Here is a 49,071-nt window from a genome sequence, read left to right on the forward strand (position 1 = left end):
AGAAGGCCTTTTTATTTTGTCCAGATGAGGTGGTTTAAGCACCAAAACAGCTATTTTTCCCTAAAAACAGTAAAAAAGACAAACACCAAAACGATGTTTGTCTGCAATCTGAAATCTCGGCTTATAAGGCCGAGATTTTTTGCTGCGTAATCGAAAATTCTAGAGAGTGTATTCCACGGTAATGTACTCATGGTGCTGTTTGAGCGTATCAAGGATATGGGGTTTCTTGGCTACAAGTTGCCTCATGATGTCATGTTCCAGTTCATGAAGGTGAATTTTTATTTTTACTTGCATACCTTGCTTATAGATATGAATATCCATGTCCTCTGTTTCCTCTAGGTACTGTTCAAGAATATCATATAAACATTCTTGAATTTCCGGAAGATGTACGGTTCCATGTGCTAGTTCTGTAAAGGAAGATATCAGTTGAAAGAGCGGTTCTTTGAAAGAAATGATTGCAAGGGCAACGGTCACAAAAAAATCACCTGTATAATGCAGAAAATCCAGAGGGCTCTTGTTAGGGATAAAAGCTACAAATAGAAAGGCTACCCCAATGGTCGCTGAAATCAGACCATCAATCAGGTTGCCCTTGGCCTCGGCGGCGATGATGGTCGAAATATTGCCGATTTTTTGATTCATATAGCGATTGTAGGCATAAAGACCAAAACAGACAAAGAGCATTATACTGGTGTAGGGGATAACAGGTCCAGTGGTCATCTTGTGTGCAACGCCATGGACAAAGTAAGCAAAGGCGGTTGCGGCTGTTTCAAGAACAGCAAAAACAAGCAGGAGTAAGGTAGCCAAGGATTTCATAATGGCATAGAGTGGTTCAAGAAAGTGAAGTCCTTGAGGAAAGGTTGCTGTTTTTCGGTGGCTATTTTTGGAAATATAGACAGCAACAATTGATGATACAAAAGCAATTAGGGAGAAGACACTGTCCAAGAGAAGGGCGTTTAAATCGGTCATAATGTAGACTGCGAGACCTGCCAAACCACTGAGCCCATTGACTAGGGCAGAGATGGTTAAAGAGCGCGCTTCAATTTTCTTTGGATCCATTTCATCTCCTCCTTAACTGGTTCTATATATTCAGTATACTATATTTTGTAATCGGTTTCAAAAATCTTGCCTTAAAGAAAAAGAGGGTCTTCCCTCTTTTATGGTAAATCAATTTCCATGACAATCGGTGTGTGGTCTTGGCGGGCACCAGAATCAATCATGTCTGACTTGGTTACCTTATCAGCGATACGGTCGCTGACCAACCAGTAGTCAATTCTCCAGCCTGTGTTGTTGATTTTGCTGGTACGGCTACGTTGAGCCCACCAAGTATAGGCGTTGAGGACATCCCCATGTAAGTGGCGGAAGGTATCAGTAAATCCTTTAGCAAGTAGATTTGTAAATCCTTCCCGCTCTTCGTCTGTAAATCCTGGTGACTGGCGGTTGCTAGCCGGGTTGGCCAAGTCTATTTCCTTGTGGGCAACGTTGTAGTCACCTGTGGCTAGGACTGGTTTTTGGCTGTCAAGCTGTGATAGGTATTCAGCATACTGAACGTCCCAGATTTGGCGGTCTGAGAGTCTCTTCAAGCCATCTCCAGCATTTGGCGTATAAACCTGGGTAACATAGAAGTCGTCAAACTCTAGCGTGATGATGCGTCCCTCAGAATCCATAGTAGTTGGCGCACCAATCTCTGGGAAAGTAATGGTCGGTGTCAGGTGGTTTTTATAGAGGAAGAGGGTACCAGCATAGCCCTTGCGTGCAGGCTCAACAGATGAACGCCAGGTATTTTCATAGCCAGGGAAGTAGCTTTCAAGGATTTCCAAGTGTTTTTTTGTCGGTCCCTTGTCAGAGAGTTTGGTTTCCTGAATGGCGATAATGTCAGCATCTTCAGCGACCAGCGTGTCAATGACGGCGCGTGATAGGAGGGCGCGTGGGGATTCAGCTGTCAGAGCAGCATTGAGGGAATCAATGTTCCAAGAAATGAGTTTCATATCGGTTCCTTTTCTAGTTTCTTACTGTTTTACATTATACCAAAAATCCCTTTTTCAAGCGAACAAGGGAATTTGAAAAAATTTTTCAATTTTTGTGTTACAGTATTAAAAGTATGGTACAATAGTAACAAAGAAATCTTTGTTTTCGGAGGTTGTTATGAAAAGAAAATTGATTGGCTTTGCCTGGCTAGCTCTCATTCTAGAAATGCTAGTCTATTACTGGTATCAGTTGCCGGCTATCAATGTCTTTAGTCTGGGTTTCTGGGTCTTTGTCTTGCAGTCAACAGCCCTGGCCTGGTTGATTTTGCTTTTTAGCAATCCAGCAGGACTTGTTCAACAAGCGACCAAAGTCACTGGTCGACAACGTCAGGTGACAACCTACAATATCAATCCTAAACTGCCTGCCTTTCTTAGTTGGACTGGTCGCCTCTGGCTCTTGGTGGTTCTTGCCTTGGTTGGACTGGGGATTTTCAACTCACCTATCTTTCGGGCTAAAGATTATGCGGCGGTCATTTCAGTAACGGATGCGGATTTCAAGTCGGATTTCCCAGAAACAGATATTTCCAAGCTGGCCCTTTTAGACCGTGCTTCGGCTGAGAAAATCGGTGATACCTATCTGGGCACCATCGACAAGGTTTCCCAGTTCGGTATTTCAGATGATTACCGTCAGATTACCATCGGTCAGCAGCCTTTCCGTGTGTCGCCCTTGGAGTATAAGTCTTTTTGGAAATGGCTGAGCAACCATCAAGACGGGATTGGCTACTATGTGAAGGTCAATCAGACAACAGGGAAAGCAGAGCTTGCCAAGCTGAGCAAGTCCATGCATTACTCAGATTCCGAGTATTTGTTCAATGACACCCTGCGTCATCTCCGTCTGCAATACCCAACAACCATTTTTGGAAAACCGTCCTTTGAAGTGGATGATGAGGGCAATCCTTACTATATCGCAACCACCTATCAGCCAAAATTTGGTCTGTCTTCCAATGACCCGACAGGTGCCATTGTCTTGGATGCAGTGACTGGCGAGAGCAAGGAGTATAGTCTGGCAGAAATTCCTGAATGGGTGGACCGTGTCTACTCGGCTAGCAATGTTATCAGCCGTGTTGATGACCACTATACCTATCAAAATGGCTTCTGGAATACCATTTTCAGCCAAACAGGTGTCAAACACACAACTGACAGCTATAACTATATTTCCATCGGTTCTGATATTTACCTCTATACAGGCATTACCTCAGCTACAGCTGATTCATCCAACCTTGGTTTTATTCTGGTCAATATGAGGACCCGTGAAATCACCAACTACAAACTAGCTTCTGCGACAGAAACGGCAGCTCAAGAATCCGCCGAAGGAGAGGTACAGGAAAAAGGCTATCAAGCAACTGCTCCAAGTCTGGTCAAATTGGCAGACACGGCCTACTATCTGGTCTCTCTCAAAGATGATGCTGGTCTAGTCAAATCCTATGCATTGGTCGATGCGGAAGATTACCAACAAGTGACTGTCAACAATGACGTTGCCAACCTGATTTCTCAGGTAACTGGAAGAGATGCCACAAGTCTAGCTGGTCTAAGTACCAATGAATCTGGGGAAGTTGAAGAAGCTGAGGTCATTTCTGGTAAGGTAGAAGCCTTGGCCAGCCAGATGATTGCCGGTTCGACAGTCTACTATATCCAATCAGAAGGCCAGATTTACAAGGTTAAGGCAACAGAAGATAGTACAGACAAGTTGCCATTTATCAAGGTAGGAGATAGCTTTACAGGTCAATTGGATAAGAACAATTACCTAAAAAATATCACCCTTAGCCAAGAATAAGAAACAAGAGCAGGACTTGTCCCAGGGGCACCCTGTTCTTTTCTTTGCCATATCTCGTGCCAAATTTTGTTGGATGATGTATAATGATACGGTGTGTTATTGTTTGAATGGATGTTTCAGAGTATTGATACGAACGACATCCGTTTTCAATGACAATCTAACGGAATAGAGGAAGGAATTTATGAATATTTTTAGGAAAAAACAGTCAGTGTCTCGCAGTAGTCAGATGCGACGGCATTTGGGGCTTGTTGATTTGATATTTTTAGGAATTGGTTCTATGGTTGGGACAGGTATTTTTACAGTGACTGGTCTAGCAGCTGCGCAATATGCAGGTCCTGCACTTGTTATCTCCATTGTTATCGCAGCGATTTCAGTTGGTTTAACTGCCTTGTTTTATGCTGAATTTGCATCTCGGATTCCTACCAACGGTGGCGCTTATGGCTATCTATACGCCGTATTTGGTGAATTTCCTGCATGGTTAGCAGGTTGGCTGACCATAATGGAATTTTTAACAGCGGTGTCTAGTGTGGCTTCAGGCTGGGGAGCCTATCTAAAAGGGCTGCTGGCTCATTTTGGAATTACTTTACCAACTGCCTTAAATGGGACTTTCAATCCAGCAGCAGGAACCTATATCGACCTTTTACCAGTCTTGGTCTTGATTTTTGTAATCGGGGTTGTTCTGTTGAACTCAAAAGCAGCCCTGCGTTTTAACTCGGCATTGGTTGTCTTGAAATTCTCTGCCTTGGCTTTGTTTATTGTAGCTGGTATTTTCTTTATCAAACCAGAAAACTGGTCTAACTTTGCTCCGTTTGGTTTTGGAGCTATCTATGGTGGACAGGCAGGGATTATGGCAGGTGCTTCCCTGATGTTCTTTGCCTTTCTTGGTTTTGAGTCTATTTCCTTGGCGATTGACGAAGTGAAAAGCCCTGAGAAAAATGTACCCAAGGGCATCGTTTTGTCCCTTTCTATCGTAACTGTTCTCTACATTGTCGTGACCCTGGTTTTGACAGGAATGGTTCACTATAGCAAACTCAATGTAGCGGATGCAGTTGCCTTCGCCCTACGTGAAGTTGGTTTGGGCTGGGCTGCAAGTTATATTTCCGTCGTGGCTATTTTGACCTTGATTACGGTATGTATTTCGATGACCTATGCCTTGTCTCGAATGGTTTACTCTATCAGTCGTGACGGACTGTTACCCAAATCACTGAGCCAATTGACTACGACTAGCAAGGTTCCTAAAAATGCAACCATTCTAGTTGGTATCTTTGCGGCAATCTGTGCAGGTATTTTTCCCTTGGCTAGCATTGCCAGCTTCCTCAATATTTGTACACTTGCCTATCTGGTACTGCTGGCGTTAGGTATTATTCGTCTACGTCAGGTTGATGGTCTGCCAAAAGAAGGGCAATTCAAAACGCCATTTGTACCAATCTTGCCAATTCTTTCTATTATTATCTGTCTGTCCTTTATGTTCCAATACAGTCTAGATACTTGGCTTGCCTTTGGTATTGCGCTGGTAGTTGGAACGGTGATTTACATTTTCTATGGCTATCGTCATTCTGAAGTGAAATAGGTTTCATCCCTTCGTCATTTGAAGGGATTTTTTCTACAATTTTATATAATTAGTGGTATAAATTGATGAAAAAGTAGTATAATATATGTAATAATTGGAGAAAGGAGTTTTGGCCATGTCTAATAGTGATATTCGTGCAAAGGCCTCTCTTATTCGTGAGAATACTGAGGGGATGTTGGCCTTGTTTATGGCTCCGGTCTTGATTTCGTTTTTGTCAGGATTGGCTGAGCTAAGCTTGAAGCAATTTTGGGGACATGCTAGTTTTGTCTTTTGGGGATCTACCATTGTGAAAGACGGTGTGACTTTTACTCAAAACTATATTTCTGTTGGTCCGTCAGTCATTTTTGATTTATTTGCCCAGTGTTTGATTGTTACAGCTTGCTTTCAGTTGCTTGGACTTGTGAGAAGAAGGCGTGACAAGGTTAGTTTCAAGGAGTGTTTTAGTCTCCTGGATGGAAAGAATTTTTTGCCAGTCCTGCTAACGACCATGTTGAAAATGGTGGTTCTTTATGTAGCCGGCTTTCCAGCTGTTATTGGCTCAGCACTGCTTAGTATTTCATTCTTCAGTACAATTGTCATTATTGGTGCACCCATAGGCTATCAGCCTGATTTTTCTGGTTTTTTTGGCTCTTCCTATTTTCAAATGGGAGTTGTATTGATACTGATTGGCTTGATTTGTAAGCTATTCGTAGATTATGGACTCTGTCAGGTTCATTTTCTGCTCTACGATCATCTGGAAAATCACACCTATTCTTCCCCTTTCAAATTGTTCAAACAAAGCTGGCAATTGATGAAGGGCAACAAGTGGCGTCGTTTCATGCTTGACTTGTCATTTATTGGCTGGTTTATCGGTATTTTACTGACTTTTGGTTTGTTGGCCTTGTATGTTTATCCATATTATTGGACCTGCCAAGCCCTGTTTTATGAAGATTTAATTGTTAAAAATCCATTGAAATGGACAAAAACGAGTTCTGTATATTCTTCATCAGTGATATAAAATGTTTTAGTTCAATTTCAGTCGAGATTGAACTTTTTTTTATAGGAATCATGGAAAGCGTGTTCACAAAGTGGTATAATGTATAATAAGTTAAGTTCTGGGAGGAAAAAAGTCCATGTCTAGAAAGGAATTGATTGAGCAGGCAGCTATTTTTAGGGAGCATACCAAGGGGATGACCCTGGCCTTTTTACCATTACTTTGTACCCTCGTTTTATATACCATTTATCAACTCGTGTATTTCGTGAATTCTATATTGAAAATCAAAGAAGACAGTGGGCTAGTTTTAGAAAGACTGCACCAGCTATTTTCAACTTCAATGGTCATGACAATTTTTACGACATTAATCTATTGTCTTCTGATTGGTATGGTGAGTTTTTATTTACTACAATTGATTAGAGGGGACAGAGTGAGATTATTCTTTAAAGATAGTTTTTCTCTTTTTATGAGTGAATGGAATAAACCGATTTTACAAACCTTGCTTAGCCATTATTGTTTACATTTTGTAACAGGTCTCCCTATTCTCTTCGGTTTTACTCATTTTATGCAAGGTCTCATCATGGCTAGTCTAATGATTCTCTCACCAGGGGCAATGGCAGAGCTGGCTCAATTTGAGCCTAAAAATATGATTGATCTTGGATTATCCGTTTTTCTATTTGGCTTCCTTCTTTATCTGGCTGTCTATTATACTTATTCACAGACTATTTATATCTTGTTTGACCAATTAGATAATGCAAGCTTTACCAGTCCGATTCCTATTTTGAGGGAAAGTCGGTTGCTTATGCTTGGTAACTATATTAAAAGAATTCGATTGGATTTAGCTTTTATAGGTTGGTTTGTTGGATGTTGGTTAACTCTAAATCTCCTTTCAATCTATGTATTACCATACTACCAAACTTGTAAGGCTCTATTTTATGAAGAAATAAAAAACGAAAGACTGTCAGCTAGTGAATAGCTGACAGTCTTTCTTCATTATTGAGCTGTATTTTTATTTTTAAAGTAGAGGTCGTAAATCAACCAAGCAATCATGAAACCTTGAACGATTAGACTGATAATAGAACCTTCTACACCGAACACACCACCTGACAACCAATCTGGGCCAGATGTGTTTACGGCGATAAAGGCCTGGCCTGCCTGACTTCCACTGACAGGAAAGGCAAAGACATTTCCTTGGAAGCAGTTCCATGCGGCGTGGATGCCACTGATGACCCAGAGATTGCCAGTTTTTAACATTACTAGGCAGGCTAGAATGGCAAAGAGTGTCAAGTCAAGAAGAGGGATGAGGGAAATGCCGTCATTACCAAGATGGAGAAAGGTAAAGAAGAGGGAAGAAACCAGAATACCGACAGGAATATTATGTTTGGCAGAAAGGGATGAAAACATCCAACCACGAGTAAGCAATTCTTCGGTCGTACCTTGCACAGACCAGGCTAAAACTAATACAAGAAATTCACCGAATAATTGGGGCGAAAACTGAACAGATGAAATCCGAATTGCCCCAAAGCCCCACATAAGTAGAACGCAGGTTATCAACATAGCTGCACCAATTCCCCATCCAAGTATGAAGTCTTTGAAGGCTCCTTTTTTTGTCATCCCAAGCCCAAGCCAAGGACTTTTTTCTACGAATCTTGCCCAGAGTATGATGGTAAGACTGATGAAGGCAAAGGCCAATAATTCAAGACTGAGTGTCACAAAGGCATTATCTATGAAAATGAAAAATAAGGGCATAAAGGCAAAGTAGCCAACTGTTTCAGCTACTGCCATCAAGACCAGTGCGGTAATAGGCGATAGGATAAAATTGAGATTAAAGCGTGATTTGGCTTTTTCTGAAATGAATGCTGTTTTCATATTTTTCTCCTAGTTTGTATTTAGTACCAGTCTATCATATTTTCCTATGGAAAACTAGACATCATTTTGATAAGCGTGATATAATGATACAAAAGTATAGAAGGAGATACATCATGCATTTACAGGATTGGCTATCAGATTTTCAATTTGGAGAACACCAATTGGTAGGTCCATTTTTTTATGCGACTCCTGTGGCGCTCCGATTTGAGATTGGTCCTGCGGATGAGGCTGAGCAGCTACCTAGAAAAGTGTATCTGGATAGGGCTTATGCGCGTGCGGTTGAGCTTTTGGAGCTGGCTAGTTCAGGATACGACTATGTGGTTCTTTCACTGCTTCGCCAGGAAGATAGGGACATCGACTCTTACCTTTGGCATTTTACATCGAAATTTAACTTTAACAAGTGTCCTGAGCCTGAGCTGATAGAAGTGGAGGACTGGGCAGGTGATGTGCTGGTCTATGAACGCTATCTTTTTCCGGTCGCTGACCAAGATTTGAAAGCTTTGTTGAGGGAGATTGTGAGGGCTGCCCATGGTGGTTTTTACTACCTTTCTGCTTCTCTTATCTTTCTATCTAGCAAGGAAAAGGTTCTGTATCATTGCTATGACGATAGGGGAGTAGATATCGCTTTGGTGGATGATGACAAGCGTCGCCAGCTCTTTAAAGATTGCCATGACCTGCTTTTTGACTACGATATGGAGGAGATGGAGAGGAGGATGGAGAGATAGAAATCCTTGTCTAAAGATGGTATACTACATCTGGAATCAATATTTGAAGGAGATTTTATGGAAATTGATAACCGACTGGTGCTCCTAGGGGATCAGTTAAAAGAACATTTAGGAAAAGGCAGTAAAGTTAAGATGGCTGCAGCAACTTTTTCCATGTTTGCTTATCAGTCTTTAAAAGAAGAGCTCGAGCAAATTGAAGAGCTGCAATTTATTTTTACAAGTCCAACCTTCACGACCAACGAAGTCGCCAAAGAATACCGTGAATATACTATACCCAAGAAACAGCGAGAATCATCTATATTTGGAGCTGAGTACGAGCTCAAATTGATGAACGAGCTAACCCAAAAATCCCTGGCCAGAGAATGTGCCGACTGGGTGCGTCGAAAGGCTCAGTTTAAGTCAATCAATGTCCATGAAGAAATTGACAACGGCATTCGGATTGAAAACGGTCAAATCATCGCGGTTGACAAGCTGAAAAACTTTGACCGTAAGGAATTGGGCTATGAAAATTCACTTTTTAAGTCCAGTCGCAATCTCTACACAGAGCCACAAAGTTTGACCTATCTACGAAACTTTGAAGACTACTGGGAAAATGATGAATATTTCCGTGATGTGACCGAGGAAGTTTTAGAAAATCTGACCCTGGCCCATAAGGAACATTCGCCAGAGTTTCTCTACTATGTCATGCTTTATAATATCTTTAGTGAATTTTTAGAAGATGTCAATCAAGACCAACTGCCAAATGAACATGTTCAGTATAAGGAAACCAAGATTTGGAATCTCTTGTATGATTTTCAAAAGGATGCGGTCAAGTCGCTGATTTCAAAATTGGAACGATACAACGGCTGTATCTTGGCGGATTCGGTCGGTCTAGGAAAAACCTTTACAGCTCTTGCTGTCATGACCTACTATGCCTATCGAGGCAAACGGATCTTGGTTCTTTGTCCCAAAAAGTTGGAGCACAACTGGAATATGTACCGTCACGATTATGTCAACAATCCCATTTACGACCGCTATCTCCAGTATGACGTACTTTACCATACAGACCTCAGCCGTGACAAGGGAACATCAAATGGCATTGATTTGGCACTTAATCGTTGGGATACCTATGATTTGGTGGTTATTGATGAATCACACAATTTTAGAAACGGTGGATCATCTGATGCCGATATTGAAGAAGGTCGTGAAAATCGCTATTCCCGCTTGATGAATCGGATTATCAAAAGCGGTGTACCGACAAAGGTTCTTATGTTGTCTGCTACACCTGTCAATAATCGCTTTAATGATTTGAAAAATCAAATTGCCCTAGCCTATGAGGGCGATGCGGCACAATTTGATGCCAAATTAGATACCAAATCCTCCATCAATGATATCTTCCGTATGGCACAGGCTGCTTATAATCAATGGGCAGAGCTACCAGCAGAATCACGGACGACAGCAGCTTTACTAGATAGACTTGATTTTGATTTCTTCAAAGTCCTTGATAGCGTGACCATTGCACGAAGCCGTAAGCATATCCGACAATTTTATGATAGAAATGCGATTGGTGATTTTCCAGAACGACTGGCCCCTAAAAACTTCTATCCAGACTTGACGGTCAATCGAAGAGATATTACTTATGAACGGATTTATTCTCTATTGGATCAGCTACAACTGACCATTTATCAGCCAAGTCTTTTCATTCATCCCTCAAAACGTTCCCGCTATGAAAAAGCGGAAGGGCAAGGTTTGACCCAGCTTGGACGGGAAACGGGTATTAAGAAACTGATGATGATCAACCTCTTGAAACGTTTGGAAAGTTCTATTGAGGCCTTTCGCTATACCTTGATTGACGTGGTCAAGGCTTATGTAGACAAAACAATTCTGAGCATAGAAGAGTTTGAAGTTGCAGGTGGTGAGGGAAGTGTTCAGTTGCAAGAGTTGGCTGAAGATGATTTTGATGTCGAAGATAGCAACACGGATTTCTTTGTTGGAAAGAAATTCCCTATCAAGCTGGCTGATATGGACTACCTATCTTGGAAGAGGGATTTACAGGCTGACCAAACAGTGTTGAGAGAATTAGAAGACCTGGTCAATTTAATCACCCCACAGGAAGATCAGAAATTACAGACCTTGTTTAACTTGATTGATGACAAATTGGCACAGCCAATCAATCCAGATAACAAGAAAGTGATTATCTTCTCAGCCTTTGCGACGACTACAGACTATCTTTATAAAAATATTAGCCATTATCTCTTGGATAAGTATGGACTTCATACAGCCCAGATTTCAGGGACAAAAGGTTTTTCGACCACTTTACCACTTAAAAATAAAGACTTGAACACCCTTCTGACCTATTTCTCTCCGAGATCCAAGCAGAAGGACTTGCTTTATCCTGATGATCATCGAGAAATTGATGTCTTGATTGCGACAGATGTTATCTCAGAAGGTCAAAACCTGCAGGATGCTGATACCATGATTAACTATGACATTCACTGGAATCCTGTCCGTATTGTCCAGCGCTTTGGACGGGTAGATCGTATCGGTAGTCAGAACAAATACATCCAGCTGGTCAATTTTTGGCCCAACATTGCTTTGGACACCTATATCGATCTCAAGGCGCGTGTGGAATCCAGAATGAAAATCTCAGTTCTGACTTCAACGGCTGATGACAATGTCTTGACCAACGAGGAAATCGAGGACAATAATTATCGGAAGAAACAGCTCGAACGCCTCCAGACAGAGGTCGTTGATTTGGAAGATATGAATGAGGGGATTTCCATTATGGATCTAGGTTTGGAAGACTACCGTATGGACCTGCTCAGCTATTTAGCCAAACACCCAGAGTTAGAAGCTATGCCTAAAGGTCTTCAAGCAGTGGTGCAGGCAGGGCAAGGTCAACCAGCTGGAGCCATCTTCCTCTTGAAGAATATTGCCCACCAGACCCATCTCAGTAAGAAAAATCGTCTTCATCCCTACTATCTGGTCTATATCAGTGACCAGGGAGAAACGGTCTACTCCATTGCAGATACCAAGGCATTGCTGGAGCACCTACGCATGATTACCAAGGGCAAAAATCAGCCTGAGAAAGATTTGGTGGCAACCTACAATCGTGCCACTGATGATGGTGCCAAAATGGAGCATTACTCCGACCTCTTGCAAAGAAGTCTTGAAAATCTCGTGGAGAGTGATGAGGAGACCTTCAATGAGTCCCTCTTCACGTCAGATACCATTGACTTTATGGATAGCGGGGTGGACGGAAGTGATGATTTTGAACTAATGGCCTTCTTTGCCGTTTTGAAAGGAGAAGACTAAGATGCCATTTTTACCATCTACTCTAATTCCAAGACCCAAAGTCCTCTACAAGCCTTATCAAAAAGGCAACAAGGACTTTCTAGATAATTTTGGCTTGTCTACAGCTGATAAGCAGCTCCTACGGCAACAAATCGGCCAGATTACCGCTACCCATCAACTAGATGCCAAGACCCTCCCCATTCCAGCAGGCAAGACCATTCAGCAAATCATCGTCCTTCGGATTGACCTCTTGAGTCAGCAACTAGACCCGCACTTACTAGCAGAGCTGGACACTTATCTGGGATTTTACACTCTCTTTCATCTGGTATTTCCAGATGGGACTAGCCAGTATTTGATTTATTTTAAAGAAAAGCTGGCGCAATCGAGAGAGGGACGGAATTTTAAGATTGTTCGTCACTTTCAAACAGATAAACCTCTGGCATTGACCTACCAAGAAAGGGATTTGGATCAGTTTTATGAAAACTTGGTCAAACAAGCGGGGGAAGAAGAACTGGTCGGGGGCGGAGCTTCTATCAAAGACCAGATTGAGCAGACGGAGCGCCTAGCAGCAATGGAAAAGCAAGCAGCCCAGCTCAAGAAAAAGATGTTTGCCGAAAAAGCCATGCGCAAACAAATGGAACTTCGAAAGGCCTACAAAGCCCTAGAAGAAGAAATTTTACAACTAAAAAATCCACAGTAAATTCTGTGGAGAATATGGTATAATAGAACAGTAGAAAAGTTCCAAAAGCGGGGTGGAAATCTATTTTGGGAGGTGGTGCCTATGCAGTACCGAACTAGAAAGGTTTGCCGCAATGTCTGTCGCAGAGGCCCTCGGGCTGATGTTTCAGTTTGGCACGTTACTAATCGTGCTACTGACATTTATTTTTAACAATCGTAAAAAATAAAAGACAGTCAACCGCTACGAAACTTTGACCGAGTGAACTAGCAGGTTGACTGTAATCTTCATTCGTCCCGTCTTTAAAATGCTCAAACAGTCTAGGAGACTGTTTGAGGTCGTTTCCTAAAAAACGGAAGGAAACAAATACGGCGGATTGAGTTGACGCTCAATCCCTTTTTCAAAACCATTATACCACAAACTAAAATCGTTTGACAATTTTTTATCTACATCATCAAAAAAGGCTTGACAGCCTAAGAAAAGGAGATTACCATGAGCACAGCACAGCACAGCACAGCACAGCACAGCACAGCACAGCACAGCACAGCACAGCACAGCACAGCACAGCACAGCAAAAGCTTGGAGAATACACTCAAGTTGAAAAGCTAGACCTGACTTCAAAAGATATTTTATCAGACAATATTGCAAAGATTGGTCAGCTTTTTCCTGAGGTTCTAACAGAAAGTAGCGATGAAAATGGCAGGTTACGTCCGGCTATTGACTTTGACAAGCTACGCCAATTCCTTTCACGAGAGATTGTTGAAGGGCGAGAGTCCTATGAGTTTACCTGGGTCGGCAAACGCGGAGCGATTGCGGAGGCAGGTAAACCGACCACCCAGACCCTCCGACCAGATCTTGAGGAAAGTGTTGATTTTGACAAGTCTGAAAATGTCTTTATAACAGGGGACAACCTTGAAGTCCTCAAGGTCTTGCAGGAGTCTTATCTGGGTAAGATTGATATGATTTACATTGACCCACCTTACAATACAGGCAAGGATTTTGTCTATTCGGATAAATTCCAGATGAGTGAGGAAGAACTGGCAGATGAAATGGATCTGCGAGATGAGGACGGTTTGCAACGGGTGGGCTTGACCAAGAATGAAAAATCCTCCGCCCGCTATCACTCCGATTGGCTCAATATGATGTACCCCCGCCTAGTCCTTGCCCGCAACCTCCTCAAAGACAGTGGCGTTATCTTTATCTCCATTGACGACAACGAGCAAGCCAACCTCAAAGCCATCTGTGATGAGATATTTGGGGAGGAGAATATTTGTGGACAAATTTTTAATGTTAATAATTTAAAAGGTCGGTCGGATGATAGTTTTTTCGCAACTGCTGGTGAGTATCTGCTCTGTTACTCAAAAGATTCGGAACGAACTCAACTTTTAGGTTTTCAACCTACAGAAGATTACTTAGCGGAATTTAAATTTAACGATTCAATTAGTAGATACAAGGAAGTTGGACTACAAAAAACAGGGAAAAATGGTTCACGTAAAGATAGACCCAATATGTACTACCCAATTTATTATTCGGAATCAGAATTTAAATTTTCTTTGTATATGTTTCCGGGAGCTATAGAGATATTACCAACAAAAATCAATGGAGAAGATGGACGTTGGAGATGGGGTAAGGATACGTTTTTAGAAAAATGTGATACTGAATTGGTTGCAAAATGTGTTAATGGAATCTGGCGAGTATATGTTAAGATGCGAGATATAGTCGATGGTGAGCAACGTACAGTGAAAGCAAAAACATTTTGGCAAGATGTGAAATATGACACCTCTGCAGGTAGCAGGAGAACAAAAGAATTATTTAACGTTACATCGTTGTTTGATAATCCAAAACCAGTAGGTCTTATTCAAGATATTTTGACAATTTCAGTTCAAACAAACGGACTTGTCCTCGACTTCTTCGCTGGTTCTGCAACCACCGCTGATGCGGTTATGCAGCTGAATGCTGAAGACGGTGGTAATCGTAAGTATATTCTCTGTACGCTGGATGAGCAGGTGGCGGACAAGTCAGCTGCCAAGGTGGCTGGCTACGAAACCATTGACCAAATTTCTCGTGAGCGGATCCGTCGGGCAGCCAAAAAGATTCAGGAAGAACATCCTGAAACCGTCGGCAAGCAAGATTTTGGATTTAGGGCTTATAAGCTAGACAGTTCAAACTTCAAGGAAGTCAGCCAAACACCAGACAGCTTTAGCCAAGAAAGCCTATTTGACAGTGTTTCAAATATCAAAGACGGTCGTACAGACCTTGACCTCCTCTTCCAAATTATGCTGACCTGGGGGATGGAGCTATCCCTTCCAATCGCTAAAACTCAAATTGACGGTACAGACATTTACAATGTGGCAGACGGTGCCTTGATAGCCTGCTTCGCCGATGAGATTTCAGAAAGTGTCCTCCGCCAAATCGCCAAAGAAGAACCCCTCCGTGCGGTCTTCAAGGATGAATCCTTCGCCAACTCCGCAGCCAAAATCAACCTGGGGCAAATCTTCAAAGAGGAAGCACCAAATACCAAAGTAAAGGTGGTGTAGGGTGATGGGCTCTATTGAATTGATTCGTTATTCGGATATTTTGAAAGAAGCATTTTTTGATTTGTTTTATTATAAACTTTATTCTGATGGATATGTTCCAATTGATAATACAATAAATATTGATAAGACAAGTCTGATAAATAATAAGTTGGTTGATTCTAAAATTAAATCGATTTTGAAAAAATCCCAAAATGAACTAAACAATCTTGATGATATAGAGTTTACTCAATTATTAAAAAAGATAATAGATGATACAGAAAAATTAAACGGTGAAAGTCAGTTAGCTTTAGTTAAAGTCTTCCAATTGGTTAAGGGTAAAAAATTTGTTGAATTTCTAAAAATCTTATTAGTTGATTTACGTACTGAATTTGGGCGTTTGTTTTCGATTAAGAATAGCATTGATAATGAAAGTCCACTAAATTGGAAATTTGAGGATTTTCAGTTTGATTATAAAAATGGGTACCTCCAAAGAAGTAATGTTCAATTAAACTTTATTAATAATTTCGATGATTTTATTGCTGCATTAAAGAAAATTAAGCCAAGTGAAAATTCATCAAATAATTTTAATAATAGTGAATGGATTGAAAAAGTTTTTTATGGTAAAAAATTATTTTACAGGGGACATTCAAACGTTAATTATTTATTAAAACCAGGTGTAGCGAGAAATATTAATCTACATAAAAATGAACATCATCTATATGAACAAACGATTTTGAGAAATCCTGATTATTTCAAAGATGATAAATACCATATTGATAAATTAAAAACAATGCAACATTATGGAGTTCCAACTAGACTTTTAGATATTACTTCCAATCCTTTAATTGCATTATATTTTTCAGTTTGTGATTCAAATAATGTGGACGGCGAAGTCATTGTATTTGATGTTAATGAAAGTGATATCAAATATACAGAAAGCGATTCAATTTCTATCTTAGCAAGTATGGCACTTTTGGATTATACAACAAAAACTTATTTATATATTGGTAGTTTTAATAATAAACAATTTTCCAAATCTTCAGCAGTTAACAAACTTGTAAGTAAAATTAGATTAGAAAAGCCGAGTTTTCAAAATTCAGTTGTTCCGAGTATTTTTGAAGAAAATTATTTTGTATTAGTTAAAAAAGATAACAGACGGATTCAAAAGCAAGATGGAGCCTTTATATGCTGTTCTTGTAATCCTTATACAGCTAAAAGTTTAAATCAATATAGGTTTAGTATACATAATAAAAGGCAGATACTTATAATTTCACAACATGCAAAGGAAGATATACTGAGTCAACTTGAATTATTTGATATCCATCGTGGTTCCATATATCCAGAGATAGATAAGGTATCTGAATATTTAGTGAAAAAATATAGCTAACAATGTGAATTGAAATAGAAAGGAATGTTCAGATTTAACTGAACACGGGCTAGGGACTTGGACAAAAAGATCATTTTTACTTGGAGTAAACTCCAATTTAATAATGCCTATTTTGTCTGTGTCCCTTAGACGCCCTTAGTATCTTAATTATGAAACTTCAATTTAAGCAGCAGCAATTTCAGTTAGATGCGGTGTCCTCTGTTGTGGATGTTTTTGCTGGTCAGGGCAAACATAGCGGTTTTGACTACCACATGGACAAGGGTCAGGGAATAGATGCGGAACTGGATATGAATTTTATCGGTTTCCGCAATGCTCCCATCCAGCTTTCACAGGAGACTATCAGCCAGCAGGTACGGAGTCAGCAGCTCCGCTATGGACTAAAACCTTCGGAAAACTTGTCTATCCAAAAAGTCGATGGTCGTCCGTCTTATAATTTGACCATTGAGATGGAGACAGGGACAGGGAAGACCTACACCTATATCCGCACCCTGATGGAGCTCAATGAGAAGTATGGTTGGCTCAAGTTTATCATCGTGGTGCCGAGCATTGCCATTCGGGAGGGGGTGCTCAAGTCCTTTGAGATGATGGCAGACCATTTCCAGATGGAGTACGGCAAGAAGCCTCGCTACTTTGTCTATGATTCTAGCCGTTTGGGTGAGCTGGACAAGTTCGCCAACTCCTCGGACATTCAGGTCATGATCATCAACTCCCAGGCCTTTAATGCAACTGGAGCGGATGCCCGTCGGATTCACACTGAGCAGGAAAGTTTCCGCTGGAGAAAGCCCATCGATGTCATCGCGGCGACCAATCCCATTTTGATTATCGATGAGCCTCAGTCGGTTGAGGGGAAAAAGACTAAAGAACGCTTGGAGGATTTCAAGCCCCTATTTACCCTCCGCTATTCAGCCACCCATAAGGACAAGCACGATATGATTTATCGTCTGGATGCCTTGGACGCCTATAATAAAAAGTTGGTTAAAAAGATTGCCGTTAAGACCGTGGAGCAGACTTCTACCACAGGTACACAAGGCTACCTTTATCTGCAAGAACTGGTTCCGCAAAAATCAGGAGCACCCAAGGCTCGGATTGAGTTTGAGGTGCGGACCAAGTCAGGTGATGTCAAGCGTGTGACCAAATTGGTGGAAGAGCCTTTTGCTCTCTATGAAGAGTCTGGTAATCTCCCAGCCTATCAGGATGGTTGGACCTTGAGTCATTTTGATGCGCGTGAGGGTGAAAATTCCATTCAAATCGGTGCTAATCGCAAACTCCATGTGGGCGAAGTGATTGGGGAAACCAACGAAGATGATATCCGTCGTATCCAGATAAGGGAAACCATTGCCAGTCACCTGCAAAAAGAAGAAGGCCTATATAAACGAGGTATCAAGGTGCTCTCTCTCTTCTTCATCGATGAAGTTGCCAAGTACAAGTGCTATGACGAGCAAAATGATGCCTACAATGGAACCTATGCCCAGATATTTGAAGAGGAGTATGAAGCCCAGGTCAAGGCCTTGTTGGCCGATCCAAACCTCCATGGCAGCAATTTTTGGCATTATCTCAACAAGCACCAAGAAGGCAATCCCGTTCACGCAGGTTATTTCTCCGTTGATAAGGTGAAGAAATCGGATAAGGTCAAGTTTGTGGACTACAAATCGGCAACTGAGAAGAAAAACAACCAGTCCAACGACAAAGATGCCTTTGATCTGATTATGAAGGACAAGGAGCGTCTGCTGTCCTTTGATGAGCCAGTACGCTTTATCTTCTCCCACTCAGCCCTCAAAGAAGGCTGGGACAATCCTAATGTCTTCCAGATTTGTACTCTGAAAAATACGGGAACGGAGACAGAAAAACGGCAAAAGATTGGTCGTGGGATGCGTCTTGCTGTTGACCAAAAAGGTGTCCGTCAGGATGAGGAACTTTTAGGAGCTGATGTTCATAACATTAACAAATTAACCGTCATTGCCAATGAAAGTTATGAAGATTTTGCAAAGAACTTGCAAAGGGAACTCAAGGAAATCTTGGCTGATCGACCAAGCAAGGTGGAAGTGGACCTCTTTGTCAACAAGGTCTTGGAAAATGAAACTGGTCAAAAACTGAATGTCACCAAGGAAGTGGCTAAAGAGATTGAACACCAGTTGATTAAGCAAGATTATATCGACAGCAAGGGAAATCTGACCACCACTTACTTTGAACAAAAGGATACCAGTCAGTTTACATTATCTGAAAATCTGGCTGGCTATGAAGTGGCGGTAAAAGACATCTTGGAATCTATCTTCGATGCCAATCGTTACCAGATTGAGCGTGAAAATGATTCGGAAGTTGTCTTTGCTAGAGAAATCAATCCTGACAACTACAACCGTCAAGAGTTTAAACGTCTGTGGGAAAGCATTCATCACAAGTCCACCTATTATGTGGAGTTTGATGATGAGGAATTGATTGAAAAATCGGTCAAGGTTATCAATGAGGCTCTCTTTGTCAAAAAGCCTAGTTACATGATTACAGAGGCTGAAGCAAGGGAAATGAAAGCTGAGCAAGGTTTGGATTTCAAGGTCAATAAAGACGGCAAGCGTCAGGCTGAATTGGACAAGTCTTCTATTCAACTCCGCTATGATTTGTTGGGTGAAATCGCCAGTCGCACGGAGCTGAAACGAAAAACAGTTGCCACTATCCTGAAACAAATCTCACCTAACAAGTTTGACATGTTCGCCTATAACCCTGAGGCATTTATCCAACGAACAAGCCGCCTGATCAATGAACAAAAGGCCAGTCAGGTGATTGAGCATATCCGCTACAATATCTTGGAAGAAACCTTTGACACTTCTGTTTTTACGGATAACCCAGAAAGCGGAAAATTATCGGATAAACGGATACTGGAATCGCAAAAAGGCGTGTATAATTATGTGAAGGTTGATTCGGATACGGAGCGGAAGTTCAAAGAAGAGTTGGACCAATTTGAAGATGTCATGGTCTACACCAAATTACCTAGCAATTTTAAGATTTCCACCCCGCTGGGTGCTTACAACCCTGACTGGGCAATTGCCTTTCGAGATGGTTCGGTTAAGCATGTTTACTTTGTAGCCGAAACCAAGGGTTCCATGTCTAGTTTGCAACTGAAAGGGGCAGAATTGGCCAAGATTGAGTGTGCCAAGGCCCACTTCAAAGCCTTGAAAGAAAAAGGTTTGATTGCGGACGACCACATGTACGATGTGGTGGATTCCTATGAAAAATTATTAGAAATCGTGAGAGGATAAGCAACCAAGCAATCCTTCTCACAAGAGAAGGAGAAATATATGGGTGCGTTTCTATTTTTTACATTTGCGATTTGTTATCTGGTGGGCATTATAGCCATAGCGATAGCTTTCACATTCTTTCGTAGGAAGTAGAGGGACAGACAGATGGACAAACTTGTTATTTGGTTTTTAATCTTGCTTTGGGCCTCACCTGTAATCATTGTCGCATTGGCAGGTGGTTGGGTCATTTTATGCCTATTGTTTGGCAGAAGGAAATAATAGTTACGAGCATTGCAAAAGAACACAGGCTAGCGCAAAATGCTAGTATATTTCAAATATGCAGGAAGGGGTTGCTATGCCTTACCGTAAATTAACATCGAGGGATCGGTCTTTTATCAAAGGGCAGACGGACCGCTTGCTGAATCAGATGAATAGCAATGCGGCCTATTTGGGGACTGTCCAGACCTATGAGGCAGCCAAGGATCGGGCCAATCAAGCCTATCTGGCAATGGAACTGGAAGAAGACCCAGAGAAAAAGGTCCGACTGGCAAAATTGGTTGAAACCTATACTGCACAAGCCCAGGCTATATTGGACGAGTGGGAGGAGAAGAACAGACATGCAGAGAAAGCGGCAAGAAATGTCAAGTTGATCTTGTGGCTGACCGTACTGTTCACCCTTAGCTTTGTTTTTCCAGTCAATATCATCCTAGTCACTCTTTTTGCCGTTTGGTTTTATCGGAATTACCTTCGTTCTAGTAAATCCGACCGAGTGACTAAGACCGCCGCTAATAGCCAGTCTTTGACAGAAGAGGAAAGGTATGAAGAATGGCTGACAGAAAAGATTGTCGTCCTCAACAAGGACAAGCGCCAGTGGACCGAGGGAATAATCGCAAAATATGACAGCTTAGATGACATAGCAGCAGGTATCGGTGAAATGGATGAGATAGATAAAGTGGCTGGTAAGCAACTTCTACAACGCTATCAGGACATTTTAGCAGATATTGAAAAACTGCCAGATTCTGACCAGAAAACCTATTATTTGGATTTTCATCAGGAGATCATTGCCGACTTGGAAGATCTATTTGAACAACTCCATTTTGGATAAGAAAAACCGGTAACAGTACAAGGCTGTTGCCGGTTTTGTTATTCGTCAATGGAGAAGACTAAGACCATGATTTGAATAAAGGTAAAGCCCAGGATGAAGGGCAGGGCAGCCCAGGAAACGACTTCAATCAATTCACTGACAACTAGGTTTGGCCTGGTAAAGATGTCCCATGAATTGAGCCGTGCATAGCGTCCGATGTGAATGGCAAAGCTGGATAGAAGGGAAAGACCACCAATCAGAAACAGCCTGTTCCAGTAGGACTTGATAGAGAAGGCAGAGAAAATCAGCCGCAGGCTTTCCACGCCAGTCATGACCCCATAGAAAATACTTGGGACATAGAGCATGAAAAGGATCATGCTTTCCCGTTGCCAGAGTACAGTGTTTGCAAAATGCATATGGACGATGTCCGTTACCATATAAAAGGTATTAGGATAGAAAAAGAGCCAGAGAAGGGCAGCAATGATTTTTATGTATTTAGACTTACTGTAGTTGGTGAGGATGGCAAAATCAAGTGCTACCAAAGCCAAGAACATATTCCAAGTCAAGTCAGGTGCTGTGACACCGTAACGCTTAAGACCAGCTGCGATGATGAGGAAAAAGAGATGGATAAAAATATTTTTCTTTGTAAACATGGCAAACCTCTTTCAATGAAATATAAATGCTAGTATATCACATTCAGGCAGAAAATGGGGACTAGGCATTGTATTGTTTGAACACGTTTAAGAATGGATTAAGTGTTTGAAAACAAAAAAGAAACAGCTGACCTGTTTCTTTAGAGTTTATTCATCCACTGCAAAAACCAGCACCATAATTTGCAGGAGGGTAAAGCCAAAGATAAAGGGGAAGGTTTCCCAACTTATTGCAGAAATCATGCTAGTAAATACTGTCACTGGGCGCGTGAAAATATCCCATGAGCGAATATTAGCATAGCGACCAATATAGATAGCATAGCTAGCAAATAGAGACAGACTGCCGATAATTAAGAGACGTAGTCCGTAAAATTTAATATTGTATCCCTTGAAAATAGCTTCTAAGCTCTCTACACCAGCCATGATACCAAATAAGATACTTGGGATATAAAGCATGAATAAGAGTAAACTACTACGTTCCCAAAGGGCAGTGCTGGAAAATTGAATATTGACTAACTCAGTTAACACATAGAAGGTATTTGGATAGAAAAAGAGCCAGAAAGGAGTGATAAGCAGTTTACTTGCAAGGTGCTCATTCTGGCGAACTAGGATGGCAAAGTCTAAGGCAATCAAGGCCCAAAACATATTCCATATTAGTTCTGTATTTTGAACGTCGTTCAGAAGCATTCCGACGCAAATAATAACAAAAAACAAATGTATCAAGAGATTTTTAGGTGTAAACATAGATAACCCCATTCTTTTTCATAACTTCTTCTAGTATAACATAACTTAGAAGGAATGTGGATTGGAAGTCACTTTGTTTTTGCACAAAAATATGATAAAATGGGGTGTTATCAAGAACAGGGTTTCATTTGCCCTGAGTTGAAAGGAAAAAGTATGACAAAAACACCGTTTTATATTACCACACCGATTTATTATCCTTCAGGTAAACTACACATCGGTTCAGCCTACACGACCATTGCCTGCGATGTCTTGGCTCGCTACAAGCGTCTCATGGGCCACGAGGTTTTCTATCTGACAGGGCTTGATGAGCACGGCCAGAAGATTGAAGAGAAGGCTAAAGAAGCTGGTTTGACACCGCAAGCTTACGTTGACGGCATGGCGGTTGGCGTCAAGGAACTCTGGAACTTGCTGGACATCTCTTACGACAAGTTCATCCGCACGACCGACGATTACCACGAGGAAGTGGTGGCGGCTGTTTTTGAAAAATTGCTGGCGCAGGATGACATTTACTTGGGAGAGTATTCTGGTTGGTACTCCGTATCGGACGAGGAATTCTTCACCGAGAGCCAATTAGAAGAGGTCTTCCGAGATGAAAACGGCAAGGTCACAGGTGGTATCGCTCCGAGCGGTCACGAGGTTGCCTGGGTATCAGAAGAATCTTACTTCCTCCGCCTCAGTAAGTACCAGGATAAATTGGTTGAGTTTTTCAATGCTCACCCAGACTTTATCCAGCCAGACGGCCGCCTCAATGAAATCATGAAAAACTTCATCGAGCCAGGCTTGGAAGATTTAGCAGTATCTCGTACCTCATTTACCTGGGGCGTACCTGTTCCGTCCAATCCCAAACACGTTGTTTACGTATGGATTGATGCCCTGCTCAACTATGCAACTGCCTTAGGTTATGGTCAGGAAAATACGGCTAACTACGACAAGTTCTGGAATGGAACAGTTTACCACATGGTTGGTAAGGACATTCTTCGTTTCCACTCGATTTACTGGCCAATCATGCTCATGATGTTGGATATGAAGCTGCCAGACCGCTTGGTTGCTCATGGCTGGTTTGTCATGAAAGATGGCAAGATGTCCAAGTCTAAGGGCAATGTGGTCTACCCAGAAATGTTGGTCGAGCGTTTCGGTCTGGATCCACTCCGTTACTACCTCATGCGTAGTCTGCCAGTCGGCTCTGACGGAACCTTTACACCAGAAGACTATGTTGGTCGTATCAACTACGAACTGGCCAACGACCTTGGAAACTTGCTCAACCGTACAGTTGCTATGATTAACAAGTATTTCGGTGGTCAGGTGCCAACCTTTGTTGCTGACGTGACTGATTTTGATGCAGACTTGGCGGCAGTAGTAGCTGACAACTTGGCAAGCTACCACAAGTATATGGAAGCTGTTGACTATCCACGCGCTCTAGAAGCTGTTTGGAATATCATCTCCCGTACCAACAAGTACATCGATGAAACAGCACCGTGGGTCTTGGCAAAAGAAGAAGCTGACCGTGACAAGTTGGCAGCGGTTATGGCTCACTTGACAGCAGGTCTTCGTGTGGTGGCGCACCTCATTCAACCATTTATGATGACGACGTCTAATGCCATTATGGAACAGCTTGGTTTGGGAACAGAATTTGATCTTGAAAACCTTGACTTTGCAGGTATTCCAGCTGGTTTGACTGTGGTCGCAAAAGGTACACCTATCTTCCCTCGACTAGATATGGAAGAGGAAATCGCCTATATCCAAGCACAAATGGGTGGCAGCTCTGCTATTTCCCAAGAGGTAGAAAAAGAATGGGACCCAGCTGACGTGGAGCTTAAAAACGAGAAAGTCGCGATCAAGTTCGAGGACTTCGACAAGGTGGAAATTCGTGTGGCCGAAGTCAAGGAAGTGGCCAAGGTGGAGGGTTCTGACAAGCTGCTCAAATTCCGCCTGGACGCAGGTGACGATCAGGACCGCCAAATCCTGTCTGGTATCGCCAAGTACTATCCAAATGAGCAGGAGTTGGTCGGCAAGAAAGTCCAAATCGTTGCCAACCTCAAGCCGCGTAAGATGATGGGCTTGCTCAGCCAGGGTATGATCCTCTCAGCCGAACATGACGGCAACTTGACACTCTTAACAGTAGACCCATCTGTGCCAAACGGCAGTCAGATTGGGTAAGTTTGCAGAGACAAGACACAAAAACCAGCCTAATCAGCTGGTTTTTTGAGTGCTTTCCATTCCTCTTCTAGAATGGACATAATGAGTGTATCGGTGTAGCCATCTGCTGTCTTTTGGCTGTCCCGTTTGATACCTTCCAAACGAAAGCCAGCTTTTTCATAGGCACGTTTGGCGCGTGGATTGAAGGAAAAAACTTCCAGTTCCAAGCGATGTAAGCCAACCTGCTCAAAAGCAAAGTCTCTGGTCTTTTCAACTGCCCAAGAGCCCAATCCTTGTCCCAGATAACCCTCGTCAAAGATAACGATACGGAAGTTAGCAGAGCTGTTTTCCCTATCCAGTTCATTGATAACCGATTCGCCGATGAAGGTCCCGTCAGGTGCCATCAGCATAAAATCAAACCGTTCAGAGTCGTTGACAATTCGATTGTAGTAGCTGACTACATCTTCTTTTCTATAAGTTCCCGAACTCCCCGTCAGGCGATAAATTTCAGCAGAAGGCTTGGTAAAACAGTCCTCATAATACTTCTCCGCAAAGCCCGCTTGGAAGGACTGCAAGACAAAGCCGTCCTTTTCCCATTTGGCAATTTTTTTGGTCATTTTTACTCTCCTTTCCAACATTTTACATTTTACCACAAGTTGCGAACTAATATAGAAAGGAGGTTCTATGTTAGTTGCACTTGATGAAGACCGACAAATTTTTAATCTTTTGGAAAATCCTGCGCCACAAGGTCGCTATTCCTGTCCAGGTTGTGGAGGCCTGGTCCGATACAAATCCGGAAAAGTTCTGCGTTCGCATTTTGCCCATGTCACCCTACGGGATTGCACATACTTTTCCGAGAATGAGTCTGCCCAGCACCTCTCCCTCAAATCAGAGATTTACAGCTGGCTTGTGGAAAAGGAGCAGGTTGAACTTGAAAAATGCTTGCCAAAAATTGGCCAGGTCGCTGATTTATTGGTCAATAATGGTCTAGCCTTGGAAGTCCAATGTTCCAGTCTACCGATTTCTCGTTTGCAGGTGAGAACAAAAGCCTATTATGATACTGGTTATCAAGTTGTCTGGTTGCTTGGTAAGGATTTATGGCTCAAGGAACGACTGACCAATTTGCACAAGCAATTTCTCTCTTTTAGTATGAACATGGGTTTTCACCTCTGGGAATTGGATAACGAGAAAAAAGAATTGCGGCTCCGTTACCTCATTCATGAAGATTTGCGAGGTAAGGTACACTGTCTTACGAAAGTCTTTCCCTTTGGTCAGGGAAACTTACTAGATATATTACGTTTACCTTTTGCCAAGCAAACCCTATCTAGCATGACTTGTCCAATGGATGAGGATTTGCCTCGCTACATTGCTCAACAGCTTTATTACAAATCCCCCAAATGGCTCGCCCTGCAAGCAGAGGCTTATGGACGTGGAGAAAATCTACTGACCAAGACAGCATTTGACTGGTATCCCCACATCCGTCTACCCCGCTCTGCTATTGGCTTTGCCCAAATTCGCCAAGACCTGACGCCGATTTACCAAGCTTTTAATCAGTTTTACGACAAAGTGGAAAATAAGAGGAAACAAGTCTTGTATCCACCTAAAATGTATAGATAAAACGTGTAAATAATGATATAATAAACAAAATGGTTACAAGGAGGTTCAAAAGATGAAATTCAGTCGCATTTCCTTGATAAGTGTAGCATTATTGTTAATAGCTTGCTTATCAGCCTGTGCTGCTAGGTATGAAAAAGGACAAACAAGCACTGTCTCGAGTCAGCCAGTACAAACCATCAATGAGGAAGAAGCACAGAAGTTTACCTCCCAACATAGTCAGAAAGTACTATCTAAGGAAGTAGCAGAAAGCGGTGGTACTAGCATTACCTTTGATGATGGAACGGTGTATGTCCATGTCTCAGATACAAGCGTAGGAGAATATTATCTGCTTTCCTATCCAAGTGGTTGTAAGGTAACCTATTTCATTGAAAGTGGTGATTTTACTGTAGCGACAGATGAATATGAAGCTGAAGCAAGTGAAGCTAAGGGGCAGATTGGACAGTATTTTGCAGAAAGTGGCTACTCTATTTCTTTTGCAAATGATGGCGCCCTCTTCATTGATTTACAAGGAAATTTCACCCACCAGTATGATGGCAAGGAGAAAAAAGGAAATATTAAAGATTCGGAAGGAAATAGTTACGTCGATAGCTTGTTAAACCAATATGGTATCCCCAACCTTGCCTTTTATGACAGCTTTGTCAAAGAAGTGGTAGCAGATGCCAAGAACTACTTTACTACTGATGAGTAAGTTGTAAGCCCTCACTTTCCATTGGAAAGTGAGGTATTTTTATGTTAGAATAGTAAGACGGAGGATTTATTATGTCTAAACAACGTCATGAAATTGAAGAAAAATACCAATGGGATTTGACTACTATTTTCCCAACAGATGAAGCATGGGAAACAGAGCTTGCAGATTTACAAGCTGAAACTGAAAAAACAAAAGAATTTGCAGGGCATTTACTCGACTCTGCTAAAAGCCTACTGGAAATCAGCGAAACGCAACTCGGTCTTATGCGTCGCATTGAAAAACTCTATGTCTATGCGTCTATGAAAAACGACCAGGATACTCGCGAAGGAAAATACCAGGAATTTCAGGCTAAGGCTATGGGGCTTTATTCTGCTTTTTCACAAGCATTTGCCTTCTATGAGCCTGAATTTATGGCCATTACTGAAGAGCAATTGGAGGCCTTTAAGGCAGAAGAGCCAGCTCTTGTTCAGTACAGCCATCAATTTGAAAAACTCTTAGCAGCCAAGGATCATGTCCTGTCACAAGAAGTAGAAGAAGTCCTTGCGGCGACTAGCGAGATTTTCGAGTCACCAGCTGAAACCTTCTCAGTCTTGGACAATGCAAGTATCTTATTCCCTGAAATTGCAGACGAGGATGGTCATTTGGTACCACTCTCTCACGGCAATTATATTCACTTCATGGAGTCTAAAAACCGCGACGTCCGTCAGGAAGCATACGAAGCTATGTACGGAACCTACGAGCAGTTCCAGCATACCTACGCTAAGACCCTTCAGTCTAATGTCAAGGTCAATAACCTGAAAGCTCGTTTGCGGAAGTACGATTCAGCCCGTCACGCATCACTTGCAGCTAATTTCATTCCAGAATCCGTTTACGATACATTAGTGGCGGCAGTCAACAAGCACCTTCCGCTCTTGCATCGTTACATCAATTTGCGTAAGAAACTCCTGGGTATTGATGACTTGAAGATGTACGATATGTACACGCCATTGTCAGATTTCAGTACCAAGATTTCTTATGAAGATGCACTCAAGAAATGCCAAGAAACCTTGGAAATCTTCGGTGAGGATTATTCGGCTATTGTAAAAGAAGCCTTTGAAAATCGCTGGATTGATGTCCATGTTAATGAAGGAAAACGCTCAGGAGCATACTCAGGAGGTGCTTACGACACCAACGCCTTCATGCTTCTCAACTGGCAGGATAACTTGGATAACATGTACACTCTTATCCATGAAACAGGCCACTCTCTCCATTCTATGTTGACTCGTAAGACTCAACCTTATGTCTATGGTCATTATTCTCTATTCTTGGCTGAAATTGCTTCAACGACCAATGAAAACCTTTTGACAGAAAAACTCTTGGCAGAAGTAGAAGATGACAAGGAACGCTTTGCTATTCTCAATCATTACCTAGATGGTTTCCGTGGTACAGTCTTCCGCCAAACGCAATTTGCCGAGTTTGAGCAAGCAATCTACAAGGCAGACCAGGAAGGTCAGGTCTTGACGGCTGATTTCCTCAATGAATTGTACGGTCAGACAAATGAGAAATACTACGGACTTTCGGCAGAAGAAAACCCAGAAATCCAGTTTGAATGGGCACGTATTCCACACTTCTATTACAATTTCTATGTCTATCAATATGCGACAGGATTTGCAGCAGCATCCGCACTTGCGAACAAGATTGTCAACGGTAGTCCAGAAGACAAAGAAAATTACCTCAACTACTTGAAAGCTGGTAGCTCAGATTACTCGCTCAATGTCATTGCCAAAGCTGGCGTAGACATGACCAAGGAAGATTACCTCAACGATGCCTTCAAGGTATTTGAGGCTCGTTTGGAAGAATTAGAAGCTCTCGTTGAGAAAGGTGTGCACCTCTAAAATGATTTTCTATAAACGGTCCATTGTGGTACCGATCGTTGCCAGTCTAGTCTCTTGCTTTTCATTGAAATTAAAGGAGAATTACTGGTTGACATTCAGTTAAATCATTTGGCACAGGCCGATTTTTACGAGATTTACCAATTTATTGATACATATAAAATGGGATTTTCCATATAAAAATAGTGAATGGAGGAACTATGTTAACAGAAGAACAAGTTCAAGACATCTTCGAATTAGCCGATATTTTATCTGCGAGTGACAGAGAATTATTTATACAACTTAGAGAGGTTATTTTTGCGACGGATCCAAATGTGATTTTGAACTCTCTAGAACAAATCTTAGATGAGAAAGCATTTGATGCCTTTTTAGATAAAATTGGGGAATCTGAGAAAGACAATCTATGGCTTATTTTGATGACCTTGTTACACCAGGAAGGATTTATTACAACCTTTAAACAGCAAGAACAGTTGGAAGAGTTTATTCAAGCCTTTGATAGGCTACCGCAGGTACGCCAGGCAGGCATTTTACTGAAGTTAGATTCTGCCGGTTTGCTTCCATCTGGTTCCGTCACTGAGTGGGCAGCAGTTGTTGATGGAAAATACGCAAATGAAAACTTTTGTTTGGGTGGCATCCAGGTGACTGCTGAGGAAAATTATCTGTTTTTTAACACCATTGACCAATTTAGAAGGGTAAAAGAATTGGCTACAAACCTTGGTTACCGTGTCGATTATGCTAAATATTTGTAGATTGGAAGACAGGTTATCCTGTCTTTTAATCATTGTGACGAGAATCCTGAATAGTCTTATGGTATAATGAATCTTATGGTTGAATCATATTCTAAAAACGCAAACCACAATATGCGCCGTCCTGTTGTCAAGGAAGAGATTGTGGATTTTATGCGAACACGTCAGGCGCAGAATACAGGCTTTTTGAAAGAGTTGGAAGATTTTGCACGTCAAGAAAATATTCCAGTTATTCCCCATGAAACGGTTGCTTATTTTCGTTTGCTCATGCAAACTTTACAGCCCGCTCGTATTTTGGAAATCGGAACGGCCATTGGTTTCTCTGCCCTATTAATGGCTGAGAATAGTCCGCAATCACAGATTACGACAATTGATCGCAATGAAGAGATGATTGGATTTGCCAGGGAAAATTTTGCCAAGTATGATAGCAGACAGCAGATTGAATTGCTAGAGGGAGAAGCGATGGACTTGCTTCCAACACTTGAAAATGATAGCTATGATTTTGTTTTCATGGATTCTGCTAAGTCAAAATACATTGTTTTTCTTCCAGAAGTTCTCAAAAAGGTAAAAGTTGGTGGCTTGATTATCTTAGATGATATTTTTCAAGGTGGAGATATTGCCAAAGATATTAAGGAAGTTCGCCGTGGGCAAAGGACTATCTATCGCGGCTTACAACGCTTGTTTGATGCGACTTTGGACAATCCTGATGTAACAGCCAGCCTTGTCTCTATGAGTGATGGTCTCTTAATGTTGAGGAAAAATGTCGCAAATGTTGACTTAAATATTGAAGAAATTTAAGTACTTTTTAAGCTTTTGTGATATAATAAATAACGTTAATGAAAAAAGGAGTAAACTTTTTAAATGAAAAACACAAAAAAAATCTTAGCAGGAGCAGTCACACTATTTGCGACTGTGACCCTTGCAGCATGTACAAGTACAGCTGATAAAGACATCATTACCATGAAAGGAAATACCATCACAGTTTCTGAGTTTTACGAGCAAGTCAAAACAAACACAAGTGCTCAACAGGTGTTACTTTCAATGGTCATTAGCGATGTTTTTGAAGAACAATACGGCGATAAAGTTTCTGATAAAGAAGTTACGGAAGCTTATGAAAAAATGGCTGAGCAATACGGAGATTCGTTTGCGACTGCCTTGGCTTCAGCAGGTTTGACAACTGAAACATACAAGCAGCAAATTCGTACCAATAAATTGGTTGAATATGCAGTGAAACAAGCAGCTGAAAAAGAATTGACAGATGAAAACTACAAAGCTGCCTACGAATCCTATACTCCAGAAGTGACAGCTCGTATTATCAAGTTAGATGACGAAGCGAAAGCTAAGGAAGTTTTAGCTTCTGCCCAGGCTGCTGGTGCTGATTTTGCGAAATTAGCTAAAGAAAACTCGACGGATGCAGATACAAAAGATAAGGGTGGAGAAATCAAATTTGATTCTACATCAACTACAGTACCTGCGGAAGTTCAATCTGCAATCTTTGCCTTGGATGCTGGTCAGGTTGGTGCATCTGTTGTAACAGTTGTTGATATGACAACTTACACAACGAGCTACTATGTTGTGAAATTGGAAGCTAAGTCTGAGAAGTCTGCAAATTGGGAAGACTATAAAGATAAGTTGAAAGAAATTATTTTGGCACAAAAACAAAATGATTCTACATTTGTTGCAGGTGTGTTGAAGGAAGCTCTTCAAAAAGCAAATGTTAAAGTGAAGGATGCAGCTTTCCAAAATCTTCTTTCACAATATGTCACAGCTGATGATAGTAGCTCATCTTCATCAACAAGTTCTTCATCAAGTTCTACAACTGAAAGCTCATCTACTACAGAGTCTTCAAGTTCTTCAGGTCAGTAGGATCTAAATCTATTAAGAATAAATACTCAATCCCTTAGTTCAGAAAATTGGCGGTTGCTGTGAGCCATCTAAGCTGAGTATTTTGCTACTTAATGGAATAAATAATTGAATATGGGACCCTCTATTCACAGTTCAGCATTTGCTTGGCTTGTGAATAGAGGGTCTGAAAAGAGAATGACAAGTCATTGAATGAAGGTGGTACCGCGGTTTTTCGCCCTTCGTTTGGTTTCTTGTTATTTTTTTGGAGGTTATCATGAAGCAATTTCAAGTGAAACAGCGCTTTACCTTTGGTGGTGAAAAATTTGATATTCGTGATAGTTTTGGGAATCTTGCCTATCAAGTGGAGGGATCTTTTCTCGAAATTCCAAAACGATTTATCGTGACCGATTCCAGAGGAGAAGCAGTTTGTCAGATTACCAAGAAGTTTTTGACCTTCCTGCCCCAGTTTACCATTGATATGGCAGATGGTCATTCTTTCTACTTGCAAAAGGAATTTACCTTTTTCAAGGATCGCTATACTGTGGAAAATCTAGGTTTAATCCTGGACGGAAATATCTGGGATTTGGATTTTCGCTTGAAAAAACCTGATGGTCAGCTAGTAGCTGAAATCTCCAAAGAACTCTTTCATTTCACTTCTCATTATTCCGTTACTGTCTTGGAGGATTCCTATGCAGATTTGGTCATTTCCTTAGTGGTCGCAATTGACTACGTCGAAATGATGGAAGATGCATCAAGATAATCGTAACATAAAATTTTTAAAATTGGTTTAGTTGGCTAACTTGCTAAATTGAACCTATCTAAAAAAAACGAAAGGAAAGGGTATCGAGTTTATTTTGAAATGAACTCGGGCTACGGACTTTGTCAAAATGAGAAACACTTCCTAGACGCAAGCGTCTTCGTCAGTTTTCCTATTTTTACGGTGTCCGCTTAACGCCCTTAGTATCTTAGTTGAACTCGGTCTACGGACTTTCCCCTAAATTATCAAATATGAAAGGAAATGTTCAATTTAACAGTTTCGTTAAATTGAACCCGAGCTAAAAGCGTCGAGAAAAAGATAGACCGCCTAGTGCGCTGGCGCACAACGTTGGTCTCCTATTTTCTTCTCGCTTTCTTAACGCTCTTGGTATCTTAGTTTATGAAAAATTTATCTTCTGCTCAAATTCGTCAAATGTGGTTGGATTTCTGGAAATCAAAGGGTCATTCTGTTGAGCCTTCAGCAAATCTTGTCCCAGTAAACGATCCAACTCTTTTGTGGATCAACTCTGGTGTGGCAACACTTAAGAAATACTTTGATGGCTCTGTCATTCCTGACAACCCTCGGATTACAAATGCCCAAAAATCGATCCGTACCAACGATATTGAAAATGTTGGTAAGACAGCCCGCCATCACACTATGTTTGAAATGCTTGGAAACTTCTCTATCGGGGATTATTTCCGTGATGAAGCGATTGAGTGGGGCTTCGAGCTCTTGACAAGCCCAGAATGGTTTGCCTTTCCAAAAGACAAGCTCTACATGACTTACTATCCTGATGATGTGGATTCATACAATCGTTGGATTGCTCTTGGTGTTGAGCCAAGCCACTTGATTCCGCTTGAAGATAACTTCTGGGAAATCGGTGCTGGTCCTTCAGGTCCAGATACGGAGATTTTCTTTGACCGTGGTACTGACTTTGACCCTGAAAACATTGGTATTCGTCTCTTGGAAGAAGATATTGAAAACGACCGTTACATTGAGATTTGGAATATCGTTCTGTCACAATTCAATGCTGATCCAGCTGTTCCGCGTTCTGAGTACAAGGAATTGCCAAACAAAAACATCGATACGGGCGCAGGTTTGGAGCGTTTGGCAGCTATTTTCCAAGGGGCTAAGACCAACTTTGAAACGGACCTCTTCTTGCCAATCATTCGTGAAGTAGAAAAGATTTCTGGTAAGACTTATGACCAAGATGGCGACAACATGAGCTTCAAGGTTATCGCAGACCACATCCGTGCTCTTTCATTTGCCATTGGTGACGGTGCTCTTCCTGGAAATGAAGGCCGTGGTTATGTCCTTCGTCGTTTACTTCGTCGTGCTTCTATGCATGGTCAACGTTTGGGCATTACAGAGCCATTCTTGTACAAATTGGTAGAGACAGTTGGCACTATCATGGAAAGCTACTATCCAGAGGTACTTGAAAAACGTGCCTTCATTGAGAAGATTGTTAAGAGTGAAGAAGAGTCATTTGCTCGTACTATCCATACAGGTTCACAATTTGCTGAACAATTGATGGACAAATTGGCGGCAGAAGGTAAGTCTGAGATTGATGGTCGTGACATTTTCAAACTTTATGATACCTATGGTTTCCAAGTAGAATTGACTGAAGAATTGGCTGAGCACCGTGGTATGACCCTTGACATTGCGGGATTTGAAGCGGCTATGAAAGAGCAACAAGACCGTGCTCGTGCTTCAGTTGTCAAAGGTGGTTCAATGGGTATGCAAAATGAAACCCTGGCTGCTATCACAGAAGAGTCGACCTTTGTTTATGGTCAAACAGCTCTTGAGGCAAGCTTATCTGTCATTGTGGCTGATAATGAGCGTACAGAAGCAGTTTCAGAAGGTCGAGCCCTCCTTGTCTTTGACCAAACACCATTCTATGCAGAAATGGGTGGTCAGGTTGCAGACCATGGTTTTGTGAAAAACGCTGCTGGAGACATTGTTGCGACTGTCATCGATGTGCAGAAAGCACCAAATGGTCAACCATTGCACACAGTAGAACTGTCCGCAAGTATTTCAGTTGGTCAAACCTACACACTTGAAATCGAAACCAAACGCCGTAAGGGTGTTGAGAAGAACCACACAGCAACTCACTTGCTCCATGCAGCTCTTCACAATATTATCGGTGAGCATGCAACGCAGGCTGGTTCCTTGAATGAGAAAGATTTCCTCCGCTTTGACTTTACGCACTTTGAGGCTGTTACTGCGGAAGAACTTCGTCGTATCGAAGAAGAAGTCAATGAGCAAATTTGGAATGCTATTCCAGTTGTGACGGTTGAAACTGATATTGACACAGCTAAGGAAATGGGTGCCATGGCCCTCTTCGGTGAAAAATACGGTAAAGAAGTCCGTGTGGTGACAATTGGTGACTATTCTGTCGAACTCTGTGGTGGTACCCATGTTGGTAACACTGCTGAAATCGGCATTTTCAAGATCTTGAAAGAAGAAGGTATCGGTTCAGGTACCCGCCGTATCATTGCGGTAACAGGCCGTGAAGCCTTCCTTGCCTATCGTGACCGCGAGGACGCTCTCAAAGCTGTTGCGCAGACCCTTAAAGTGCCACAAATCGACCAAGTGCCGACAAAAGTGGAGGCACTGGCTGCGGAGCTCCGCGATTTGCAAAAAGAAAACGCTAGTCTGAAAGAAAAAGCAGCGGCAGCCGCTGCTGGTGATGTCTTCAAAGATGTCAAAGATGCTAACGGCATTCGCTACATTGCCAGCCAAGTCCAAGTATCAGACGCAGGTGCCCTCCGTACCTTTGCTGACAACTGGAAGCAAAAAGACTACTCCGATGTCTTGGTGCTGGTTGCTGCAATCGGTGACAAGGTCAATGTCCTTGTAGCCAGCAAATCAAGCGATGTTCATGCAGGGAACCTCATCAAAGTCCTTGCTCCAATCGTAGCAGGTCGTGGTGGTGGTAAGCCAGACATGGCCATGGCAGGTGGTAGCGATGCTTCTGCTATCCAAACCCTCTTGAACAGCGTGGCTGACAATCTATAATCGCTCACTAAACTCTTTTATCCTCTGGATGAAGGAGTTTTTTTGTATCTTATTCTAGTCATTCTGACCATTATTGACTACATTTTGACAAACTTCATAAACTATTTGACAAAAATTATTATTTTTTTGACAAAGATACTTGTCAAAAAGAAAAGGAAGTGTTACAATGATATCAAGATAAAGAGATGAAAACGAATTCATCAGGTAAATAAACAGAAAGTAGGAAATAAATATGAAAAAGATAAACAATAGTGACATTACACGTTTTGTGCAACTTATCGCTATCATCTATCTAGTTTTTGTCCTGTTGGCTGACATCATGAAGTGGCAGCAGTTGGATAATACCTATGTCGTTCTTGCCATTTGCACCATCGCAGTGACAGATGAGAACTTGTGGAAACTAGGTAGCAGAAAATAGTAAAAGGAAAAATTAGTCGAAAGTAAGTGGTGGAAAGTTATGAAAAATAATAGCAATAAAAAAGGAATGTTGATTACAGGAACAAGCGTTGTGCGAGGAGTGCAGGTTCTAGTTGCACTATATTTGATTTATAGTTTCGTTCAACTCTTTGTATTTGGTCAGGAGATAGATACCATGCTACTCTTGATGATGATGAATTCTCTCCTTCTTTTAGATGACACTCTCAGCAGAGAAAAGGAGAAGAACAATGAACAAGGCAGTTAAAAATGGAATGAAAGTAGTCCTACTGTTTTTCGTACTCTTCTTGATAACTATTTTGGTCTTTAAAGTTCTAGCCTTGCTAGGATTTGATCTTGGTTTGACGGAAATGAGTTATCTCTTTCCTCCTTTGTTAGCGACATTAGTGTTAGCTCTGCAATTTAACAAAAAGAAAAATAGTGAAAAAGCTAAGGAAAGATAGGAGAAACCTTATGAAACGACACATTTCAGCAGATATGGCAGCAATTATTATTGCAGGATCGAGTATTATGGGACTACTGATTGGAGTTGCTCTAGGACTAAATAGTTTAGTCTAGCTTGTAGGAAAATGAAGGAGTAGAAACATGGAAGCGAAAAAGAAATTATTTGAAGTTAATATCATGGAAAATAAGAAATTTGTATGGGGATTGAATATTCTTGCGATTGTTCTGGTCTTCCCATTTGCTCTGCTATTTGGTAAGTTAGCGTTTTCCTTGCTGGCTAATGTAGATCAAAATTTGCCTCTTACCTTACCAGAGTTATGGATAGCAACAGTTCTATTTCCTATTTTGATAGTTGTACATGAAGCTATTCATGGATTATTTTTCAAGATTTTTTGTCCTGAAAATCCTGTTAAGTTTGGTTTTAAATGGAAATCAGGGATGGCCTATGCGACCAGTCCAGGTTCGCTCTACAATCGGATGCAAATGCTAGTGATTAGCCTGGCTCCCTTTGTTGTGATTAGTTTGGGCTTGACCATGGTAGCAGTTTTTTGGGGGATGGATGTATCTCTTTATCTGATATTGGCTACTATACATGCAGCGGCTTGTGTAGGCGATTTCTACTATACTTATCTTTTATTGGTCAAGTTTGCCAAGGAAAATATAGCTGTCGAAGACACAGAAACAGGCTTGATTATCTACCAAGCCTAGAAAGGAAAACTCATGGAATATGTCTTAAAAAATCGGCTCAAGGAATTACGAGCCAGAGATGGTCTTAATCAGACAGAGCTAGCAAAGTTAGCAGAGGTATCACGGCAGACCATTAGCTTGATTGAGCGGGGCGAATACACGCCCTCGGTGGTTATTGCCATGCGTATAGCACAGATTTTTAATGAAAATGTGGAGAATGTCTTTCAATTAGTGGAGGTTGGAGAATGAAACAGGGGAAACAATTAACGACAGGAAAACGAATTATCTTTTTCATCTTAGTAGTCCTTGCGGTAGAAGTAGCATTATTTATAGCTGGTTTCTTCATGGGCTATTTTGAAGCTGCAGGATATGATATCAATACCCTTTTGTTCGTATCAAGAGCAGTTATGGTAGCAAGTTTCATTGGATTTGCTTATCTCTTGTACAAGAGCTTTACGACCTTTAAGCGTTACCAAGAAAGTGAAGACGATGATGACGTTCTTGATCAGCTCTACAAGACAACCTTTCGAAGTTTGCAATATAGTACCATTCTCTACAATATTTTTGGAGGTTTGGTTTTGGCAAATATGATACTAGGTGCTAATGTTTCAGCGGATTATTATAGAATCGAACTCTTTGATATTGCAGCTTTTATCGTTCTTCTTCCAGCTCAGATTGGAATCTTCAAGGTGACACAGGTAGTGCGTCAATACAAATTGTCAGCCTTTCCTACACCAAGCGAAATTAAAGATTATATATATGCACTAGATGAGGGTGAACGACAAGCTAATTTTGAACAAAGTTATCTAATTGTTCACAACTTGAATCAATGGGTCTTACCACTTTTATACGTTTTGATTATGATGGTAACGCTGATTACCCAGACACAACAGCTGTTGGCACTCTTGATAGTTGCTTTTATTCACATTTACATCAATATTCTCAATGTACAAATGATACGGAAATATTTTAAATAGACAAATAGAGGTACTAGCTATGAAAAAGGAAAATCTACACATCAAAGCAATTCATTATTTCTATGATATTGTTGCTGAGTTAGACGAGGTATCTTATGCGACCTTGACCAATTTCGGCAACAATATGTATATGCTCTTTATGACAGTGACACTGGTCAGTTTCCTGGTTAGCTTTGTGCTGGGAGAAGATGTTATGGGAATTAGCCTCTTCTTGACACTGGTTTATTCTCAATTCAAACAGGACGCTATTATCAAGCAGTTGGGTCTGGATAAATTGCTCGTTGCCGAGGCTGATGTGAAATTGGCTCGGAAGAAAATGATGAAACGAACTCTGTTTCAAACCCTACAGATTGCTGTCTACAGTCTGCTAGTTAGTATTGTTCTCTGGCAGTCACACATTCCACAGGAAAGCGGGACATCTGCAGCCGAGTATTTCCAGTTTGTCACTCCTATGACAGTTGTCCTGATGACCTTTATAGGATTTGTTAGCTTCTATTTCGCCAATCGTAAGAAAATTCAATTCATCTAATGCAAATGGAGGAATGAACAATGAAAGTCTTTAAGAAAATCTATCTTGCTTTGTTAATCGGTCTTGGTCTCTACGCAGTTGGCTATATTTTCGGAGAGTGGCTGGCTACTGGGCAGATTGATTTATCAACCCTGAATATCCTCTTGCCAATGGTTTTGGGCTTGCCTGCTCTGCTATTGATCGAAAAAGAAAGTAATGAAAATTGACTTAGTGTATGTGAAGGAGATTGCTATGAATAGACTTGGAAGTGTCAAAGATTGGAATGTGGTGAAGAATTGGAAGTTTCTCTTAGTGGGACTAGCTATCGTTGCGCTAAACGTGGTAGCCCAGATGGCGATTTTCTCCTTACCAAATTTTGATGGGAATAATCTACTGCTTGCTGTAGCTATCTTGTTGGTTGCTGTGGTGCTTGGACTTATGGTGACGGGCAAATTAGGCTTATGGAAAAGTGAGCAGAAGTGGGGAGTTTTCACGAATATTGGCTTTGTCACCCTTGCTTTTATCGTTATGTTTGGTCTGAAAATGATTGGTGGGCAACTGATTGCGCTGGAAGAAGGGTATAGCAAAATACCATCCAACCAAGAAATGATCAACAACTCTGATATGCCGACCGTGCTCCTGTTTCTCTTTGCGGTACTTTTTGCCCCAGTTCTGGAGGAATTGATTTGTCGTGGTATTCTGATGGGCAAGGTCTTCGGTAGGCAGTCGGTAGTTGGTCTGCTTCTGTCTAGCTTTCTATTTGGCCTTGTACATAGTCCGACCAATATCGGTTCTTGGGTTATCTACGGAGGTATGGGCCTGGTTTTAGGTCTAGTCTATCGTATTTCAGGTAACTATTCCAATGCACTCATCTTACACAGTCTCAATAATCTTCTCGGATTTTTGCTTATGCTAGTCATGAAAAGCCTGGGTTTGATTTAGGAGCTAAAAATGGAACTATTTTTATGGATAGCCTTTGCTTATTTATTGTTCACTTACCTGTCAGATAGGAAAAAGGTGAAGCAGTTGCAAAGCAAGGTAAACAAACTACAAAAAGGTCTAAAAGGAGAAAATCAGATGTCTGTTTTATTAAAAGAATTGGTCGGAAGTAAAGCCAAAATCCGTTTCGATGAGGAATTTATGACCATTTACGAATACAGCATTTTAGCTGTGGATGAGGATTGGGTTAAAATTTCCCGAGAATTAGCGACAGGAGAGATGGAAACCAAATTGGTTCGGGTCGATAATATTGTTGATGTGACGGTTTTAGAATAAGGAGGAATACATCATGAAGAAATTTTTAAAACATTCTGGTTTATTATTAGCCTATTACATTGCCTATCAATTCGGTGCCCAGTTCCTCCAGTTACCATGGGCTACTGAGCAGGTAGAGGGTATTCCAGCTAGTGCTGCAGAGGGACTTTATTGGTTTGGATTGATTGTAGGCTTGCCCTTGTTAATTGGTTTTTCCTACCTTCTTTGGAAAGTCTTGTATCCAAGAAAAACAATGCAGCTGACGCTAGATAAGCCTTGGCTGAAGCATATGGCCTATCCGTTACTAGCCTATCTTGCCTTCTTCATTCTCCAATTTCTCCTACCTGTTCCTGAATCGGACAATCAGAAAAATGCAGTTGCCTTTATCCAGTCTGCACCTATTCACTCCTTTTTCCTGGTGGTCATTTTTGCAGGTATCTTTGAAGAATTGATTTTCCGTGGTTTCATGGCAACCTATTTCTTCCCTAAATTATCGGATGTCAAATCTGTGGTGCTCTATGGTCTAGTTTCAGGAACCCTGTTTAGTTTTGTGCATGGTCCAGCAACCCTTCCGCAATTTTTGATTTACTTTACAATGGGGATAACTTTTGCCTGGCTCTATTTGGTTAAGCAAGATATTCGCTACCCAATGGCTCTACATATGCTTAACAACGGCATTTCCTATTTGATGATTGTATTTTTAGCATAATAAAAGCAGCTCAGATGAACTGCTTTTTTTGATTATAAACCGTAGAGGTAATCATCGTCCTGCATAGCTTCCACTTCACCAAGAAGATAGCCATTACCAACTTGGGAGAAGAAGTCGTGGTTAGATGTACCAGTTGAAATACCGTTCATGATGATTGGGTTGACATCATCTGCTGAATCTGGGAAGAGTGGATCCTGACCCAAGTTCATGAGAGCCTTGTTGGCATTGTAACGGAGGAAGGTCAATACTTCCTCTGTCCAGCCGACTGCGTCATAGAGGGAGCGTGTGTAACCTTCTTCATTTTCATAAAGTTGGTAGAGAAGGTCGTACATCCAGTCGCGGAGTTTATCTTGTTCTTCCTCGGCCAATTCATTGAAACCAAGTTGGAACTTGTAGCCGATGTAGGTACCGTGCACAGACTCGTCACGGATGATCAGCTTGATGATCTCCGCAACGTTGGCCAGCTTGTTGTTACCAAGGTAGTAGAGTGGCGTGAAGAAACCAGAGTAGAAGAGGAAGGTTTCTAGGAAAACACTGGCTACTTTCTTTTCAAGTGGTGTACCTGTTTCGTAGATTTCGTTGATAATCTTTGCCTTGCGTTGCAAGTATTCGTTGCTGTTGGTCCATTCAAAGATGTCTTCAATCTCAGACTTGGTGTTCAAGGTTGAGAAGATAGAAGAGTAAGACTTGGCATGGACTGACTCCATGAATTGGATGTTGTTGTAAACAGCTTCTTCGTGCGGTGTACGAATATCGTTGCGAAGAGCTTGGACACCTGTTTCAGATTGAAGTGTATCCAAGAGGGTCAATCCACCGAAGACCTTACCAACCAGGTCTTTTTCTTCAGCAGTAAGTTTACGCCAGTCATCCAAGTCGTTTGATAAGGGGATACGTGTATCGAGCCAGAATTGCTCTGTCAATTTTTCCCAAGTTGACTTGTCGATCACATCCTCAATGGCGTTCCAGTTTATGGCTTTGTAGTAGGTTTCCATCATATTCTCTTTCTTTTTCTTATACTTCAAATATTATATCACAAATAGATAGTAGCCTGTAAAAAAATCCCCTAAAAGGGATTTTAATCGATCGCTTATTAGTTGCTTCACATCGTGAATGGCAGTGTCGTAAGGTAGCTAGCCAATCCGCTCATAGCGGTTGGCGTAGATTAGGTAGTTGTCTTGCCAACAGCTAATCTTGTGAAAGTTACGACCTGAGAAAAGTCGTTCGATAATAACGACTTTTCGAGGTAGTAAGCCACTTAGTTACTGACCATATAGTCAGTAACTAAGTGGCTTGAAATCGAGTTCGGGCTAAGGACTTGGCAAAAAAAGATAAATCCCTTTGAGATGCAAGTCATCTCTGCGGTATTTCCTATTTTCTCATTTCCAACTTTCAACAGTCCCCCAGACTGTTGAAACGCCCTCACATATTACGACACGTAGAAACTGAAGACGATATTTCTTCAGTTTCGAAGTTAGTGAGGTAGCTAACTAATCCGCCGAGAGCGGTTAGCGTAGTTTAGCTAGTTGATTTATCAACAGCTAAACTTGCTACGTTAAATCACACAACTTTCACATTGGTTTGCACCGACTTCTTCGCCGTCATCAGTAAAGGTACGGATGTAGTAGATTGACTTGATGCCTTTGTTGAAGGCGTAGTTACGGAGGATAGAGAGGTCACGGGTGGTTTGTTTGTTTTCTGTTTTCCATTCGTAGAGTTCTTTTGGAAGTTCACTGCGGAGGAAGAGGGTGAGGGACAAACCTTGGTCAACGTGCTCAGTTGCAGCAGCATAGACATCGATAACCTTCCGCATATCCATGTCATAGGCAGATTTGTAGAATGGAATGGTTTCTGTTGCCAAGCCAGCTGCGGGATAGTAGATTTTACCGATTTTCTTCTCTTGGCGTTCTTCAATCCGTTGGGTAATCGGGTGGATAGAAGCAGAAACATCATTGATATAGGAAATAGATCCATTTGGTGCAACAGCTAGTCGGTTTTGGTGGTAAAGACCATCTGCCATGACTTTCTCACGGAGGTCAGCCCAATCTTTTCCGCTTGGAATGAAAATGCCTTCAAAAAGTTCTTTAACACGGCTAGATTGTGGTTGGTAGTCACCCGTCACATACTTGTCAAAATAGCTACCGTCTGCGTATTTTGATTTGTCAAAATTATGGAAGGTTGCCTTGCGTTCACGGGCAATGTTATTTGATTCTACCAAGGTCCAGTAGTTAAGGAGCATGAAGTAGATGTTGGTGAATTCCACAGCTGTTTTTGATCCGTAGTCGATCAAGTTTTGTGCCAAGTATGAGTGAAGTCCCATAGCACCAAGACCGATTGAATGCGCGCGCTCATTTCCAGCCTCGATAGAAGGTACCGCAGAAATGTGCGAATGGTCAGTCACGTAGGTCAGGGCACGAGTCATGGTACGGACAGAACGGCCAAAGTCAGGCGATTTCATCAGGTTGACAATGTTGGTTGAGCCAAGGTTACATGACACATCTGTTCCCATGGTCAAGTATTCCTGAGAGTCGTTGATCACGCTTGGTGTTTGGACTTGAAGAATCTCTGAACAGAGGTTGGACATGATAATCTTGCCGTCAACAGGATTGCTACGGTTGGCAGTGTCGATGTTGATGACATAAGGATAACCAGACTCTTGTTGAAGTTTAGAAATTTCTGTTTCCAAGTCGCGTGCCTTGATTTTTGTCTTACGAATGCGTGGGTTTGCAACCAACTCGTCGTATTTCTCCGTAATATCAAGGTAGCTGTAAGGCACACCGTATTCCAACTCAACGGAGTAAGGGCTGAAGAGGTACATGTCTTCATTTTTACGTGCCAACTCATAGAATTTATCAGGAACAGTGATTCCAAGTGACAAGGTCTTCACACGCACTTTCTCGTCAGCATTTTCTTTTTTAGTTGAAAGAAAGGCGATAATGTCTGGGTGGAAAACATCCAGATACACTACCCCAGCCCCTTGGCGTTGGCCAAGTTGGTTAGAGTAAGAGAAGCTGTCCTCGAAAAGTTTCATAACAGGAACAACCCCAGAAGCTGCTCCCTCGTAGCCCTTGATTGGAGCCCCAGCCTCACGCAAGTTGCTGAGGGAGATACCAACCCCACCACCGATACGGGATAATTGCAGAGCAGAGTTGATGGAACGTCCGATGGAATTCATATCGTCTGTGACTTGGATGAGGAAACACGATACCAACTCTCCGCGACGAGCACGGCCTGCGTTGAGGAAAGAAGGAGTAGCTGGTTGGTAACGCAAATGGATCATTTCGTTAGCCAAGTTGAGTGCCAACTCTTCATTTCCTTCTGCAAAATACAAGGCGTTGAAGAGAACGCGGTCTTCCATGCTCTCCAAGTAGTAGGCACCGTCGTTTGTTTTGAGGGCATACTGATTGTAGAACTTGTAGGCAGCCATGAAGGACTTGAAGCGGAAGTTTTGGTCTTTCAAGAATTGATCAATTTTGATGATAAATTCAGGGCTGTATTGGTCCAAAAATTCTTTCTCAAGATAGTTTTCTTCTAATAAGTAGGCAATCTTGTCCAAAATGGAATCAAATTGTTTGGTATTTGGGATAACATTTTCTTTGAAGAAGGCCTTAACAGCTTCTTGGTCCTTGTGGAGTGGAATTTGTCCATTGACTGGACGGTTGATTTCGTTATTTAAACGGAAGTAGGACACATCGCCTAATTCTTTCAAACTCATAATCGCAATCTCTTTCTATAAATAGTAGCAAGGGAGGTAGTTTTTAAACTAGTGCCTTTAATTTTGCTGGTTGGAAGCCAGAGAAGACTTCATTTTCAGTTTCAATAACTGGTGCTGATGAGAAGCCTAATCCTTTAACATGCTCGATATATTCAGGTTGCTCGTCTAGGTTGATTTCTGTATAGGCTACATTGTGCTGGTCAAGAAATTTCTTGCTCATTTTGCATTGTACACAATCATTTTTTGAATAGATAGTAACCATTCTTTTTCTCCTTTTTTGAATAAAATCACCAATCTAGGATACAAGATTTTGGGGTCAAAGTCAAGAGAGAAGTTCGAACGTTACACAAAATGTTGTGCAATAAAAATGTAATAGGCACTAGATATTGTGTGAATTCAAAAAAACAATCACAACAAGTTTTCATCCTACTTTCAATCCTTTACGCTTAATTGCTAATCTTGTTTTACTGAAAGAAAAGCAAAAAATTCTTGAAAATGATTTCAAAAAGTGGTATAATGCTTTTTGTAAGGGTTATCACAAATAACTCACAATTTTGTAAAAATAAAGGAGAATCCAAATATGGCTTCAAAAGACTTCCACATTGTGGCAGAAACAGGTATTCACGCACGTCCAGCAACTTTGCTTGTTCAAACAGCTAGCAAATTCGCTTCAGATATCACTTTGAACTACAAAGAAAAATCTGTAAACCTTAAATCTATCATGGGTGTTATGAGCCTTGGTGTTGGTCAAGGTGCTGATGTAACTATCTCAGCTGAAGGTGCTGATGCTGACGATGCAATCGCAGCGATCACTGAAACAATGGAAAAAGAAGGATTGGCATAAGAAAATGACAGAAATGCTTAAAGGAATTGCAGCATCGGATGGTGTTGCCGTTGCTAAGGCATATCTACTCGTTCAGCCAGATTTGTCCTTCGAAACTGTTACAGTTGAAGACACAAATGCAGAAGAAGCTCGTTTGGATGCAGCTCTTGCAGCATCTCAAAACGAGCTTTCTCTTATTCGTGAGAACGCAGTAGCTAGCCTTGGTGAAGAAGCCGCAGCTGTTTTTGATGCACACTTGATGGTACTTGCTGACCCAGAGATGATTGGTCAAATTAAAGAGACTATCCGTGCTAAGAAGACAAATGCTGAGACTGGTTTGAAAGAAGTTACAGATATGTTTATCGCTATCTTTGAAGGTATGGAAGATAACCCATACATGCAAGAGCGTGCTGCAGATATCCGTGACGTTGCTAAACGTGTATTGGCAAATCTCTTAGGTGTTCGCCTTCCAAACCCATCTGCAATTAACGAAGAATCTATCGTTATTGCACATGACTTGACTCCATCAGATACAGCTCAATTGAACAAACAATTTGTTAAAGCTTTTGTAACAAATATCGGTGGTCGTACAAGTCACTCAGCTATCATGGCTCGTACACTTGAAATTGCTGCTGTATTGGGTACAAATAACATTACTGAAATCGTTAAAGATGGCGATGTACTTGCTGTTAACGGTATCACAGGTGATGTGATTATCAACCCAACTGAAGAACAAATTGCAGAATTTAAAGCGGCTGGTGAAGCTTATGCTAAACAAAAAGCTGAGTGGGCACTTTTGAAAGATGCTCAAACAGTTACAGCTGACGGCAAACACTTTGAATTGGCAGCAAACATCGGTACACCAAAAGACGTTGAAGGTGTAAACGATAACGGTGCAGAGGCTGTTGGTCTTTACCGTACAGAGTTCTTATACATGGACTCACAAGACTTCCCAACTGAAGATGAGCAATACGAAGCTTACAAGGCTGTTCTTGAAGGTATGAATGGCAAGCCAGTTGTGGTTCGTACAATGGATATCGGTGGTGATAAGGAACTTCCTTACTTCGACCTTCCACATGAAATGAACCCATTCCTTGGTTTCCGTGCCCTTCGTATCTCTATCTCTGAGACTGGTAACCAAATGTTCCGTACTCAGTTGCGTGCCCTTCTTCGTTCATCTGTACATGGTAAACTTCGTATCATGTTCCCAATGGTTGCCTTGTTGACTGAATTCCGTGCAGCAAAAGCAATCCTTGAAGAAGAAAAAGCAAACTTGTTGGCGGAAGGTGTAGCAGTTGCGGATGATATCCAAGTTGGTATCATGATTGAAATCCCTGCAGCAGCAATGATTGCAGACCAATTCGCTAAAGAAGTTGACTTCTTCTCAATTGGTACAAACGACTTGATCCAGTACACTATGGCAGCAGACCGTATGAACGAACAAGTTTCATACCTTTACCAACCATACAACCCATCAATCCTTCGCTTGATCAACAACGTTATCAAGGCTGCACACGCAGAAGGCAAATGGGCTGGTATGTGTGGTGAGATGGCTGGTGACCAACAAGCTGTTCCACTTCTTGTCGGAATGGGCTTAGATGAGTTCTCTATGAGTGCAACATCTGTACTTCGTACTCGCAGCCTCATGAAGACACTCGATTCAGCTAAGATGGAAGAATATGCTCACCGTGCCTTGACAGAATGTGCAACGGCAGAAGAAGTTCTTGAACTTCAAAAAGAGTATGTTGATTTCAACTAATGATAAAATGAAAGTTTGGAGTAGATAAACTGCTTCAAACTTTTTTTATGTATTGATTCTATTGTATATTATAATACATTGTTTACTGATAGAATAGAAACTTTTATACCTGAAAGTATATTGGAAGAAAATTTGAAATTTTCTAAAAATTATTGCAAAATTAATTTCAATGTGTTACAATGTTCACATTATACTCAAAGGAGGAAGAAATGAAGGCGTATAATAATTATATTAACGGTTCTTGGGTTGGATCAGAAAAATCAATCGAGATTCACTCACCGATTAATCAAGAAAAACTTGGTACAGTTCCTGCTATGTCGAAAGAAGAAGTTGATCAGGCAATGGAAGCTGCTAGAAAGGCCTTGCCTGCTTGGCGTGCCTTGTCAGCATTTGAACGTGCTCAATATTTGCACAAAGCTGCCAATATTTTGGAAGAGCGTAAGGATGCTATTGGTGAAATTTTAGCAAAAGAAGTTTCAAAAGGTATTAAGGCATCAATCGGAGAAGTGGATCGTTCCGCTCATCTCATTCGTTTTGCTGCTGAAGAAGGTTTGCGTGTTTATGGTTCATCATTAGAAGGTGGAACATACGAGCCAACTGCTAAGTCAAAAGTTTCCTTGGTTCGTCGCGAGCCAGTAGGTATCGTATTGGCGATTGCACCCTACAACTACCCTGTTAACTTGTCTGCTTCGAAGATTGCTCCGGCTCTAATCGGAGGAAATGTGGTTATGTTTAAACCACCAACGCAGGGTTCTATTTCTGGTCTATTGTTGGCAGAAGCTTTCGCAGATGCAGGAATCCCAGCGGGTGTTTTCAATACCATTACTGGTCGTGGTTCAGAAATTGGTGACTACATCATCGAACACCCAGAAGTGAACTTCATTAATTTTACAGGTTCAACACCAATTGGACAAAAAGTTGGTAAATTGGCAGGTATTCGTCCAATCATGCTTGAGTTGGGTGGTAAGGATGCTGCGGTTGTTATGGAAGATGCGGATTTGGACCACACTGCAAAAGAAATTGTAAGTGGTGCCTACAGCTATTCAGGTCAACGTTGTACGGCTATTAAGCGTGTTCTTGTTATGGATTCTGTAGCGGATGAATTGGCTGCGAAGTTGAAAGCAGAAGTTGAGAAATTGACTGTCGGTGATCCATTTGAGAACAAGGACATTACGCCAGTTATTGACGAACAATCAGCAGAATTTATTGAAGGTCTGGTTAGAGATGCTCAGGCAAAAGGTGCAACTGAATTGACACCATACAAACGTGAGAAAAACTTGATTTGGCCAACCCTTCTTGACCATGTTACATCAGATATGGAAATTGCTTGGGAAGAACCATTTGGACCAGTTCTTCCAATTATTCGTGTTTCATCATTGGATGAAATGTTGGAATTGTGTAACCAGTCTGAATATGGTCTTCAATCTTCTATCTTTACAAGCAATTATCCGTTTGCTTTTGATTTTGCTTCTAAATTAGAAGTTGGTACGGTTCATATCAATGCCAAGACCCAACGTGGTCCAGATAACTTCCCGTTCTTGGGTGTCAAGGGTTCAGGAGCGGGTGTTCAAGGTATCCGTTATAGTATCGAAGCGATGACTAAAGTGAAGTCAGTGGTATTTGACGTTCAATAAAAAGGAAAGACAGTTAGGTTGCTAGCTGTCTTTTTTGCTTAATTATCTGAGGCTGAATGGTAAGAAGTTGTTCATGAGAATACGAAAAAAAGTTCCAACCGAAAGTTCTATAATGAAGTTAGCCACCTTACCTTAGTCAAGAATTAGATGTTTCACTATGTTTGAGTAAGTTGATGATTTCATTTGATAACAGGCTTGAAGCTGTTAGGCTAGGTGCCCAAGGCTAATCATAGCCTTGGTTTAGCTGAAAAAACAGCTTCAAGGGTTCCTGTTGTCAAATGAAATGTGATTTAAGGTATAAGAAAACACCTCTGTGCTATACTTGTTGTTCACCACAAACACAAGGAAAGGCACAGAGATGCAAAAGTATTATACACCAAAAGGGAAACATTTGACAATAGATAACCGTCGCTTGATTGAGCGGTGGAAACTTGAAAATAAGTCCAATCGTGAAATTGCAGGCTTGTTAGGAAAGGCTCCTCAAACAATTCATAATGAAATCAAGCGTGGGACAACCTTACAACAAGTGCGAAAAGGGGTCTACAAGAAAGTTTATTCTGCTGATTATGCACAAACTGTTTACCATTCCAATCGAAAACGGTCGGTTAAAAAGTTAATTCTAACAAAGGAAATCAGAGAGAAGATCTTACACTATCATAAGCAAAAGTTTTCTCCTGAAATGATGGTTAAGAAGAAGCAAGTGAAAGTAGGGATTTCAACCATTTACTACTGGTTTCATAATGGTCATTTAGGATTGAAGAAATCGGACATGCTTTATCCTAGAAAATGGAAAGGTGTCAAGAAGCAAGCCAGTCCGAACTTTAAGCCAGCTGGTAAATCAATCGAAGAGCGACCAGAGGTCATCAATCTTCGATTGGAAAACGGTCATTATGAAATTGATACAGTTCTACTAACCAGAGCGAAAAATCAGTGTCTTTTAGTCTTAACCGACCGACGAA

46 protein-coding genes are annotated in these 49,071 nt (G+C 41.4%); 36 read left to right on the forward strand and 10 right to left on the reverse strand.

The window, feature by feature from the left end:
• Positions 1-159: 159 nt before the first annotated feature.
• Positions 160-1,056, reverse strand: coding sequence for a cation transporter (locus C1E99_RS10045; protein ID WP_105207453.1), 897 nt, complete (start codon positions 1,054-1,056; stop codon positions 160-162).
• Positions 1,057-1,154: 98 nt separating this feature from the next.
• Complete coding sequence (locus C1E99_RS10050; protein WP_105107572.1) at positions 1,155-1,985, reverse strand: exodeoxyribonuclease III; 831 nt, start codon at positions 1,983-1,985, stop codon at positions 1,155-1,157.
• A gap of 157 nt (positions 1,986-2,142) precedes the next feature.
• On the opposite strand from C1E99_RS10050, the gene C1E99_RS10055 reads away from it, so the two are divergent.
• The 4 genes from C1E99_RS10055 to C1E99_RS10070 all read left to right on the forward strand — a co-directional run bounded on the left by C1E99_RS10055 (position 2,143) and on the right by C1E99_RS10070 (position 7,317).
• Entirely contained in the window at positions 2,143-3,798 is a 1,656-nt protein-coding gene (locus C1E99_RS10055) for a hypothetical protein (protein WP_105207454.1), read from the forward strand.
• Between the two features lie 181 nt (positions 3,799-3,979).
• Positions 3,980-5,368 carry an amino acid permease gene (locus C1E99_RS10060; protein WP_105207455.1) on the forward strand — a complete coding sequence of 463 codons (1,389 nt, stop codon included), beginning with the start codon at positions 3,980-3,982 and terminating at the stop codon, positions 5,366-5,368.
• 115 nt (positions 5,369-5,483) lie between these two features.
• On the forward strand, positions 5,484-6,365 hold the full coding sequence (locus C1E99_RS10065) for a DUF975 family protein (protein WP_105207456.1): 882 nt from the start codon (positions 5,484-5,486) through the stop codon (positions 6,363-6,365).
• Positions 6,366-6,480: 115 nt separating this feature from the next.
• Positions 6,481-7,317 (forward strand): DUF975 family protein, encoded by an 837-nt coding sequence (locus C1E99_RS10070; protein ID WP_105207457.1) that lies wholly within the window; start codon positions 6,481-6,483, stop codon positions 7,315-7,317.
• A gap of 17 nt (positions 7,318-7,334) precedes the next feature.
• Here the strand turns inward: C1E99_RS10070 and C1E99_RS10075 are convergent, their stop codons facing one another.
• Positions 7,335-8,210 carry a CPBP family intramembrane glutamic endopeptidase gene (locus C1E99_RS10075; protein ID WP_105207458.1) on the reverse strand — a complete coding sequence of 292 codons (876 nt, stop codon included), beginning with the start codon at positions 8,208-8,210 and terminating at the stop codon, positions 7,335-7,337.
• Positions 8,211-8,323: 113 nt separating this feature from the next.
• On the opposite strand from C1E99_RS10075, the gene C1E99_RS10080 reads away from it, so the two are divergent.
• The 7 genes from C1E99_RS10080 to C1E99_RS10110 all read left to right on the forward strand — a co-directional run bounded on the left by C1E99_RS10080 (position 8,324) and on the right by C1E99_RS10110 (position 20,035).
• The gene (locus C1E99_RS10080; protein WP_105207459.1) at positions 8,324-8,935 is read left to right on the forward strand and encodes a DUF3885 domain-containing protein; all 612 of its coding nucleotides are present in this window, start codon (positions 8,324-8,326) and stop codon (positions 8,933-8,935) included.
• A gap of 57 nt (positions 8,936-8,992) precedes the next feature.
• Positions 8,993-12,229 (forward strand): helicase-related protein, encoded by a 3,237-nt coding sequence (locus tag C1E99_RS10085; RefSeq protein ID WP_105207460.1) that lies wholly within the window; start codon positions 8,993-8,995, stop codon positions 12,227-12,229.
• A gap of 1 nt (position 12,230) precedes the next feature.
• A complete protein-coding gene (locus C1E99_RS10090; RefSeq protein ID WP_105207461.1) occupies positions 12,231-12,908 on the forward strand; it encodes a DUF4391 domain-containing protein in 678 nt (225 codons plus the stop codon).
• Positions 12,909-13,020: 112 nt separating this feature from the next.
• Positions 13,021-13,113 (forward strand): putative holin-like toxin, encoded by a 93-nt coding sequence (locus C1E99_RS15595; protein WP_221622108.1) that lies wholly within the window; start codon positions 13,021-13,023, stop codon positions 13,111-13,113.
• A gap of 526 nt (positions 13,114-13,639) precedes the next feature.
• Positions 13,640-15,421 (forward strand): site-specific DNA-methyltransferase, encoded by a 1,782-nt coding sequence (locus C1E99_RS10100; protein WP_419580079.1) that lies wholly within the window; start codon positions 13,640-13,642, stop codon positions 15,419-15,421.
• Between the two features lie 4 nt (positions 15,422-15,425).
• A complete protein-coding gene (locus C1E99_RS10105; RefSeq protein WP_105207462.1) occupies positions 15,426-16,787 on the forward strand; it encodes an FRG domain-containing protein in 1,362 nt (453 codons plus the stop codon).
• Between the two features lie 149 nt (positions 16,788-16,936).
• On the forward strand, positions 16,937-20,035 hold the full coding sequence (locus tag C1E99_RS10110) for a type III restriction-modification system endonuclease (protein WP_105207463.1): 3,099 nt from the start codon (positions 16,937-16,939) through the stop codon (positions 20,033-20,035).
• A 74-nt stretch (positions 20,036-20,109) separates the two neighbouring features.
• Here C1E99_RS10110 and C1E99_RS14715 read toward each other — a convergent pair whose 3' ends face one another.
• On the reverse strand, positions 20,110-20,262 hold the full coding sequence (locus C1E99_RS14715) for a hypothetical protein (RefSeq protein WP_161951186.1): 153 nt from the start codon (positions 20,260-20,262) through the stop codon (positions 20,110-20,112).
• 107 nt (positions 20,263-20,369) lie between these two features.
• Between C1E99_RS14715 and C1E99_RS10115 the strand changes: the two genes are divergently transcribed.
• Positions 20,370-21,119, forward strand: a complete 750-nt coding sequence (locus C1E99_RS10115; RefSeq protein WP_105207464.1) for a hypothetical protein — start codon at positions 20,370-20,372, stop codon at positions 21,117-21,119.
• Positions 21,120-21,157: 38 nt separating this feature from the next.
• On the opposite strand, the gene C1E99_RS10120 is transcribed toward C1E99_RS10115, so the two are convergent.
• Together C1E99_RS10120 and C1E99_RS10125 are read right to left on the reverse strand one after the other, a co-directional pair.
• Positions 21,158-21,751, reverse strand: a complete 594-nt coding sequence (locus C1E99_RS10120) for a DUF1361 domain-containing protein (protein ID WP_105207465.1) — start codon at positions 21,749-21,751, stop codon at positions 21,158-21,160.
• A 147-nt stretch (positions 21,752-21,898) separates the two neighbouring features.
• On the reverse strand, positions 21,899-22,492 hold the full coding sequence (locus C1E99_RS10125; RefSeq protein WP_105207466.1) for a DUF1361 domain-containing protein: 594 nt from the start codon (positions 22,490-22,492) through the stop codon (positions 21,899-21,901).
• A 99-nt stretch (positions 22,493-22,591) separates the two neighbouring features.
• Here C1E99_RS10125 and metG point away from each other — a divergent pair, with 99 nt between their 5' ends.
• Positions 22,592-24,649: a methionine--tRNA ligase gene (metG, locus tag C1E99_RS10130; RefSeq protein ID WP_105207488.1), complete on the forward strand. Its 2,058-nt coding sequence runs from the start codon at positions 22,592-22,594 to the stop codon at positions 24,647-24,649.
• Positions 24,650-24,678: 29 nt separating this feature from the next.
• On the opposite strand, the gene C1E99_RS10135 is transcribed toward metG, so the two are convergent.
• The gene (locus tag C1E99_RS10135; protein ID WP_024391871.1) at positions 24,679-25,245 is read right to left on the reverse strand and encodes a GNAT family N-acetyltransferase; all 567 of its coding nucleotides are present in this window, start codon (positions 25,243-25,245) and stop codon (positions 24,679-24,681) included.
• Between the two features lie 67 nt (positions 25,246-25,312).
• On the opposite strand from C1E99_RS10135, the gene C1E99_RS10140 reads away from it, so the two are divergent.
• The 19 genes from C1E99_RS10140 (at position 25,313) to C1E99_RS10230 (ending at position 40,184) form a co-directional block, all read left to right on the forward strand.
• The gene (locus C1E99_RS10140) at positions 25,313-26,245 is read left to right on the forward strand and encodes a competence protein CoiA (protein WP_105207467.1); all 933 of its coding nucleotides are present in this window, start codon (positions 25,313-25,315) and stop codon (positions 26,243-26,245) included.
• Positions 26,246-26,297: 52 nt separating this feature from the next.
• Entirely contained in the window at positions 26,298-26,933 is a 636-nt protein-coding gene (locus tag C1E99_RS10145) for a hypothetical protein (protein WP_105207468.1), read from the forward strand.
• A gap of 71 nt (positions 26,934-27,004) precedes the next feature.
• Complete coding sequence (gene pepF / locus C1E99_RS10150) at positions 27,005-28,807, forward strand: oligoendopeptidase F (RefSeq protein WP_105207469.1); 1,803 nt, start codon at positions 27,005-27,007, stop codon at positions 28,805-28,807.
• 197 nt (positions 28,808-29,004) lie between these two features.
• A complete protein-coding gene (locus C1E99_RS10155; protein ID WP_105207470.1) occupies positions 29,005-29,553 on the forward strand; it encodes a DUF6630 family protein in 549 nt (182 codons plus the stop codon).
• Between the two features lie 75 nt (positions 29,554-29,628).
• A complete protein-coding gene (locus tag C1E99_RS10160) occupies positions 29,629-30,348 on the forward strand; it encodes an O-methyltransferase (RefSeq protein ID WP_105107551.1) in 720 nt (239 codons plus the stop codon).
• 63 nt (positions 30,349-30,411) lie between these two features.
• A complete protein-coding gene (gene prsA, locus C1E99_RS10165) occupies positions 30,412-31,416 on the forward strand; it encodes a peptidylprolyl isomerase PrsA (RefSeq protein ID WP_105207471.1) in 1,005 nt (334 codons plus the stop codon).
• Between the two features lie 253 nt (positions 31,417-31,669).
• The gene (locus tag C1E99_RS10170) at positions 31,670-32,155 is read left to right on the forward strand and encodes an LURP-one-related/scramblase family protein (RefSeq protein ID WP_105207472.1); all 486 of its coding nucleotides are present in this window, start codon (positions 31,670-31,672) and stop codon (positions 32,153-32,155) included.
• A gap of 396 nt (positions 32,156-32,551) precedes the next feature.
• Positions 32,552-35,170, forward strand: a complete 2,619-nt coding sequence (gene alaS, locus C1E99_RS10175; protein ID WP_105207473.1) for an alanine--tRNA ligase — start codon at positions 32,552-32,554, stop codon at positions 35,168-35,170.
• Between the two features lie 232 nt (positions 35,171-35,402).
• A complete protein-coding gene (locus tag C1E99_RS10180; protein WP_105207474.1) occupies positions 35,403-35,588 on the forward strand; it encodes a hypothetical protein in 186 nt (61 codons plus the stop codon).
• A gap of 39 nt (positions 35,589-35,627) precedes the next feature.
• Complete coding sequence (locus C1E99_RS10185) at positions 35,628-35,852, forward strand: hypothetical protein (RefSeq protein WP_105207475.1); 225 nt, start codon at positions 35,628-35,630, stop codon at positions 35,850-35,852.
• The gene (locus tag C1E99_RS10190) at positions 35,836-36,048 is read left to right on the forward strand and encodes a hypothetical protein (RefSeq protein WP_105207476.1); all 213 of its coding nucleotides are present in this window, start codon (positions 35,836-35,838) and stop codon (positions 36,046-36,048) included. The genes C1E99_RS10185 and C1E99_RS10190 overlap by 17 nt, the downstream gene beginning before the upstream one ends.
• A 142-nt stretch (positions 36,049-36,190) precedes the next feature.
• Positions 36,191-36,757 carry a DUF3267 domain-containing protein gene (locus tag C1E99_RS10195; RefSeq protein WP_105207477.1) on the forward strand — a complete coding sequence of 189 codons (567 nt, stop codon included), beginning with the start codon at positions 36,191-36,193 and terminating at the stop codon, positions 36,755-36,757.
• Between the two features lie 12 nt (positions 36,758-36,769).
• Positions 36,770-36,985 carry a helix-turn-helix transcriptional regulator gene (locus C1E99_RS10200; RefSeq protein WP_014637779.1) on the forward strand — a complete coding sequence of 72 codons (216 nt, stop codon included), beginning with the start codon at positions 36,770-36,772 and terminating at the stop codon, positions 36,983-36,985.
• Positions 36,982-37,713, forward strand: coding sequence for a DUF3169 family protein (locus tag C1E99_RS10205; RefSeq protein WP_105207478.1), 732 nt, complete (start codon positions 36,982-36,984; stop codon positions 37,711-37,713). Before C1E99_RS10200 ends, C1E99_RS10205 begins: the two co-directional genes overlap by 4 nt.
• A 19-nt stretch (positions 37,714-37,732) precedes the next feature.
• Entirely contained in the window at positions 37,733-38,242 is a 510-nt protein-coding gene (locus tag C1E99_RS10210; RefSeq protein WP_105207479.1) for a DUF3278 domain-containing protein, read from the forward strand.
• 20 nt (positions 38,243-38,262) lie between these two features.
• Positions 38,263-38,448 (forward strand): hypothetical protein, encoded by a 186-nt coding sequence (locus tag C1E99_RS10215; RefSeq protein ID WP_105207480.1) that lies wholly within the window; start codon positions 38,263-38,265, stop codon positions 38,446-38,448.
• A 25-nt stretch (positions 38,449-38,473) separates the two neighbouring features.
• Positions 38,474-39,163 carry a CPBP family intramembrane glutamic endopeptidase gene (locus C1E99_RS10220; RefSeq protein ID WP_105207489.1) on the forward strand — a complete coding sequence of 230 codons (690 nt, stop codon included), beginning with the start codon at positions 38,474-38,476 and terminating at the stop codon, positions 39,161-39,163.
• 9 nt (positions 39,164-39,172) lie between these two features.
• Positions 39,173-39,496 carry a hypothetical protein gene (locus C1E99_RS10225; protein WP_105207481.1) on the forward strand — a complete coding sequence of 108 codons (324 nt, stop codon included), beginning with the start codon at positions 39,173-39,175 and terminating at the stop codon, positions 39,494-39,496.
• A gap of 13 nt (positions 39,497-39,509) precedes the next feature.
• Positions 39,510-40,184 carry a CPBP family intramembrane glutamic endopeptidase gene (locus C1E99_RS10230; RefSeq protein WP_105207482.1) on the forward strand — a complete coding sequence of 225 codons (675 nt, stop codon included), beginning with the start codon at positions 39,510-39,512 and terminating at the stop codon, positions 40,182-40,184.
• A gap of 32 nt (positions 40,185-40,216) precedes the next feature.
• On the opposite strand, the gene nrdF is transcribed toward C1E99_RS10230, so the two are convergent.
• The 3 genes from nrdF to nrdH all read right to left on the reverse strand — a co-directional run bounded on the left by nrdF (position 40,217) and on the right by nrdH (position 44,158).
• Positions 40,217-41,176: a class 1b ribonucleoside-diphosphate reductase subunit beta gene (gene nrdF, locus C1E99_RS10235; protein WP_105207483.1), complete on the reverse strand. Its 960-nt coding sequence runs from the start codon at positions 41,174-41,176 to the stop codon at positions 40,217-40,219.
• Between the two features lie 560 nt (positions 41,177-41,736).
• Positions 41,737-43,896, reverse strand: coding sequence for a class 1b ribonucleoside-diphosphate reductase subunit alpha (nrdE, locus tag C1E99_RS10240; protein WP_105207484.1), 2,160 nt, complete (start codon positions 43,894-43,896; stop codon positions 41,737-41,739).
• Positions 43,897-43,939: 43 nt separating this feature from the next.
• Positions 43,940-44,158 carry a glutaredoxin-like protein NrdH gene (nrdH, locus tag C1E99_RS10245; RefSeq protein WP_105107537.1) on the reverse strand — a complete coding sequence of 73 codons (219 nt, stop codon included), beginning with the start codon at positions 44,156-44,158 and terminating at the stop codon, positions 43,940-43,942.
• 318 nt (positions 44,159-44,476) lie between these two features.
• Between nrdH and C1E99_RS10250 the strand changes: the two genes are divergently transcribed.
• From C1E99_RS10250 to C1E99_RS10265, 4 genes are all read left to right on the forward strand, one after another.
• Positions 44,477-44,740 (forward strand): phosphocarrier protein HPr, encoded by a 264-nt coding sequence (locus tag C1E99_RS10250; RefSeq protein WP_002936050.1) that lies wholly within the window; start codon positions 44,477-44,479, stop codon positions 44,738-44,740.
• Between the two features lie 4 nt (positions 44,741-44,744).
• Complete coding sequence (gene ptsP / locus C1E99_RS10255) at positions 44,745-46,478, forward strand: phosphoenolpyruvate--protein phosphotransferase (RefSeq protein ID WP_105107536.1); 1,734 nt, start codon at positions 44,745-44,747, stop codon at positions 46,476-46,478.
• Positions 46,479-46,687: 209 nt separating this feature from the next.
• Positions 46,688-48,112, forward strand: coding sequence for an NADP-dependent glyceraldehyde-3-phosphate dehydrogenase (locus C1E99_RS10260; protein WP_105207485.1), 1,425 nt, complete (start codon positions 46,688-46,690; stop codon positions 48,110-48,112).
• A gap of 358 nt (positions 48,113-48,470) precedes the next feature.
• A partial coding sequence (locus tag C1E99_RS10265; protein WP_105207486.1) for an IS30 family transposase occupies positions 48,471-49,071 on the forward strand: 601 nt, incomplete at its 3' end.

Origin of the sequence: Streptococcus suis (genome assembly GCF_002964045.1) — a bacterium.
In the GTDB taxonomy this organism is placed as follows: domain Bacteria; phylum Bacillota; class Bacilli; order Lactobacillales; family Streptococcaceae; genus Streptococcus; species Streptococcus suis_U.

Excerpts from the sequence above, each read along its gene's own strand:
- C1E99_RS10230 (WP_105207482.1), top strand. The coding sequence starts at position 39,510 with ATGAAGAAATTTTTAAAACATTCTGGTTTATTATTAGCCTATTACATT.
- nrdE (WP_105207484.1), bottom strand. The coding sequence starts at position 43,896 with ATGAGTTTGAAAGAATTAGGCGATGTGTCCTACTTCCGTTTAAATAAC.
- C1E99_RS14715 (WP_161951186.1), bottom strand. The coding sequence starts at position 20,262 with ATGACCCAACCACCTGCCAATGCGACAATGATTACAGGTGAGGCCCAA.
- nrdH (WP_105107537.1), bottom strand. The coding sequence starts at position 44,158 with ATGGTTACTATCTATTCAAAAAATGATTGTGTACAATGCAAAATGAGC.
- C1E99_RS10075 (WP_105207458.1), bottom strand. The coding sequence starts at position 8,210 with ATGAAAACAGCATTCATTTCAGAAAAAGCCAAATCACGCTTTAATCTC.
- C1E99_RS10145 (WP_105207468.1), top strand. The coding sequence starts at position 26,298 with ATGAAATTCAGTCGCATTTCCTTGATAAGTGTAGCATTATTGTTAATA.
- C1E99_RS10215 (WP_105207480.1), top strand. The coding sequence starts at position 38,263 with ATGAAAGTCTTTAAGAAAATCTATCTTGCTTTGTTAATCGGTCTTGGT.
- C1E99_RS10205 (WP_105207478.1), top strand. The coding sequence starts at position 36,982 with ATGAAACAGGGGAAACAATTAACGACAGGAAAACGAATTATCTTTTTC.
- C1E99_RS10080 (WP_105207459.1), top strand. The coding sequence starts at position 8,324 with ATGCATTTACAGGATTGGCTATCAGATTTTCAATTTGGAGAACACCAA.
- C1E99_RS10065 (WP_105207456.1), top strand. The coding sequence starts at position 5,484 with ATGTCTAATAGTGATATTCGTGCAAAGGCCTCTCTTATTCGTGAGAAT.
- C1E99_RS10195 (WP_105207477.1), top strand. The coding sequence starts at position 36,191 with ATGGAAGCGAAAAAGAAATTATTTGAAGTTAATATCATGGAAAATAAG.
- C1E99_RS10155 (WP_105207470.1), top strand. The coding sequence starts at position 29,005 with ATGTTAACAGAAGAACAAGTTCAAGACATCTTCGAATTAGCCGATATT.
- C1E99_RS10170 (WP_105207472.1), top strand. The coding sequence starts at position 31,670 with ATGAAGCAATTTCAAGTGAAACAGCGCTTTACCTTTGGTGGTGAAAAA.
- C1E99_RS10110 (WP_105207463.1), top strand. The coding sequence starts at position 16,937 with ATGAAACTTCAATTTAAGCAGCAGCAATTTCAGTTAGATGCGGTGTCC.
- C1E99_RS10060 (WP_105207455.1), top strand. The coding sequence starts at position 3,980 with ATGAATATTTTTAGGAAAAAACAGTCAGTGTCTCGCAGTAGTCAGATG.
- C1E99_RS10125 (WP_105207466.1), bottom strand. The coding sequence starts at position 22,492 with ATGTTTACACCTAAAAATCTCTTGATACATTTGTTTTTTGTTATTATT.
- C1E99_RS10045 (WP_105207453.1), bottom strand. The coding sequence starts at position 1,056 with ATGGATCCAAAGAAAATTGAAGCGCGCTCTTTAACCATCTCTGCCCTA.
- C1E99_RS10260 (WP_105207485.1), top strand. The coding sequence starts at position 46,688 with ATGAAGGCGTATAATAATTATATTAACGGTTCTTGGGTTGGATCAGAA.
- C1E99_RS10090 (WP_105207461.1), top strand. The coding sequence starts at position 12,231 with ATGCCATTTTTACCATCTACTCTAATTCCAAGACCCAAAGTCCTCTAC.
- C1E99_RS10055 (WP_105207454.1), top strand. The coding sequence starts at position 2,143 with ATGAAAAGAAAATTGATTGGCTTTGCCTGGCTAGCTCTCATTCTAGAA.
- C1E99_RS10115 (WP_105207464.1), top strand. The coding sequence starts at position 20,370 with ATGCCTTACCGTAAATTAACATCGAGGGATCGGTCTTTTATCAAAGGG.
- C1E99_RS10140 (WP_105207467.1), top strand. The coding sequence starts at position 25,313 with ATGTTAGTTGCACTTGATGAAGACCGACAAATTTTTAATCTTTTGGAA.
- C1E99_RS10225 (WP_105207481.1), top strand. The coding sequence starts at position 39,173 with ATGGAACTATTTTTATGGATAGCCTTTGCTTATTTATTGTTCACTTAC.
- C1E99_RS15595 (WP_221622108.1), top strand. The coding sequence starts at position 13,021 with ATGTCTGTCGCAGAGGCCCTCGGGCTGATGTTTCAGTTTGGCACGTTA.
- prsA (WP_105207471.1), top strand. The coding sequence starts at position 30,412 with ATGAAAAACACAAAAAAAATCTTAGCAGGAGCAGTCACACTATTTGCG.
- C1E99_RS10070 (WP_105207457.1), top strand. The coding sequence starts at position 6,481 with ATGTCTAGAAAGGAATTGATTGAGCAGGCAGCTATTTTTAGGGAGCAT.
- C1E99_RS10050 (WP_105107572.1), bottom strand. The coding sequence starts at position 1,985 with ATGAAACTCATTTCTTGGAACATTGATTCCCTCAATGCTGCTCTGACA.
- C1E99_RS10160 (WP_105107551.1), top strand. The coding sequence starts at position 29,629 with ATGGTTGAATCATATTCTAAAAACGCAAACCACAATATGCGCCGTCCT.
- C1E99_RS10120 (WP_105207465.1), bottom strand. The coding sequence starts at position 21,751 with ATGTTTACAAAGAAAAATATTTTTATCCATCTCTTTTTCCTCATCATC.
- C1E99_RS10200 (WP_014637779.1), top strand. The coding sequence starts at position 36,770 with ATGGAATATGTCTTAAAAAATCGGCTCAAGGAATTACGAGCCAGAGAT.
- C1E99_RS10190 (WP_105207476.1), top strand. The coding sequence starts at position 35,836 with ATGAACAAGGCAGTTAAAAATGGAATGAAAGTAGTCCTACTGTTTTTC.
- C1E99_RS10105 (WP_105207462.1), top strand. The coding sequence starts at position 15,426 with ATGGGCTCTATTGAATTGATTCGTTATTCGGATATTTTGAAAGAAGCA.
- alaS (WP_105207473.1), top strand. The coding sequence starts at position 32,552 with ATGAAAAATTTATCTTCTGCTCAAATTCGTCAAATGTGGTTGGATTTC.
- C1E99_RS10135 (WP_024391871.1), bottom strand. The coding sequence starts at position 25,245 with ATGACCAAAAAAATTGCCAAATGGGAAAAGGACGGCTTTGTCTTGCAG.
- metG (WP_105207488.1), top strand. The coding sequence starts at position 22,592 with ATGGGGTGTTATCAAGAACAGGGTTTCATTTGCCCTGAGTTGAAAGGA.
- pepF (WP_105207469.1), top strand. The coding sequence starts at position 27,005 with ATGTCTAAACAACGTCATGAAATTGAAGAAAAATACCAATGGGATTTG.
- C1E99_RS10210 (WP_105207479.1), top strand. The coding sequence starts at position 37,733 with ATGAAAAAGGAAAATCTACACATCAAAGCAATTCATTATTTCTATGAT.
- C1E99_RS10220 (WP_105207489.1), top strand. The coding sequence starts at position 38,474 with ATGAATAGACTTGGAAGTGTCAAAGATTGGAATGTGGTGAAGAATTGG.
- C1E99_RS10085 (WP_105207460.1), top strand. The coding sequence starts at position 8,993 with ATGGAAATTGATAACCGACTGGTGCTCCTAGGGGATCAGTTAAAAGAA.
- C1E99_RS10185 (WP_105207475.1), top strand. The coding sequence starts at position 35,628 with ATGAAAAATAATAGCAATAAAAAAGGAATGTTGATTACAGGAACAAGC.
- nrdF (WP_105207483.1), bottom strand. The coding sequence starts at position 41,176 with ATGGAAACCTACTACAAAGCCATAAACTGGAACGCCATTGAGGATGTG.
- C1E99_RS10180 (WP_105207474.1), top strand. The coding sequence starts at position 35,403 with ATGAAAAAGATAAACAATAGTGACATTACACGTTTTGTGCAACTTATC.
- C1E99_RS10250 (WP_002936050.1), top strand. The coding sequence starts at position 44,477 with ATGGCTTCAAAAGACTTCCACATTGTGGCAGAAACAGGTATTCACGCA.
- ptsP (WP_105107536.1), top strand. The coding sequence starts at position 44,745 with ATGACAGAAATGCTTAAAGGAATTGCAGCATCGGATGGTGTTGCCGTT.